At 67.1% G+C, this 51,924-nt stretch carries 46 protein-coding genes, 1 pseudogene and 1 riboswitch; of the genes and pseudogenes, 21 read left to right on the forward strand and 26 right to left on the reverse strand.

Features of this window, described 5'->3' with window-relative positions; genetic code table 11:
* Positions 1–103: 103 nt before the first annotated feature.
* The 5 genes from ACF8ME_RS05185 to ACF8ME_RS05205 form a co-directional block, all read right to left on the reverse strand.
* On the reverse strand, positions 104–817 hold the full coding sequence (locus tag ACF8ME_RS05185) for an ABC transporter ATP-binding protein (RefSeq protein ID WP_392415543.1): 714 nt from the start codon (positions 815–817) through the stop codon (positions 104–106).
* A complete protein-coding gene (locus ACF8ME_RS05190; protein WP_016450645.1) occupies positions 817–1,611 on the reverse strand; it encodes an ABC transporter ATP-binding protein in 795 nt (264 codons plus the stop codon). The genes ACF8ME_RS05185 and ACF8ME_RS05190 overlap by 1 nt, the downstream gene beginning before the upstream one ends.
* Positions 1,608–2,570 carry a branched-chain amino acid ABC transporter permease gene (locus tag ACF8ME_RS05195; protein ID WP_392415545.1) on the reverse strand — a complete coding sequence of 321 codons (963 nt, stop codon included), beginning with the start codon at positions 2,568–2,570 and terminating at the stop codon, positions 1,608–1,610. The genes ACF8ME_RS05190 and ACF8ME_RS05195 overlap by 4 nt, the downstream gene beginning before the upstream one ends.
* A 2-nt stretch (positions 2,571–2,572) precedes the next feature.
* Positions 2,573–3,493: a branched-chain amino acid ABC transporter permease gene (locus tag ACF8ME_RS05200; protein WP_016450647.1), complete on the reverse strand. Its 921-nt coding sequence runs from the start codon at positions 3,491–3,493 to the stop codon at positions 2,573–2,575.
* 110 nt (positions 3,494–3,603) lie between these two features.
* The gene (locus ACF8ME_RS05205) at positions 3,604–4,779 is read right to left on the reverse strand and encodes an ABC transporter substrate-binding protein (RefSeq protein WP_016450648.1); all 1,176 of its coding nucleotides are present in this window, start codon (positions 4,777–4,779) and stop codon (positions 3,604–3,606) included.
* Positions 4,780–4,976: 197 nt separating this feature from the next.
* Here ACF8ME_RS05205 and ACF8ME_RS05210 point away from each other — a divergent pair, with 197 nt between their 5' ends.
* Both ACF8ME_RS05210 and ACF8ME_RS05215 read left to right on the forward strand, forming a co-directional pair.
* Entirely contained in the window at positions 4,977–5,882 is a 906-nt protein-coding gene (locus tag ACF8ME_RS05210) for an alpha/beta hydrolase (RefSeq protein ID WP_392415547.1), read from the forward strand.
* Positions 5,879–6,367: a MarR family winged helix-turn-helix transcriptional regulator gene (locus ACF8ME_RS05215; RefSeq protein ID WP_012206289.1), complete on the forward strand. Its 489-nt coding sequence runs from the start codon at positions 5,879–5,881 to the stop codon at positions 6,365–6,367. The genes ACF8ME_RS05210 and ACF8ME_RS05215 overlap by 4 nt, the downstream gene beginning before the upstream one ends.
* Before the next feature lie 22 nt (positions 6,368–6,389).
* Here ACF8ME_RS05215 and ACF8ME_RS05220 read toward each other — a convergent pair whose 3' ends face one another.
* The 3 genes from ACF8ME_RS05220 to ACF8ME_RS05230 all read right to left on the reverse strand — a co-directional run bounded on the left by ACF8ME_RS05220 (position 6,390) and on the right by ACF8ME_RS05230 (position 10,399).
* Positions 6,390–8,012: a diguanylate cyclase gene (locus ACF8ME_RS05220; RefSeq protein WP_392415548.1), complete on the reverse strand. Its 1,623-nt coding sequence runs from the start codon at positions 8,010–8,012 to the stop codon at positions 6,390–6,392.
* Positions 8,013–8,261: 249 nt separating this feature from the next.
* Positions 8,262–9,158, reverse strand: coding sequence for an oxidoreductase (locus ACF8ME_RS05225; RefSeq protein WP_046986576.1), 897 nt, complete (start codon positions 9,156–9,158; stop codon positions 8,262–8,264).
* Positions 9,159–9,319: 161 nt separating this feature from the next.
* Complete coding sequence (locus ACF8ME_RS05230) at positions 9,320–10,399, reverse strand: SDR family oxidoreductase (protein ID WP_392415550.1); 1,080 nt, start codon at positions 10,397–10,399, stop codon at positions 9,320–9,322.
* Positions 10,400–10,471: 72 nt separating this feature from the next.
* On the opposite strand from ACF8ME_RS05230, the gene ACF8ME_RS05235 reads away from it, so the two are divergent.
* The 3 genes from ACF8ME_RS05235 to ACF8ME_RS05245 all read left to right on the forward strand — a co-directional run bounded on the left by ACF8ME_RS05235 (position 10,472) and on the right by ACF8ME_RS05245 (position 13,438).
* Positions 10,472–10,861 carry a MerR family transcriptional regulator gene (locus ACF8ME_RS05235; protein WP_043790259.1) on the forward strand — a complete coding sequence of 130 codons (390 nt, stop codon included), beginning with the start codon at positions 10,472–10,474 and terminating at the stop codon, positions 10,859–10,861.
* A gap of 202 nt (positions 10,862–11,063) precedes the next feature.
* Complete coding sequence (locus tag ACF8ME_RS05240) at positions 11,064–11,747, forward strand: energy-coupling factor ABC transporter permease (protein WP_016453227.1); 684 nt, start codon at positions 11,064–11,066, stop codon at positions 11,745–11,747.
* 524 nt (positions 11,748–12,271) lie between these two features.
* Positions 12,272–13,438 (forward strand): GGDEF domain-containing protein, encoded by a 1,167-nt coding sequence (locus tag ACF8ME_RS05245; protein WP_047474028.1) that lies wholly within the window; start codon positions 12,272–12,274, stop codon positions 13,436–13,438.
* A gap of 96 nt (positions 13,439–13,534) precedes the next feature.
* Here ACF8ME_RS05245 and ACF8ME_RS05250 read toward each other — a convergent pair whose 3' ends face one another.
* Entirely contained in the window at positions 13,535–14,251 is a 717-nt protein-coding gene (locus tag ACF8ME_RS05250) for an aspartate/glutamate racemase family protein (protein ID WP_034367640.1), read from the reverse strand.
* A 73-nt stretch (positions 14,252–14,324) separates the two neighbouring features.
* Between ACF8ME_RS05250 and ACF8ME_RS05255 the strand changes: the two genes are divergently transcribed.
* From ACF8ME_RS05255 to ACF8ME_RS05275, 5 genes are all read left to right on the forward strand, one after another.
* Positions 14,325–15,140: a helix-turn-helix domain-containing protein gene (locus tag ACF8ME_RS05255; RefSeq protein WP_392415553.1), complete on the forward strand. Its 816-nt coding sequence runs from the start codon at positions 14,325–14,327 to the stop codon at positions 15,138–15,140.
* 369 nt (positions 15,141–15,509) lie between these two features.
* A complete protein-coding gene (locus tag ACF8ME_RS05260; RefSeq protein ID WP_034347807.1) occupies positions 15,510–16,742 on the forward strand; it encodes an EAL domain-containing protein in 1,233 nt (410 codons plus the stop codon).
* A gap of 327 nt (positions 16,743–17,069) precedes the next feature.
* Entirely contained in the window at positions 17,070–18,179 is a 1,110-nt protein-coding gene (locus tag ACF8ME_RS05265; protein WP_026062547.1) for an acyl-CoA dehydrogenase family protein, read from the forward strand.
* 64 nt (positions 18,180–18,243) lie between these two features.
* Positions 18,244–19,110, forward strand: a complete 867-nt coding sequence (locus tag ACF8ME_RS05270) for a phosphate/phosphite/phosphonate ABC transporter substrate-binding protein (protein WP_392415555.1) — start codon at positions 18,244–18,246, stop codon at positions 19,108–19,110.
* An 8-nt stretch (positions 19,111–19,118) separates the two neighbouring features.
* Positions 19,119–20,402 (forward strand): ferritin-like domain-containing protein, encoded by a 1,284-nt coding sequence (locus ACF8ME_RS05275; protein WP_392415557.1) that lies wholly within the window; start codon positions 19,119–19,121, stop codon positions 20,400–20,402.
* Between the two features lie 54 nt (positions 20,403–20,456).
* Here the strand turns inward: ACF8ME_RS05275 and ACF8ME_RS05280 are convergent, their stop codons facing one another.
* Entirely contained in the window at positions 20,457–23,315 is a 2,859-nt protein-coding gene (locus ACF8ME_RS05280) for a midcut-by-XrtH protein (RefSeq protein ID WP_392415559.1), read from the reverse strand.
* A gap of 300 nt (positions 23,316–23,615) precedes the next feature.
* Here ACF8ME_RS05280 and ACF8ME_RS05285 point away from each other — a divergent pair, with 300 nt between their 5' ends.
* The 3 genes from ACF8ME_RS05285 (at position 23,616) to ACF8ME_RS05295 (ending at position 27,252) form a co-directional block, all read left to right on the forward strand.
* Complete coding sequence (locus ACF8ME_RS05285; RefSeq protein ID WP_126312084.1) at positions 23,616–23,966, forward strand: hypothetical protein; 351 nt, start codon at positions 23,616–23,618, stop codon at positions 23,964–23,966.
* Positions 23,967–24,147: 181 nt separating this feature from the next.
* Complete coding sequence (locus ACF8ME_RS05290) at positions 24,148–25,341, forward strand: helix-turn-helix domain-containing protein (RefSeq protein ID WP_047326901.1); 1,194 nt, start codon at positions 24,148–24,150, stop codon at positions 25,339–25,341.
* 93 nt (positions 25,342–25,434) lie between these two features.
* On the forward strand, positions 25,435–27,252 hold the full coding sequence (locus ACF8ME_RS05295) for a methyl-accepting chemotaxis protein (protein ID WP_047326900.1): 1,818 nt from the start codon (positions 25,435–25,437) through the stop codon (positions 27,250–27,252).
* A 7-nt stretch (positions 27,253–27,259) separates the two neighbouring features.
* Here ACF8ME_RS05295 and ACF8ME_RS05300 read toward each other — a convergent pair whose 3' ends face one another.
* From ACF8ME_RS05300 to ACF8ME_RS05345, 10 genes are all read right to left on the reverse strand, one after another.
* On the reverse strand, positions 27,260–28,057 hold the full coding sequence (locus ACF8ME_RS05300; RefSeq protein ID WP_392415562.1) for an SDR family oxidoreductase: 798 nt from the start codon (positions 28,055–28,057) through the stop codon (positions 27,260–27,262).
* A gap of 1 nt (position 28,058) precedes the next feature.
* Positions 28,059–29,069, reverse strand: a complete 1,011-nt coding sequence (locus ACF8ME_RS05305; RefSeq protein ID WP_046239925.1) for an ABC transporter substrate-binding protein — start codon at positions 29,067–29,069, stop codon at positions 28,059–28,061.
* 38 nt (positions 29,070–29,107) lie between these two features.
* Positions 29,108–29,869, reverse strand: a complete 762-nt coding sequence (locus ACF8ME_RS05310) for an ABC transporter permease (protein WP_012206326.1) — start codon at positions 29,867–29,869, stop codon at positions 29,108–29,110.
* Positions 29,866–30,642, reverse strand: coding sequence for an ABC transporter ATP-binding protein (locus ACF8ME_RS05315; RefSeq protein ID WP_123695279.1), 777 nt, complete (start codon positions 30,640–30,642; stop codon positions 29,866–29,868). Before ACF8ME_RS05315 ends, ACF8ME_RS05310 begins: the two co-directional genes overlap by 4 nt.
* 35 nt (positions 30,643–30,677) lie before the next feature.
* Positions 30,678–32,165, reverse strand: coding sequence for an acyl-CoA reductase (locus ACF8ME_RS05320; RefSeq protein WP_392415563.1), 1,488 nt, complete (start codon positions 32,163–32,165; stop codon positions 30,678–30,680).
* Positions 32,162–33,280 (reverse strand): long-chain fatty acid--CoA ligase, encoded by a 1,119-nt coding sequence (locus ACF8ME_RS05325; RefSeq protein ID WP_392415564.1) that lies wholly within the window; start codon positions 33,278–33,280, stop codon positions 32,162–32,164. The genes ACF8ME_RS05320 and ACF8ME_RS05325 overlap by 4 nt, the downstream gene beginning before the upstream one ends.
* A 66-nt stretch (positions 33,281–33,346) precedes the next feature.
* Positions 33,347–33,438: riboswitch (TPP riboswitch) on the reverse strand.
* Positions 33,439–33,466: 28 nt separating this feature from the next.
* The gene (locus ACF8ME_RS05330) at positions 33,467–35,215 is read right to left on the reverse strand and encodes a YncE family protein (RefSeq protein ID WP_392415566.1); all 1,749 of its coding nucleotides are present in this window, start codon (positions 35,213–35,215) and stop codon (positions 33,467–33,469) included.
* A gap of 100 nt (positions 35,216–35,315) precedes the next feature.
* Positions 35,316–36,365 (reverse strand): DUF418 domain-containing protein, encoded by a 1,050-nt coding sequence (locus ACF8ME_RS05335; RefSeq protein ID WP_392415568.1) that lies wholly within the window; start codon positions 36,363–36,365, stop codon positions 35,316–35,318.
* Positions 36,362–36,988: a TetR/AcrR family transcriptional regulator gene (locus ACF8ME_RS05340; RefSeq protein WP_074924048.1), complete on the reverse strand. Its 627-nt coding sequence runs from the start codon at positions 36,986–36,988 to the stop codon at positions 36,362–36,364. The genes ACF8ME_RS05335 and ACF8ME_RS05340 overlap by 4 nt, the downstream gene beginning before the upstream one ends.
* 51 nt (positions 36,989–37,039) lie before the next feature.
* Positions 37,040–38,869 carry a CocE/NonD family hydrolase gene (locus tag ACF8ME_RS05345; RefSeq protein ID WP_392415570.1) on the reverse strand — a complete coding sequence of 610 codons (1,830 nt, stop codon included), beginning with the start codon at positions 38,867–38,869 and terminating at the stop codon, positions 37,040–37,042.
* A 216-nt stretch (positions 38,870–39,085) separates the two neighbouring features.
* On the opposite strand from ACF8ME_RS05345, the gene ACF8ME_RS05350 reads away from it, so the two are divergent.
* Positions 39,086–39,586 carry a MarR family winged helix-turn-helix transcriptional regulator gene (locus ACF8ME_RS05350; RefSeq protein WP_016453244.1) on the forward strand — a complete coding sequence of 167 codons (501 nt, stop codon included), beginning with the start codon at positions 39,086–39,088 and terminating at the stop codon, positions 39,584–39,586.
* A 6-nt stretch (positions 39,587–39,592) separates the two neighbouring features.
* Here ACF8ME_RS05350 and ACF8ME_RS05355 read toward each other — a convergent pair whose 3' ends face one another.
* Positions 39,593–40,480 (reverse strand): 4-hydroxyphenyl-beta-ketoacyl-CoA hydrolase, encoded by an 888-nt coding sequence (locus tag ACF8ME_RS05355; protein ID WP_016450570.1) that lies wholly within the window; start codon positions 40,478–40,480, stop codon positions 39,593–39,595.
* 195 nt (positions 40,481–40,675) lie between these two features.
* Between ACF8ME_RS05355 and ACF8ME_RS05360 the strand changes: the two genes are divergently transcribed.
* From ACF8ME_RS05360 to ACF8ME_RS05380, 5 genes are all read left to right on the forward strand, one after another.
* Positions 40,676–42,385: a tannase/feruloyl esterase family alpha/beta hydrolase gene (locus ACF8ME_RS05360; protein ID WP_392415572.1), complete on the forward strand. Its 1,710-nt coding sequence runs from the start codon at positions 40,676–40,678 to the stop codon at positions 42,383–42,385.
* Between the two features lie 182 nt (positions 42,386–42,567).
* Positions 42,568–43,716: a porin gene (locus tag ACF8ME_RS05365; protein ID WP_016450572.1), complete on the forward strand. Its 1,149-nt coding sequence runs from the start codon at positions 42,568–42,570 to the stop codon at positions 43,714–43,716.
* Positions 43,717–43,763: 47 nt separating this feature from the next.
* Positions 43,764–44,756, forward strand: coding sequence for a tripartite tricarboxylate transporter substrate-binding protein (locus ACF8ME_RS05370; protein ID WP_074924056.1), 993 nt, complete (start codon positions 43,764–43,766; stop codon positions 44,754–44,756).
* 71 nt (positions 44,757–44,827) lie between these two features.
* The gene (locus tag ACF8ME_RS05375) at positions 44,828–45,313 is read left to right on the forward strand and encodes an Rrf2 family transcriptional regulator (protein WP_016453247.1); all 486 of its coding nucleotides are present in this window, start codon (positions 44,828–44,830) and stop codon (positions 45,311–45,313) included.
* Positions 45,300–46,199: an NAD(P)/FAD-dependent oxidoreductase gene (locus tag ACF8ME_RS05380; RefSeq protein ID WP_392415574.1), complete on the forward strand. Its 900-nt coding sequence runs from the start codon at positions 45,300–45,302 to the stop codon at positions 46,197–46,199. The genes ACF8ME_RS05375 and ACF8ME_RS05380 overlap by 14 nt, the downstream gene beginning before the upstream one ends.
* A gap of 87 nt (positions 46,200–46,286) precedes the next feature.
* On the opposite strand, the gene ACF8ME_RS05385 is transcribed toward ACF8ME_RS05380, so the two are convergent.
* The 3 genes from ACF8ME_RS05385 to ACF8ME_RS05395 form a co-directional block, all read right to left on the reverse strand.
* Positions 46,287–46,505, reverse strand: a complete 219-nt coding sequence (locus ACF8ME_RS05385; RefSeq protein WP_016450576.1) for a hypothetical protein — start codon at positions 46,503–46,505, stop codon at positions 46,287–46,289.
* 61 nt (positions 46,506–46,566) lie between these two features.
* Complete coding sequence (gene blaOXA, locus ACF8ME_RS05390; protein ID WP_288898589.1) at positions 46,567–47,379, reverse strand: class D beta-lactamase; 813 nt, start codon at positions 47,377–47,379, stop codon at positions 46,567–46,569.
* 143 nt (positions 47,380–47,522) lie between these two features.
* Positions 47,523–49,214, reverse strand: coding sequence for a long-chain fatty acid--CoA ligase (locus tag ACF8ME_RS05395; protein WP_034369151.1), 1,692 nt, complete (start codon positions 49,212–49,214; stop codon positions 47,523–47,525).
* Positions 49,215–49,441: 227 nt separating this feature from the next.
* Here ACF8ME_RS05395 and ACF8ME_RS05400 point away from each other — a divergent pair, with 227 nt between their 5' ends.
* Positions 49,442–49,981 (forward strand): pyridoxamine 5'-phosphate oxidase family protein, encoded by a 540-nt coding sequence (locus tag ACF8ME_RS05400; RefSeq protein WP_046241376.1) that lies wholly within the window; start codon positions 49,442–49,444, stop codon positions 49,979–49,981.
* 1 nt (position 49,982) lies between these two features.
* On the opposite strand, the gene ACF8ME_RS05405 is transcribed toward ACF8ME_RS05400, so the two are convergent.
* Together ACF8ME_RS05405 and ACF8ME_RS05410 are read right to left on the reverse strand one after the other, a co-directional pair.
* Positions 49,983–50,486 carry a hypothetical protein gene (locus tag ACF8ME_RS05405; protein WP_016450580.1) on the reverse strand — a complete coding sequence of 168 codons (504 nt, stop codon included), beginning with the start codon at positions 50,484–50,486 and terminating at the stop codon, positions 49,983–49,985.
* 2 nt (positions 50,487–50,488) lie between these two features.
* Entirely contained in the window at positions 50,489–51,391 is a 903-nt protein-coding gene (locus ACF8ME_RS05410) for a LysR family transcriptional regulator (protein ID WP_392415577.1), read from the reverse strand.
* Positions 51,392–51,648: 257 nt separating this feature from the next.
* On the opposite strand from ACF8ME_RS05410, the pseudogene ACF8ME_RS05415 reads away from it, so the two are divergent.
* Positions 51,649–51,924: pseudogene (locus ACF8ME_RS05415) on the forward strand (hypothetical protein); the annotation flags it as partial.

The following is a 51,924-nucleotide window of genomic DNA, read 5'->3' on the forward strand; positions in this document are numbered from 1 at the left end:
CAGGCATGTATTTGAATGGCATGCCACCCATTGATCTTCAATGCCATTCAACCCTCCATCGCGCCTTGAATTTCGCCTTGAACTGCGAATGCATTGCGCGTGCTCACACTCCCAAATACCGTTCCCACAGCGCTCTGTCCCCATCCAGCGCGGCCGAGTCTCCGCTCCACACGACCTTGCCGCGCTCCAGGATGAGGTGGCGGTCGGCCAGGCCCAGCAGGCGCTCCACGTATTTGTCGATGACCAGGATGGTCTGGCCAGCGGCGCGCAGCTGGGCCAGGCAGGACCAGATCTCTTCGCGGATGCGGGGGGCCAGGCCCTCGGTGGCTTCGTCCAGGATGAGCAGGCGCGGGTTGGTGACCAGGGCGCGGCCTATGGCCAGCATTTGCTGTTCACCGCCCGACAGTTGGTTGCCCATGTTGGAGGCGCGCTCGCCCAGGCGGGGGAACAGGGCGAACACGCGCTCGGGCGACCAGGGCTGTGCCGCGCCGGGACTGCCCGAATTGCGATGTGCCACAAAGGCCGTCAGGTGCTCGCGCACCGTGAGGTTGGGAAAGCACTGGCGACCTTCGGGCACGATGGCCACGCCGGCGCGGGCGATGCGGTCGGTGGCCCAGCCGGCGATGTCCTGCCCGGCAAACACCATGCGGCCGGCGCGCAGCGGCAGCTGGCCCAGCAGCGTGCGAAGCAGCGTGGTCTTGCCCATGCCGTTGCGGCCCAGCAGGGTGATGACCTGGCCTGCCTCGATGCGCAGGTCCACGCCGAACAGCACCTGGCTGGGTCCGTAGCCGCTTTGCACGGCCTGCATTTCGAGCATCACGCGCCCTCCTTCACTTCTTCGTCTCCCAGGTAGGCCTGGCGCACATCGGCGTTGCCACGTATCTCGTCGGGCGTGCCGGTGGCGATGATGCGGCCGTAGACCAGCACGGAGATGCGGTCGGCCAGGCGGAACACGGCCTGCATGTCGTGCTCCACCAGCAGCATGGCGGCGCGGCCGCGCAGGGATTCGATCAGCTCGGTCAGGCGCAGTGTTTCATCAGGCCCCATGCCGGCCATGGGTTCGTCCAGCAGCAGCACGCCGGGCCGCGCGGCCAGGGCCAGCGCGAACTCCAGCTTGCGCTGCTCGCCGTGCGGCAGCGTGCCTGCGGGGCGCTGCAGCAGGCTGGCGTCAATGGCGCATTCGCGCGCCAGCTCCCGGGCCTGCTCGTAGAGCGCAGCCTCGGCCGCGCGCGGGCGCCAGAAGCGGAAACTGCTGCCGGCATGCGCCTGCACGGCCAGCACCAAGTTGTCCAGCACGCTGGACTGCTTGAAGATGTTGGTGATCTGGAACGACCGCGACAGCCCCGCCGCCACGCGCTGGTGGGCGTTGAGCGCGCTCACGTCGCGCCCGGCCAGTGCCAGGGTGCCGGCGTCGGCCGCCAGCGTGCCCGACAGCAGATGGATGAGCGTGGACTTGCCCGCGCCATTGGGGCCGATCAGCGCATGGATCTCGCCAGGCGCCAGCGACAGCGAGACATGGTCGGTGGCCAGCAGCGCGCCAAAGCGGCGCACCAGGCCCTTGGCCTCCAGGGCCGGGGTGGGGATGGAGATAGGTGTGGCCGCGCCGCTCATGCCTGCCTCCCGCGTGCGGACCACAGGCCCGTCAGGCCGCGTGGCGCGCCGAACACCACGCACAGCAGCAGCAGGCCCAGCGGCAGGTGCCAGTACTCGGTCCACATGCGAAGCACTTCCTCCAGCGTCAGCATGACGACGGCGCCGGCCACGCCGCCCCAGCGCAGGCCCACGCCACCGACCAGCACCATGATCAGCAGGTTGGCCGACTGGGTCCAGTGCATGAGGCTGGGGGAGATGAACAGGTTGTGGTTGGCCAGCAGCGCGCCTGCCAGCCCGGCCACGGCGCCGCTGAGCACAAAGGCTGCCAGCTTGATGCGGTAGACCGGGTAGCCCAGCGACTCCATGCGCGACTCGTTCTCGCGCACGCCCTGCAGCGCCTTGCCGAAGCGCGAATCCACCAGCCGCCCGAACACGGCCATCAGCACCGCGAACAGCGCCAGCACCACGTAGTAGAAGGACACATCGTGGCCCAGGTCCAGCCCGGGCAGAACGGAATGGCCGGGCAGGTTCAGCCCGTCCTCGCCGCCGTACTGGCGCAGCGAGATGAAGATGTAGAACAGCATCTGCGCAAAGGCCAGCGTGATCATGATGAAGTACACGCCGCGCGTGCGCAGCGACACGGCGCCCGTGGCGGCGGCCAGCAGCCCGGCCAGCAGCGCGGCGGCCGGCCAGGCCACCAGGGCCGAGGTCACGCCGTTCATGGCCAGGATGCCCACCGCATAGGCCCCCGCACCGAAGAAGGCCGCGTGCCCCAGGGCCACCATGCCGCCATAGCCCAGGATGAGGTTCAGGCTGGTGGCGGCCAGCGCGTAGATCAGCACGCGGCGCACGAAGGAGATGTAGAAGTCCAGCCCCAGCGCCGGAGCCACCAGCGGGAACACCGCCAGCGCCAGCAGCGCGAGCGCGGTCCAGAAGAACCGGGCCTGGAACCTGCCCTGTAATGTGCTGTGTTCCATGCTCAGCCTCGCGCGGGGAAAAGGCCGGAAGGCCGGTACACCAGCACCACCGCCATCAGCACGTAGATGGAAATCGCCGCCAGCGTGGGCCCCACGCTGGATGCCACGGCCGGGGAGAACACCTGGCGCAGCAGCATGGGCAGGAAGGCCCGCCCGGCCGTGTCCACCATGCCCACCAGCAAGGCGCCAACCAGGGCGCCGCGTATGGAGCCTATGCCGCCGATGACGATGCACACCAGCACCAGGATGAGGATGTCCTCGCCCATGCCCACCTGCACCGAGGTGATGGGCCCCAGCAGCGCGCCCGCCACCGCCGCCAGCATGGCGCCCAGCGTGAACACGCCCAGGAACAGCAGCGGCACGCGCACGCCCATCAGCGTGGCCATCTGGCGGTTGGAGGCGCCTGCCCGCACCAGCACGCCGGCGCGCGTGCGCGTCACGAACCAGTACAGGCCCAACGCGGCGGCCAGGCCGAAGACGATGATCATCAGCCGGTAGGCCGGGTACATGAGATCGGGCAGCAGCTGCACGGGCCCGGACAGCGCGGCCGGCATGTTGAGCATCACCGGCGCCGGGCCCCAGACCATCTTGACCAGGTCATTGGCGATGAGGATGACCGCATAGCTGCCCAGCACCTGGGCCAGGTGGTCGCGCACGGCAAGGCGCCGTATCAGCACCAGCTCCAGCACCATGCCCGCCACGCCCGTGGCCACGGCCGCCACCAGCACCGCCGCCGTGAACGAGCCCGTGCGCTGCAGGGTCTCTGCCGCCACATAGGCGCCCGCCATGTACAGCGAGCCATGGGCCAGGTTCATGATGTCCATGATGCCGAACACCAGGGTCAGCCCGGCCGCGATCAGAAACAGCATCAGCCCGAACTGCAGGCCATTGAGCAATTGCTCCAAGAGCAGCGTCCACGTCATCCACACGCCCCCTGCCGCGGGCGCATCGGCCCGCGCGCGGTCAACAAATCATCCGGCTTTGAAAATCAAGATCAAGGCACGCCGCGCCCGACGGGGGCGCGGCGGCGGGGTCACATCTTGCAGTCGTTGACGTAGACGTCCTGATATTTATCGAACACCTTGCCCACCAGCTTGTTGGTGATGCGGCCGCTGCCATCCTTCTCGATCACGCGCTGGTAGTAGGCCTGGATGGGGTAGTGGTTCTTGCCGTACGTGAAGGGGCCGCGCACCGAGGCGTAGTCGGCCTTCTCCAGCGCCTTGACGATGGCCTGGCGGTCCGAGGCCTTGCCGCCGGCCTGCTTGACCGCCGCATCCATGGCCATGATCACGTCATAGGCCTGGGCCGCGTAGACCGAGGGGTTGCGGCCCTTGTACTCCTTGCGGAAGGCCTCGACGAAGGCCTTGTTCTGCGGCACGTCCAGGTCATGCGCCCACTGCGCGGTGTTGACCATGCCCAGCATGGGCTCGCCCACGGCCTGGATCACGTCCTCGTCGGCCGAGAAGCCCGGGCCGATCAGCTTGACGCTTTGCGACAGCCCCGTGGACACGAACTGCTTGACGAAGTTGATGCCCATGCCGCCCGGCAGGAAGATGTAGACCGCATCGGGCTTGGCCGCGCGGATCTGGGCCAGCTCGGCCGCATAGTCGATCTGGCCCAGCTTGGTGTAGACCTCTTCGCCGGGCGCGGTCTTGTAGCCGCGCTTGAAGCCGACCAGCGCATCCTTGCCGGCCGGATAGTCGGGCGCCATGATGAACATCTTCTTGAAGCCACGGTCGGCGGCCAGCTTGCCGGCTGCCTCGTGGAAGGCATCGTTCTGGTAGGACGTGCCGAACCAGAACGCATTGCACTGCGCGCCCGCGAACTGGCTGGGGCCGGGATTGTTGGACAGGTAGGGCACCTTGGCGCCGAACAGCGCCGGGCCCACGGCCAGGGCCACGTTGGAGCCGATGGGGCCGGTGAAGAAATCCACCTTGTCGCGCTGTATGTAGCGCGTGACCAGCTGGCGCGCCTGGTCGGGGTTGCCGCCCATGTCGGTCTGCAGGAACTCGGCCGGCTGGCCGCCCAGCTTGCCGCCCAGCTGCTTGATGGCGAGGTTGAAGCCGTCACGCGCCTCGGCGCCCAGCGCGGCAAACGGCCCGGAAATATCGTTGGCGATACCGACCTTGATGGTGTCCGCCTGCGCGAGCGCGGGAACAAAGGCAGGGGCCAGGGCCGCTGCGGCCAGGAAGGGGGTGAGGAAACGCATGCTGCTGTGCTCCTTGCGCGGGCCGCGCGGATGACAATCGGTGGTGAGGCAGTCTTCCGTCACGCTGGACGGGAAACTCTGTAAGGGCTGGAACGGTTGGCGCGGGTCTTAGTTTAGGTTTAAAGTATTTTGCAGAACAAGTCTGGGACTTGTACCAATACCTGCCATACAAACCATTTCGCGCCATCTCCGTTCCAATGCCCGCACTCTACCGTCACTACGACCGCGCCGGACTCGATGTCCAGTACAACGCCCGCGCGACGGTACCCGACATCACCCCCATCATCAAGGCCTATGCCGACGACAGCCGGGCCGCGCGCCAGAGCCTGCCCTGCGCGCTGAACGTGGCCTATGGCGAGCATGCCGACGAGCTGCTGGACATTTTCCCGGCAGCAACCGGGGCGGCAGGCGCCCCTGTTCTCTTCTTCATCCATGGCGGGTACTGGCGGCTGCTGTCCAAGGACGACTCCAGCAGCATGGCGCCCACCTTCACGCGCGCCGACGCCGTGGTGGTGGCCCTGAACTATTCGCTGGCGCCCGCCGTCACGCTGGACCGCATCGTGGACCAGACACGCCGCGCCCTGGCCTGGGTGCATGCGCACATCGCCCGCTACGGCGGCGACCCGGGCCGCATCCATGTCTGCGGCAGCTCGGCCGGCGGCCACCTGGCGGGCATGCTGCTGGCCGGCGGCTGGCATGCGGACTACGGCGTGCCCGAGGACGTGGTGCGCGGCGCCGCACCGCTGTCGGGCCTGTTCGACCTGCGCCCGCTGGTGCACACCCACATCAACGAATGGATGCGCCTGAGCGAGCAGGACGCCATTCGCAACAGCCCCGCCCTCCTGCCGCACGGCGCGGCCTGCCCGCTCATCGTCAGCTACGGCGAGAGCGAGACCGATGAATTCAAGCGCCAGAGCGACGACTACCTGGCCGCCTGGAACCAGCGCTGTGGCCCCGGTCCATCGTCAGGCCAGTACGTGGCCATGCCCGGCACCAACCATTTCGACATCGTGCTCACCCTGAACGACCCGGCCAGCCCGCTGACGCGCGCCATCCTCGCGCAGATGGGCTTGAGCGCCCCCACACCGCAGAACCAGCCATGACCCACGCTCCCGACCTGGAGTCGCGCGCCGCGCCCGACGACCACCATGCGCTGCGCCTGTGGCTGCGCATGCTCACCTGCTGCAACCTCATCGAAGGCGAGATCCGCAACCGCCTGCGCAGCGAATTCGACACCACCCTGCCCCGCTTCGACCTCATGGCCCAGCTGCAGCGCGCGCCCGAGGGTATGAAGATGGGCGAGCTGTCGCGCCACATGATGGTGACCAACGGCAACATCACCGGCATCACCGACCAGTTGGAGAAGGAGGGCCTGGTGGTGCGCACCAAGGTGGAGTCCGACCGGCGCAGCTCCGTGCTGCACCTCACCCCGCTGGGCCGCAAGACCTTTGCGCGCATGGCCAAGGCGCATGAGTCCTGGGTCATGGGCATGTTCGGCGACATGCCGCAGGCCAGCCGCAACGACCTGTACCAGGCGCTGGGCGACCTCAAGCAGCAGGTGGTGGCCCACCGCTCGCCCACGGACTGAGCGCGCGCAGACCCACCCCCATTCAGCCCTGCACGCAGTTGCGCCCTGCGGCCTTGGCGCGGTACAGCGCACGGTCGGCCGCTTCCACCAGCGCCACGGCGGCACCTTTGGAGCCGTGGGTAGTGCCTTGTGTAGCGCTTTGTGTAGCGCCTTGTGTCGCGCCAGCCTCACCGCACTGCGCTGTCGCCACGCCGATGCTGGCCGTCACATGGCCGAAGCGGCTGCTGCGGTGCTCCAGGCCCAGGCCCTCGATGCGCGCACGCAGCCGCTCGGCCACCTGCAGCCCGCCGGCATGGTCCGTATTGGGAAGCACCACGGCCAGCTCCTCCCCGCCGTAGCGCGCCGCCATGTCGCCGGGCCGCTGCACGGCCTGGGCCAGGGCGCGACACACTGTCTGCAGGCAGGCATCGCCCGCCACATGGCCGTAGGCGTCGTTGTAGCCCTTGAAATGGTCCAGATCGATCAGCAGCAGCGACAGCGGCGTGCCCTCGCGCACGGCGCGCCGTGCCTCGCGCTCCAGCACCTCGTCGAAGCGGCGCCGGTTGGCCAGGCCCGTGAGCTGGTCCTGGGCGGCCAGCACCTCCAGCCGGCGGTTGGCCTGCAGCAATTCCTCGCGCGCGCTGACCAGGGAGCATTCGGCACGCGAGCGCAGCCGCATCGCCGCCGTCAGCCGCCAGCCGATCAGCGCAATCGCCAGAAACAGCCCCAGCACCACGGCCAGCGTCAGCTGCGCCTGGCGCTGCCAGGAACTGAGCGCCTCGTCGCGGCCCAGGGCCACCGTGGTCACCAGCGGATAGCGCTCGCTGCGCAGGAAGGCATAGATTCTTTCCGTGCCATCCAGGCCCGAGCGGAACGACGCCGTGCCCGACATCGCCCCCGCATAGTGGCGCAGGAAATTGGGCGACTGCGAGAAGTCCCGGCCCAGGTCCTGCTCACGGAAGGGGTGGCGCACCAGCAGTTGCCCGCCCGGCGTGCTCAGTGAAATGGCGCCCTGCTCGCCGATGTCGATCTTGCCGAACAGCCGCAGGAAATTTTCCACACCCAGCGTCACCACGACCACGCCGGCAAACTGGCCCTCGCTGTCGGTATAGCGCCGGCTGATGGTGATCACCCATTCGCTTGTGGAGCGGCTGCGGATCGGCGGCCCGATGTAGATGCCTGACGACGGGTCGTCGCGGTGGTGCGTGAAGAAGTCGCGGTCCGCGCTTTGCGTTCCTGGGGGAAACGTCCCCTTGGACGACATCAGCCAGCGCCCCTGCGCGTCCACGACCAGCAGCTCGTTGAGCTGGTTCAGCAGCTGCTCCTGGCGGTTGACCAGATGCAGCACGCGCTCCAGGTGCGCGGCACCGGCGCCATCCAGCTCCAGCCTTTCGGCAATGCCCAGCAGCAGCATGGAGCTTTGGGTGATCACGCCTTCGGAATAGGTATTCAGCGTCTGCGCCAGATTGCGGTTGACGGTATCCACCTCGGCCAGCGTGCGCTGGCGTGCAGCCACCAACTGCCACACCGTGGCCGCCGACACCGACACGAACACCACGGCCAGCAGCCAGCCCACCAGGCGGGTATCGCGTTTGACGGGCCGACCGCTGCGGCTGCGGCAGGCCCTTGTCCACCAATCCCTCTTCGTCACATGCACCTGCGCCATCTCGGCGGTCTCGCCGCCGTCCGATCTTGGGGTTTTCTGCGTCCGGGTTCAACGCCAGTGCAGCTTCCTTCCGCAAGCGATTCCCGTCCTCGACCCAGGTCGAGCCGGAAAAACCCGCGAACCCGGTATTGTCCCCGGCTTCGGAAAAATCGGCCGGCAGGGTTGGGATTGGGGGTGCTGCCGGCAGTTTCAGGCTGAATGCGGATAGCAGGCCTGTGATCACAGGCCTTATCGTCAAGGCTTGGGTGATCAGCCGGGGCCGTCGCTCGCTGCAGCAAGAAGCGGCACCAAGACATCACCGATCGGGGTCGGAACCCCGCGCGCCCGGCCGCGGCGCGCGATAACGCCGTTGCGGATATCCCATTCGAGCGGACGGCCTGCTTCGCGATCCGCCAGTATGGACGTGCCCAGGTCGGCAGGGGATGCCTGGAACTTGTCGAGGATCGCCTGCGGGACCTCATCGCCCAGTTCAGCACCTTCGGCGCGTGCCACGGCCAGGCACTCCTGCAGGTAGTCCAGTGTGAGCTTGGAGATGTCGTGCCGGCCGTACATGCCCGAGCGGCGATGCGTGAGCGCCATGAGCCCGGCCGCCGCGTTCTGCAGCAGCTTTTGCCAGGCCAGAGATCTGAAATTCGAAACCAGGTCTACCAGGCACCGGGAGCCTTGCAGTGCCTGCGCAACCACGAGGGAGGCCGCTTCGTCAGGCAGGCTGATCCGAGCATCGCTGCGCAGGAGCACCGACCCATCGGATTGCGCCTGCGCAGGGAACCACACGACTGCAGGAACGACTCGCCCCTGAGGGCACAGCGCAGTGACACTCTCCAACTGCTCGACCCCGTTTTGCAGGACACACACGACGGTTTGCGGGCCGCTCAACGCCGCAAGCCATTGCGCAGTGGCAGCGGTCTGAGTCGCTTTGACCGCGAGAAAAACGAGGTCCACCGGGCGTGCAATCTGTGCTGGATCCGTTCTCACCGGCCCGGGAACAACGATGCGAACACCGCTACCTTGCAGCACCAGGCTGTCGCGCGGCGTACGGCCGCAAAGCATGGGCGTGCGGCCGACTTCGTGCAACGCAGCAGCGACGGTTGTCCCGATCGCACCGGGCCCCAGGACAGCGATTCTTGTATGGACTTGTTGATTCACTGAAGCGGATTCCTCGAAACGGATGCTCGGCGCCTGCCTCGACACCTGAAAAGGACAATTATGGAGTGCCACGGGCGCAGTGGAGGGCTGCTCTTGGCTGTGCGTGCATAGGTGCAATGCATCTTGATAGTTTCTCAGTATTCATCCCGGCACAATACACGTCAGTGGACTCTTTCATTGGGCATGCAATATGAGTTGACGAACATTGCAGTATTCCGTAACGATTGACGAATATCCGGCTTTGATATTCCGTGCCTTTTGGCGAATTGCTCGACCGCCGCTGTGTCAAAACGCGTAGTCTGGATGAAGTCCAGGGCTTCGGCATCCGTATTCAAAAACCGTGCGACCGGAGGAATGCTCAAAAGCCATTTCAGCAATCGGAGCGAAATATGATGCTTTGGGGACTTTATTCCAAGAGGTTGTGCCACCTCTGCCAGGAGTTCTCGCAAGTTGGGACTTTGGTCGTCAAGCGCCAGAAGCTCCTGACCGGCCATGGAAGGATCAAAAGCGCAAGCCGAAACCAGCTCGACCAGATAATCCACAGTGACCAATGGCAACCAGTGCTCTGCGCTACCGGGCACTGCAGCCAGTTTTCCCTCCGCCAGATTGCGTATCAGATCCACCAGTGGCTGGCTGCAAGGTATATGTCCCGTGCGGCTATGACCACAGACCGTTGCGGGGTGCACGACGGTCATTTTCCCTCCCTTGGCAGCCATGAACTCCAGGGTCGCGAAATGCGCCTCCAGTTTGCTCCCCTCGTAAGCGCCGACACGCCGATAGACGGCAGGCCAATGAGTCCTTTCCGGATGGCCGGGATCAATTCCGATGCGCTGCAGATGTTCATTGTTCTTCAGCATATAGCCGCCGATCATCACCAGCCGGCTATCTTGCTGCGCTGCCAACAACGCCACGCGCTTTGAACCTTCCACATTCACTGCACGCGAATGCTCCATTGAAAGGCCCCACGCGAAGTGGGCGCCCAGGTGGAACACAACTTCGGCCTGCCGCAAAGCCTCTCGATCGGAAAGACTCAAGCCGAGGCTCTCCTGCTCCAGATCGCCAGCCACGGCAAAGACACGGTTTGCGACACCTCCCAGATTGTCGACCTGCTCCCGCAGTTGCGCCAGGCGCTCCGGGCGACGCATCAGCACCCGAATCGTGTGACCTTTTGCGCTCAGGCATGACACCAGATGCTGGCCGATGAAGCCGGTCCCTCCCGTAACAAAGCACTCCACGCTCATTTTTCTGCTCCTTGGCACGATGAAAAATCGAGTGTAGACTGTCGACCCAACTCTATAGTCAAGCGTTTTTTCATGAATATCGGCGAACTCGAGGTCCGCAGCGGCGCCAGCCGCCATACCCTGCGCTACTACGAGAAGATCGGCCTTATCGCACCATTGCGGCGAAACAACAATTACCGTGTTTACACACCACAAACCCTGCAGGATCTTGGATTTATCCAGCGCGCACAAAGCATGGGATTTTCTCTTGCGGAAATAGGCGAAATTCTGGACGCTCAGAGAAACAAGTCAATCGATTGTGCCGAGGGTGCCAAGTTGATTGAAAAGAAAATGCTGGAAATCAGAAAGAAAATCACTGAGCTCAAAAGCATTTATCGGTATTTGGACGAGGAGCGTGCAAATCTCGAGGCCAGTGCTGCCCAGCAACTTGAGCTTCAGCGACTCAACAACGCCTTGAAGTGAGCTGTCGGCATCCAGACAACAGCGGCAATCGCTGCATGGCTGCTCCCGGCATCACCCGAGTACATCCGCGCAGCCTGGACAGAAAACGCATCTGCCGCGCCAAGGCATGGCGCAGCCATTCATCCACGGCTATGCTCAATACCTTTGCCGTTGCGCAGCCGGCGCCCGCCCTGCAACGGACCTTGACTGTTCAGGACCTCCCATGCACATCGAACCCGGCGTCGTCAGCCCCGAAAAAATCGCCCTCAGTTATGTCACCGCCGCAGCGGCCTTCGGCCTGACCGCCGCCCTGGCACGGCAAAGCCTGCGCGACAACGGCGGCTGGCTCGCGCTGCTGGCCCGCAGTGTCATCACCACCGCGCTGGTGTTCAGCTTCTTCGAGGTGTTTCCGCACGAGCCGGTCGGCGTGTCCGAGGTCCATCTGATCCTGGGCTCGACCTTGCTGCTGATGTTCGGCGCGGGAGCTGCGGCCATCGGCCTGGCGTTCGGCCTGCTGGTGCAGGGCCTGTTCTTTGCCCCCTTCGACCTGCCGCAGTACGGCATGAACGTCACCACCTTGCTGGTGCCGCTGTATGCGGTGAACCAACTGGCGCGCCGGCTGATTCCCGCCGGCACGGCCTATGTGGACATCAGCTACAGGCAGGCCCTGGCCCTGTCCACCACCTACCAGGGCGGCATTGTCCTGTGGGTCGCGTTCTGGGCCATCTACGGCCACGGTGCCAGCCTGGCAACCTTGACCGAGGTGGCAAGCTTCGGTGCTGCCTACATGTGCGTCGTGCTGGTGGAACCCCTGGTGGACCTGGCGGTGCTGTGGCTGGCCAAGCGCCTGGCGACCTTCACCCAAGGGCCGCTTTTCAATACCCGCCTGCACGCCGTTGCCGTCTGACAGGGCCGGCTCCCCCGGTCACGGTTGACGCCCCATAGGGCATCTTGCCCCGGTGCTCCCGCCTTGCCGCCCCCGGGCCACCATGGCAAAGCGGGGAGCGGCAGGTGCATGGACGGCCCCGCGCGCAGCCGTGGCCGCTTCCTCTTGGTCCAGCATGACCAGGTCCCTCTTCATCAGCCTGCCGGCAAGCGAGCTCGGCAAATCCACCGCCTTCCACAAGGCCCCGGGCTTCCAACAGAGCCCGCAGCCCAGCAGTGAGGACGGCTTCGCCATGGTCTGGAGCGGCGGGATGCCTGCGCAGTGCAAGGACCCGGCGTTCGCCTCCGCGACGTGGCCTTGGCAACGCGGCCGACGCCGGAATCGCTGCAGCCGGGTGATCGGGCAAGCCTGAAAACCCGCTTCCTGCGACAATCCGCCCCGCTCGCTTTGCTCCACTGCATCGCGACGGCACGGACCGTCGCCGCATTGCTCCTTGTCTGGCGGCTCTCACAAGGAGCGCGCCTGCGCCGATACCTCCATCGCCCATGGCTCTCGACCCCTTCACCCTGCTCGTTCTCACCACGGCCATGGCGGCCGCTTCGGCGCTGTATCTGGCTGCGGAATGGAGCAGCGTGCGCGAACGCTCGCTGCTGCTGTGGAGCGCGGGGTTCGCCATCATCGTCGTGGGCTGCGTGCTGGCCCTGCTGCGTTCCAGCGGCCATGTGCTGCTGGGCATCTGGTTTCCCAACGGCCTGCTGATCGCCGCCCACTGGCTGTTCCTGGCCGGGGTCGCCGGATTCATGCGCGTGCGGCTGTCGCACTTCTGGTGGCTGCTGGCCGTCGTCTGGCTGGCCATGCTGTTTCTGCCAGACGGGCCCTGGTGGTCCAAGGCGATGCTGGGCATCCAGTCGCTGCTGATCGCCATCACCACCTTGCGCGCCGGCCTGCTGCTGCGCCCGCATGGCGGCGCGCTGGGCATGGGCGCGGCGCAGTTGAGTTTCGTGCTGCTGGCCCACGGCCTGTTCTACCTCGCCAAGGCAGGATCGACCGTGGCGCTGGACGCCTTCGTCAACCTGGGCAGTTTCCGCGGCACGGTGATCCTGATCTCGCTGGTGGAGGGCGTGATGGCGATCATGCTGCTGGCCATGTCCATGACCGGGACGGAGCGCCATCGCCGCGAGGAGCGCATCGCGCAGATTGCCGCCCGCGATCCGCTGACCTCCCTGGACAACCGCCGCGCGCTCTATCTGCGCGCACCGGCGCTGCTGGCACAAGCCTCGCCGGCCCGCCCCGGCGCCCTGCTGCTGATCGACATCGACCACTTCAAGCAGGTCAACGACCTGCACGGCCACGATGCCGGCGACCGCCTGCTGATGACGCTGAGCGACCTCATCCGCAGCGTGCTGCCTCGCGGCGCACTGGCCGCGCGGCTGGGCGGGGATGAGTTCGTGATCCTGCTGCACAACGTCTGCGGCACGGCCGCGCAGGCGCTGGGCCAGGACTTGCGCGAAGCGTTCGTGCAGCAGGCGCGCGCGATGTTCGCGACGCCGCAGCCCGTGTCCCTGAGCATCGGTGCGGCCTTGTTCGACCAGCCCGGAACAGAGCTGTCCCACTGGCTCAAGCAGGCCGACGAGGCCCTCTATGCATCGAAGCGCAAGGGACGGGACCGGATGGAACTCGCCCCGCTTGCGCCAGGGCGGCCCCACGGATGATCTGCTTGCCGCAGGTGGGCCGCTTGCGTGCGCTTGCAGGTCACATCTGCCACTGATAGGGGTCCGGGCCGGTTCAGTCCGGGTCGTTTTGGCGCCTCAAGGCGTCAATGCAAAGTCCACCGCAGCCTCGGCATGCAAGGCCGTGGTGTCCAGCACGGGCACGGGGCAATGCGCCTGCTGCACCAGCAGGCTGATTTCCGTGCAGCCCAGCACCATGGCCTGGGCGCCCTGCCCGGCCAGCTGCGCCATGATGCGCTGATAGGTGCGCCGCGACTCTTCCCGTATCCGGCCTGCGCACAGTTCCTCGTAGATGATGCGGTGCACTTCGGCGCGGTCCGCCTCCTGCGGCACCATCACCTCCAGCCCCTGCTGCTGCAGGCGCTCGCGCATGAAGGGCTGCTCCATGGTGAAGCGGGTGCCCAGCAGCCCCAGCCTGCGGTAGCCTGCCGCCCGGGCCGCATCGGCCACCGGGTCGGCAATGTGCAGAAAAGGGATGCGCACCGCTGCCGCAATGCGGTCTGCCAGCTTGTGCATGGTGTTGGTGCACAGCAGCACCCCATCCGCCCCGCCATCCTGCAGCCGCCGCGCGGCATCTTCCAGCAAGGCAGCTGCGTCATCCCAGCGGCCTTCATGCTGGGCCAGCTCGATGGGGCCAAAATCCACGCTGTACATGAGCAGTTTTGCAGAGCGCAGCGGACCCAGCCGGTCGCGCACGCCCTGGTTGATGAGCCGGTAGTACTCGGCGCTGGACTCCCAGCTCATGCCCCCGATGAGACCGATGATGCGGTGAATTTCCGTGTGGTTTGCGTTCATGCCTTCAGTGTGGGCAGCGCCCGGTTTCCCGTCTATCAAGAAATTTCAGTTCAAGACACAAGGCGCCAGGGTGATGAAAGTTCAGGAACTACCGGGATTCGAAGTGCAGCTGCTGGGCCGCGCGGCCTACAGCAGCCATGACCCGACCCGCCTTCATTCGCTGGGCATTGCGCTGGAGCGCCAGCAAGGCGTGCATGCCATTGGCAGCGACCGCCGCGTGGACTTCGACACATGGCCCGGCACGGTGGCACGCACGCCACCGGGGGTGGATGTGTTTTCCGAATCGGCCACGGGCGGCGAGTACCTGGTGGTTCGCTGTACCCCTGCGCAATGGGAGCAATGGCTGGACGACGCAGTGCCTCACACCGAAGCCCGGCGCGTTGTGCACCCTGGCCAGCGCGCCGCCTTGCAAATTGCGCACCAGCTGCGGCAACTGCTGCTTTGCCCCGAGACGGACACCCTGGCAATAGAGCAGGCAGCCCTGCACTTCATGGCCCGGCAATGCGTCGATGCGAGGGATGTGCCCCATGCGCCCATCCCGCGCATCGATGCATTGCGCCCGGTGTATCGGCCGGTTCTGGAGCGCATGGCGGCCGAGTTTGCACAGCCGTTGAGCATTGCCCAGCTGGCCCGGATGACCCGTCGCACCCCGCTGCGTTTTCTGCGTGAGTTTTCCCAGCTGCTTGGCATGACTCCGCATGCCTATCTTGTGGAGACCCGCATACAGGCGGCCCGCTCCATGATGCGGGCGGATGCCGATTCGCTGGCCTGTATCGCCCACGATTGCGGCTTCAGCCATCAATCGCACATGGGAGCCGCGTTTCGCAAACATCTGGGGCTGACGCCCAGCCAGTACCTGGCCCGCATTCGCCATACGGCCAGGCAGTGACCGATGGAGCACCTGGACCCGTCACGCCCGGGGCATGCGGCATGACCGGTGTTCCAGGCGGTGCAATGAACTTGCAAGTTCCCGCGTTGGCTTTTCATTCCCATTGTCAATCCGAACAGACGGACTCGACCTGCGCACTTCAACCGCGCATACTTAGGGCCATTGCTCTCCCCCTGTTCTGATTTGCGATGGCGCGGCACCCCCAACCTTGCCGTGTTCCTGCCAATGGAGCGGACTACCGATAATTCATTCCCGTTATCAACGGCATATCGTGCCGCTCGGCCATGCCGGGCAGAACTGAGGACCGCCAATCCGCCAGCAGCGCGTCAATTCAATTTGCGTACACATCTGATAGAGCAGATCAATGAAATGACCCCTCGAAAATCCACATTCGCACCTTTGAGCAGAATTTTTGCTTTCGCCATTGAACTGGATGGAGTGGACCGTGTGCTGTCCGTGGTCCGGCGGCATCTTGGCATGGATGTGGCCTTTGTGGCCCGATTCCGCGAAGCGGATCGGGTGCTGGAGCATGTGGACGAGAGCACTGGCGGTGTGATTTTCCGGCAGCAGAAGATTCCATTGAACGAGGGCTATTGCCAGAAGGTGGTCAATGGCGAATTGCCGCAGTTGATTCCAGACACGTCCCGTTTACCCGCTGCACAGGAAATACCGGAGACGCACACCATTCCCATCGGCTCGCACCTGAGCGTACCGATCCGCCTGGATGACAACCGTCTGTACGGCACCTTGTGCTGCTTCAGCCACCAGCCCAATCCCGCGCTGGGTGAGCACGATATGTCGCTGTTGCGGGCATTCTCCGATTTATTGGGACTGCATTTCAGTGCAACTTCTGCGGTCCAGCATGCAAGGGACAAAGCGGCCAACGAAATCCGCCTTGCCATGCAGGGCAATGCGCTGCGCCCTGTATTTCAGCCCGTATACACCATCGCGACAGGCAAGCTGCACGGTTTTGAGTGCTTGTCGCGCTTTGACCTGGAGCCATTTCGCCCGCCAGACCAATGGTTCAAGGCAGCGCACGAAGTCGGCCTGGGGCTGGAGCTGGAGCGCCATGCAATCGACACGGCGCTTGGCGCGCTCGGTCGCCTGCCAACCGATTGGCTGCTCGCAGTCAACTGCTCGCCGCAGCTGATCCAGTCAGGGCAGCTGCCCCGGCTTCTGGGTTCGGACCAGGATCTCTCGCGCGTGACGCTGGAAATCACGGAGCATGCCGCCGTGGATGACTACAGGGCTTTGGCCGATGCACTGGCTCCGCTGCGGCGCCGGGGCGCGACCTTGGCAGTCGACGATGCCGGTGCCGGCTACTCCAGCATGCGGCACATCCTGCATCTTCAACCGGACATGATCAAGCTGGACATGAGCATCACGCACGACGTCGATACCGACCGCAGCCGCCGTGCGCTCGCCAAGGGGCTCACGAGTTTCGCGCACGAAATAGGAAGCGTGGTGGTCGCCGAAGGTGTGGAGACTGCCGAGGAATTCAATGCGCTGGCAAGCCTTGGCGTGGATCTGGCCCAGGGCTACTTCTTTGCCAAGCCGATGGGGTCAGCACAGGCGCTGGCCATGGGGCTTGCCAGGGCCTAGGGCCCAGGCGTTCAAGCTTTCGAGCCTGCGTGAATGCGTGCCTGCCTGCATGCGTGCGTGAATGTGCTGTGGCGACGCAGCGTTCTCCAGCCACCTTGACCGGGATCAAGCGCACACCAGCCATGGTGCCCGAGCAAGGCGCCCGTTGCGCGAAGCCGTAGTGCACCCGGCGCATAATCGCCTGCATTCTTTCCCCAGCCCATCCGCCATTGCAGGTCTGCATGCGGCAGGCGCGTCCAGCGGCCATCGCGGCGCCCCAGCATTTCCCCAGACTTCCAGCAACAGCCTCCCGGCAGGCGGTCATGGGCATGCCTACGGTGAACCCAGATGGAAGTTTTGAAGCAACTCGAACCCCTCATGCGCGACATCATCGCGCCCCAGGCCGCGCAGATCGACGAGCAGGCACGCTACCCGCGTGCCGCGCTGGATGCACTGGCGGCAGCCGGCCTGCTGGGCCTGATCAGCGCCAGCGAGGTGGGCGGCCTGGGCAAGGGCCTGGCCGAAGCGGTGCAGGTCGTCGAGCGCATTGCCCAGGACTGCCCCTGCACGGCCATGGTGCTGACCATGCACTACTGCGGCGTGGCGCTGATCGAACCCTTTGCCGACGACCCTGTGCGCCGCGAGATCGCGGCCGGCCGCCACCTCACCACGCTGGCCGTGTCCGAAGCCGGCTCGCGCAGCCATATCTGGGCGCCGACGGGCACGGCGACCGCCGCTGAAGATGTCATCCACCTGAACGCGCTCAAGAGCATGATCACGTCGGCCGGTGAGGCCGATTCCTATGTCTGGATCTCGCGCGCCACGCAGGGCGAGGGCAATACGCTGTGGCTGGTGGACAGCCGGCTGCCGGGCCTGTCCATTCCCGGACGCTTCAACGGCATGGGGCTGCGCGGCAATGCGTCCTCGCCCATCGAGGCACGCAATGTGGGCGTTCCACGCGCCCGCATGCTGGGCGCCGACGGCGAGGGCGAGGCCGTGAAGGGCCGCTATCTGATGCCCTTCTTTCCCACGCTGATCGCCACCACGTCCATCGGCCTGATGCAGGGCGCGCTGCGCCGCGCCGTGGCCCATGTGGCGGGCACGCGCTTTGCGGAAAGCGGCAGCTCGCTGGCCGACCTGCCCACCATCCGCGCCTACCTGGCCCGTGCCCAGCTGCGCCTGGAGCAGGCCCGCCTGCTGCGCGACGATACCGTGGCCGCCGTGCAGGCGGCCCGGGCCGATGCGCGCACCCGCCTGCTGCAGAGCAAGGCCGCAGCCGCCGAGGCCGCACTGGAAGTGACCGACATTGCCATGCGCGTGTGCGGCGGCGCCGCCTTCCGCAAGGAGCTGGGCATAGAGCGCCTGTTCCGCGATGCGCGCGCCGCCTCGGTCATGGCGCCCACCACCGATGTGATCTACGACATGCTGGGCAAAGGCATGTGCGACGCCGCCGCCTGAGCCTGAACGGCAGAACCCGTCGATCGCTTCACCCCTCCTCCCCCATCCAGCAAAGGACTTCCGCATGACGACAACCGCCCCCGTGATCAAGCTCGGCGCCGTGGCCTACGCCCCCAAGGTGATCACCATCTGGGAAGGCTTCAAGGCGTATTTCATCGAGCGCGGCTACTACTTCGACTACGTTCTCTATTCCAACTACGAGTCGCTGACCGAGGCGTTGATGGCAGGCGATGTGCACCTGGCCTGGAACTCGCCGCTGGCCTTTGTGCGCGCCGACCGCATGGCCCGCGCGCGCGGCCTGCGCGTGGAGTCCATCGCCATGCGCGATACCGACCTGGACCTGCATTCGCTGCTGGTCGTGCCCGCAGACAGCCCCATCCAGAGCGTGCAGGGCCTGCGCGGCAAGACCGTGGGCTTCGGTGCCGTGGATTCGCCCCAGGCCACGCTGATCCCGCTGGACCATCTGCGCCAGCAAGGGCTGGTGGCCGGGCGCGACTACACGGCACGCCGCTTTGACGTGCTGGGCGGCAAGCACGGCGACCACATCGGCGGCGAGCGCCTGGCCGCCGCCGCCATGGTGGCCGGCGAGATACAGGCTTCATGGATGGTGGGCAAGAACTACCAGGCCTTTGCGCGCGAAGGCACGCTGCCGGCCGGCGGCACGCGCGTGCTGGCCACCTCGGGCGCCTTCGACCACTGCAACATGACGGCCGGCCCGCACATCGATGCCGAACGCGCCGCCGCCTTCCGCGACATCCTGCTGGCCATGTCCTGGGACGACGCGGCCGTGCGCCCGCTGCTGGAGCTGGAAGGCCTGAAGGTCTGGCACCCGGGCCGCGGCACGGGCTACGGCCTGCTGGAGCGCGCGGTGACGGACGAGGCCTTCTACGACGCCGAAGGCCGCATCACCGTGCAGGACTACCGTTACTGACACACGCCATGGCCATGCCTGATTACTCCAGCCCCGCCCAGCCGGTCACCGATATGCAGGCTGCCGATATGCCGGCCGCCGATCTGCCTGTCATCGACCTGCAGGGCCTGGGCTTCGATGCCGGCGCCCATCTGCTGGTCAAGCACGCGCTGGCCGCCCTGCCCGTGGGCGGGCAACTGCGCGTGACCGGCAGCGCGCCGGGCTGGCAGGCCCAGCTGTCGGGCTGGTGCAGCGACCAGGGCCATGGCCTGCGCTGGGAGGATGGCGTGGATGCAGCACAGGCCATGGCCATCGTGGCGCGCGGCGGCGCCCAGGCCGGGCGCTGGCGCGGCGCGGCGCAGACGGGCCGCAGCGATGCGCGCTCGGGCGACGGTGCCGTGGCCGCGCAGGCCCAGCCTTTCTGGGGCCTGGCCGCGCGTGGCGCGCAGGTGGAAGCCGGGGCGCCGGCCTTCCATTTCCGGCTCAGCGACAAGCTGCAGGTCTGGACCGACAGCGCCTCCGACCTCTACGCCCAGGCCGTGGCCGCGCAGTGGAATGCCGACACCGATATCGACTGGAACGACGCACCCGAGCTGCCCGCGCCGGTGGAGGACGCCATCGTCCAGCTCATGACCTACATGGTGGAGAACGAGAACGCGGCCCTGCTGGTGCCTGCGCGCTTCCTCGGCCAGTTGCACCCGCACTACCGCGAACTGCAGGCTGCGCTGGCCATCCAGGTGGCCGACGAGGCGCGGCACATCGATGTCTTCACGCGCCGCATCCGCCGCCACGGCCGCGAGCCCGCGCTGTCCACGGCGGGTGGCCAGGCCTCGCTCAAGAGCCTGCTGGACGAGACGGATTTTTCCGTGGCGGGTTTCCTGCTGTCGGTGCTGGGCGAAGGCACTTTCGTGCACCTGCTGCAGTTCCTGCAGACCGAGGCGCCCGACCCCCTCACACGCCAGATCTGCCGCCTGGCCGCGCGCGACGAGGCGCGCCATGTGGCCCTGGGCATGTCCCACCTGCTGTACCGCCTGCAGCACGAGCCCGGCTTCCAGCACCAGCTGGCCCAGGCCGTGGAGCAGCGCTTCGACAACCTGGCCGGCACCTCGGGGCTGAACGAGGAAGTCTTCGACGCCCTGATCCTCATCGCGGCCGGCACCCTCACTCCCGAGGCCCTGGCCCGTGGCGCCGCCCGCGTGCAGCAGCTCATGCGCGACATGGCAGACGGGCGTCTCTCCAAGCTGCTGCGGCTGGGCTTCGAGCGCGGGCATGCCGAGCGGCTGGCCTCGCTGCATACGCGCAATTTCATGTAGGCACGAGAAACGGACTCGGTGCGCGGTGCCCGGTGGCCATAGGACCGGCGCCGGTCAATCCACGATCAATTTGCTGTTATTCAGCAGCTGCGTGATGATCTGCTGATCCGTGGCGGCACCGGAATACAGCGTCTGCAGATTCACGCCTTCCAGGATGATCTGCTGGGTCTCGGCCGATGCCGAATAGCTTGCACCCACCGCATGGGAGTCCGCACCGAAGCCGCCCGTGTGGCTGACATGGACCCAGGTATCACCTCCCGTGATCTCAAAGTGCAGGTAGTCGGCCAGGTTGCCTGCGGCATTGCTGGGGCCTGCGGATTCACCCTGCAGCAGGTCGCGCAGGTCCAGTACATCACCGCCTGCGCCATTGGTTCCCGCGGCCGCCGTGGCGAAGTTCTGGATTCGGTCCAAGGCCGGCGTTCCCGCCGCCCCCTGGTCTCCCAGCGACCAGGCAAAGACATCCACGAAGTTCTCGCCCGCATCACCGCCGCTCATCAGATCGTTGCCGGGGCCACCGGCCAGCAGGTCCGTGCCCGACCCCGCATTGAGGGTGTCGTCGCCGCTGCCGCCCATCAGCACATCGGAGCCTGCGCCCGCCGACAGGTTGTCGTCGCCAGCGCCTCCGAAAACGATGTTGTTTCCGTTGGTGGCGCTGATGGTGTTGGCGCCGTTGCCACCAACGATGTATTCGCTGGCCGAGCTGCCCGTATAGCTGCCGCTATGGGTCGTGGTGACATCCACGGTCGTATATGAGGCCTTGAGCGTGACCACGGTGGATGTCGATGCCGTGAAGCCGCCGCTCACCTCCGTCGCCGTGACCTGGACCGTGAGATTGGTGGCGTTCGTGGTGTAGCTGCCAGGCAGATTCAGGATGAGATTGGGCAGGTCGGCTTCGGTGAACTGCCAGACACCACCACCCAGGTTCGTGCCCGCATTGAAGGACAGATTGGTGGGCAGTCCACTGATCCTGATCGACAGGGTTTCCGAGCCATCCGTATCCACCAGCTTCGTGGTTATCGGAAACCTGACGCTGGTCCCGCCTGTGCCGTGTGCGATGGCCAGCAAGGACTTCAGGACAACGACCGAAGAAGCGCTGGCCGCTCCAACCGACAGATTGACCGTGCCGATACTGGTACCGCCGCGCCCATCGCTGACGTCGTAGAGAAAGCTGGCCGGTCCTTCGTAGCCTGCCGCGGGCGTGAACAGCACCCCGCCCGCCTGCGCTGCAACGCTGCCATTGATCGGCGAATGAGCCAGGGTGATGCTCAGGCTGTCGCCGTCGGCGTCCGTGTCATTGGCCAGCAGCGTGGCAAAGCTGATGCTCCGCGGGATGTCCGTGGCAACCATCCATTGATCTGCCACGGCAACCGGTGCATCGTTCACGGGAGTGACCGTGATGGAAACGGTGACGATGTTTCCCATGGCCAGCCCATCGCTGGCACGGTAGGCAAAGCTGTCGGAAACCGTCTCGCTGCCGTTGTGGATATAGGTGAAGGTGCCATTGCCGCTCAGCGTCAGGGACCCGTTCGCCGGACCCGTCACCAGCACCGCGACGAGCGGATTGCCGTCAGGGTCCGTGTCGTTGGCCAGCACGCTGGTTGCACCGCTGGCAAGGACCGTGGCCACAGCGCCCTCGGCCACCACTATCGCATCGGAGACAGACACTGGCGGTTGATTGCCGGCGGGCGAAGCAGCAACCGTCACCGACACGCTGGCCGTGGCAAAGCCGCCCCTGCCGTCGCCAATGGTGTAGGTGAAGCTGTCGCTGCCGGTGAAGTTGGCGTTCGGCGTATAGACCGGATTGCCCGTGACGGCATCCACGACCACGGAACCGTGGGTGCCCTGGGTGATGCCGGAAACGGTCAGGCTGTCCCCATCCGCATCGCTGTCGTTCCCGCGCACGGCGATGGCGACGGATGTATCGGCATCGGTGGTGGCCGTATCGTTGCCGGCCACGGGCACCCGGTTCACGAAAACACTCAGCGTGCTGGACGCGCCGGTCTGCACGGTGTAACCGATGCCCAGCGGATGGCCGCCGCTGTAGTTCGCATCCGCCTGGAAAGTGAAGCTGCCGTCTGCCTGCAGCGCGAAAGTCCCGCGCCCCGCCACGTTCCGGGAGCTGCCGGCCGCCACGGTCTGGCCTTCATAGGTGAAGCTGGCGACCACGAGCGCCCCATCGGCATCGGAATCGTTGGACAGCACATTGCCCGTGCGCTGCCCGGCCGTGTCCACCTGCACGCTGTCGGGCGCAAGCACGCTGGGATGGCTGCCGCGCACGGTGTCCGCCGCCTCGGCGCACAGTTGCGCCACGTCCACCCAGCAGGAATCGCCCGCCTCCAGCGCGGCGCCGACTGCGCAGGCGCTGCCGGGACGTGGGGCCGTCGAGGGAATCGCGCCGGGCACGCCCAGCGGAAAGCAGGTGTTCCACACAGGGTCCGTGATGCCGGTGATTTTCAGCCGCACCGACGTCTGGTTGCGATAGACCACGGGCAGGAATCCCTGCGGTGCGCCATCGGCACCCACCGCTGTCGTCTGCACGGGAACGGTGAGCGTCTCGCCTGCGGCCTGGTTGAAGGCTTCCTGCAATTCCTGAATCTGGGCCTGCACCCGCTCGCCCCAGACCGCCGTGGCGGCGGTCATGACAACAGCACCGCCCATGGCCCAGGCACGCAGGCCGACCAGGGAGATCCGCCCTTTTTGCACACCCCGCACAAGGCAGGCCCCCAAGGCCAACGCCAGCAGCGCAAGAGCGCCAGGGTGGTCCACAGGAATCGCCGCCGGCGCCACGGCCGCCAGCGGTGCCGCAGTGATGCTCTGGGCCTGGGCTGCCGGCACGGCACAGGCCACGGCCAAGGCGCCCAACGCCTGTGCGAGCCCCGTGCCACGGGCAAGGAATTGGAAAAGTTGCAGCATGGGTCTGGCCTGGAAGAAAAGATCCGAAGATCCGAACAGGCGGGGAGCGGTCCCCGCCACTGCCTTCAGGCAGGCCACAAATGACTGCGCTGCTGACAATTTCTTACTTTAGACGACGACCTGCGCAGCGCATATCCCTGAAAGCAGGTAATTGGCCAGCGGGCACCGGCTCTGGCAAGGGCCGCTCGAAGGCCGCACGACCCCTCCAATGCGCCCAGCTCGTCCGACCGCCCGCCCTTGCCTGGCAGGTACCGGCCCAGACCCACCCCGCCCACATGCGGGCCGCATATCACTCGACTTGTGACAACCCTAGAAAACCCAGGGATTTTCTCGCGGGCCTTTGTGATTTTTCCCATCAGAAAAACCGAGCCGCATCAGCGAATTAAGTCAATGGAGCCGGAGAAAGTTTCGCAAAAAGACAAACGCCTGCGCAATCTGACAAGAGAAAGCTTTTCCAAATGTAAACAATTGTTTATTCAGCCTGTAAGATTCCTCCAGTCAATCAGTGTTTCCCATGGGACAGGCCTGCGCCACCCCACAGATGCATTCATCATGAAAATGCATCAATCGAGCAGGATCATTGATTTTTTCATGCAAGAATTCTTACTCAATCCATCTTTTGACGCACAACATCCACGGCCACCCAGATGAGAGCGCATCCAGATTGTGGAGAATAATATCCGACCATCACCAGCGTACTGATCAGGGAAACAATAAAATCAGCCGGGCCGAGCAATTGCTGCAGGCCTGCAAATGGCCGGAGCCGCCGATATATCCATCATTGGTACTCAGGCATATTCAGGAAGCGCAGGCGATTTTCGAATTGCACCGCATGCCTGACCGCGCGGTGTCGTCGCGCATCGCAGCGGCCTTCATCCATTGCCAGCTGGGTGAGGAGCGCAATGCCATTTCACTGGCCACGGCGGCCATGGCCAATCCCGCGCTGCTGCCGCCCGAGGCCCTGGTGCGCGCCACCTATGTGCTGGCGCTGGCGCATGGCCGGCTGGGCGAGCTCGATACCGCCCTGCAATTGATCGAAGGCAAGGACCATGATTTTGCGCAAATGGCGCCCGGAGACAGCCCCTGGCTCCCCGCCCTGATCACCTGGGCCCGGGCGCAAATCCTCTGGAAGGTCTTTCTTTATAAAAACCACCAGGACCTGTGGTGCGGGCCGCCGCCCGATTCAGGCCTGGTCCAGCTGGGTGCCGCTGCGCCCGACAGCGCTGCCTTGCAGGACCTGCTGGGGAATGTGGGCCGGCAGCTGCCAGCGGGCCTGGCCTGGCCGTACAGCGAGCTGCTGCGGCTGTCGCTCAAGGGGCTGGAGTCGGGCCGGCGCGAGGCTGCCGCCGTGGTCCGCGCCATTGAGCGCATCGGCATCCACTACCAGGCCAAGAACCCGCCCATTGCAGGCTGGGCCTGGCTCAGCAGTGCGCTGGTGCATTGCAGCAAGCGCCAGTACGGACAGGCGCTGCAGGCCGCCGTACTGGCCAAGTCCACGGCGCAGACCTACCAGTTGGAGGGCCTGCACCGCAATGCGCTGGTCTATGAGTACCACATACAGGAAACGCAGGGCGATTTCGCGGGCGCACTGTCCACGCTGAAGGCGCTGAACATCATGCGACTCAAGAGCATGGCCATCAGTCCTTATCTGGAGAAATCACGATTCACGGCCATGGACGAGGCGCGGTTGCATGACCTGGAACCTGCCTATGTGAAACGCGCCCTTCAATACATAGAAGACAACCTGGACAAGAAACTGCTGGTGCAGTCCATTGCCGACCATTGCCGCGTCAGCCGCCGCACGCTGGAAGTTTCATTTCGCCATAGCCGATCATGCAGCATTGGTGAATATATAAGACAAAGCCGTATCCACCTGGCTGCGGAATCCTTGCTGACCACAGATCAAAGCATAGGACAGATTTCCTCCCGGCTTGGATATTCCTCCCTCTCCACATTTTCCAGGGATTTTTCCGGCCATTATGGGATACCGCCATCGGCCTGGGTTCGGCACCACCGGCTGACGTGATTTGAAAAATCCTGGAATGCATATGACGGGCGTGTATTCAGGCCCTACCGATCACCCGAAGCAACACGCAAAGTAGGACGCAAAGGAAGACGCATGAAATATCTGAAGAATATGAAAACGGGCTCCATGCTGGGTCTGGGTTTCTCGGTTCTCATCCTCATCGCGCTGTCGATTGCGCTGCTGGGCCGAGCGCGGCTGATCCAGGCCTCGGACGATGTCTCCTACCTGGCCGACACGCGCATCACCAGCCTGCTCAGGCTGGTGGAGGTCAAGAGCTCGGTGGAGTTCATCTTCCGCGGCGTGCGCAGTCTGGCGCTGATCGAAGACCCTGCGGAAAAGGCCCTGGCCAAGGCCACGCTGGACACGCAGCGCCAGAAGATAGGCCAGCTCATGGAGCAGTTCCGCGAGGGACTGACCACGCCGCAGGGCATCGCCCTGTACGACCGCATGAGGAATGCGCGCACCGCCTACCTGCCGCTGCTGGACCAGTTCATGGCCGCGGCCATGCGGCATGACCTGCCCACCGTCTCGGCCATGCTGGGCAGCAGCGGAGAGTTCCGCAGGCAGCAGGACGCGTTCTTTTCCGCCATCAACGACATGCTGGCCCACCAGCAGGTGCGTGCCACGGAAACGGCCCAGGCCACCGAAGGCAAATCGCTGGCCGCCGGCCGGCAGATGCTGTCGCTGGCCCTGGCCTCGCTGTTGCTGGGTGCGCTGGTGGCCTGGGCCATCACCCGCCGCATCAAGGGCCTGCTCGGTGGCGAGCCGGCCTACGCGGCCCAGGTCACGCAGGAAGTGGCCAAGGGCAACCTGGCGGTGAACGTGCAGCTGCGCCGGGGCGATACCACCAGCCTGCTGGCCAGCCTGGAGGCCATGCGCGCCAGCCTGGCCGGCATCGTCAGCCAGGTGCGCCACAGCAGCGAATCGATTGCCACGGGCGCCAGCCAGATCGCCTCGGGCAACGCCGACCTGAGCGCTCGCACGGAGGAGCAGGCCGCCAACCTGGAGGAGACGGCCGCCTCCATGGAGCAGATGACCGCCACCATTCAGCAGAACGTGGACACGGTGCGCAGCGCCTCGGGCCTGGCCCAGTCGGCCAGCGCCACGGCCGTGCACGGCGGCGAGGTGGTGCATGGCGTGGTCAGCACCATGGAGGACATCACGCACAGCTCGCGCAAGATCGGGGAAATCATCGGCGTGATCGACGCCATTGCGTTCCAGACCAACATCCTCGCGCTCAACGCCGCCGTGGAGGCCGCGCGTGCCGGGGAACAGGGCAAGGGCTTTGCGGTGGTCGCCTCGGAGGTGCGCTCCCTGGCCCAGCGCTGCGCCAATGCGGCCAAGGAGATCAAGGGCCTGATCAGCGAGAGCGTGGGCAAGGTCGCCGCCGGCTCCCGCCAGGTGGCCGAGGCCGGCAGCACCATGAACGACATCGTCACCCAGACGCACCGCGTGGCCGAACTGATCTCCGACATCGGTGCCGCCACGCAGGAGCAGTCCCAGGGCGTGACCCAGGTCAGCGACGCCGTGCAGCAGCTCGACCAGGTGACGCAGCACAACGCTTCCCTGGTGGAAGAGTCTGCCGCTGCTGCCGACAGCCTGAACAAGCAGGCCGCGCAACTGGTGCAACTGGTCAGCGTGTTCCGGCTGGATGAGAACGCGACCCGCCCCCAGGCCGCCCTGTCCAAGTCCACGACAGTGGCAGCGGCCGTGCCGGCGCGTGCACAGACCGCCAGGCCGTCTCCCGCGCTGGCCCCTGCCGTGCCCCGCCCCGCCAAGCCCTTGCGCGCGGCAGCGGCTGCGGCCTCCAGCGCGCCTGTGGCGCTGCCCGCCAAGGCGGCAACACCCCGCCGCGCCACGGCGGCCGGAATGGCCGAGATGGCCGAGGCCGATGAGTGGGAGCAGTTCTAGAACAGGCTCAGCGCATCACCAGGCCGCCATCGACGAACAGTACCTGTCCCGTCATGAAGCCGCTCAGTTCCGAGGCCAGGAACAGCACCGGCCCCGCCACGTCTTCGGGGCTTGCCAGACGGCGCAGCGGCGTGGCGGCCATCAGCGATTCGCGGAAGGACTCGCGCGTGTCCTGCGTGCCCTGCGTGGGATAGACCAGGCCCGGCGCCACGCAGTTGACGCGTATGCCCACGGGCCCCAGCTCGCTGGCCAGGTTGCGGCTGAAGGCCACCAGCGAGGCCTTGGCCGTGGTGTAGTCGTGGTAGGGCACGACGGGGTGCTCCACCAGGTTGCTGGCGATGTTGACGATGCTGCCCCGCGCACGCTGGCGCATCTGCGGCAGCACGGCGCGGCAGACATTGAAGGCCGCGCCCACGGCACCGTCGTACTGGGCTTGGTAGTCGCTCCAGTCCAGGTCGTCGAAGCGGCGGCGGCGCTCGGGGTCGAAGGCGTAGGGTTTGAAGGCGTTGTTGACCACGATGTCGATGGCGCCGGCCTCGCGCGCGATGGCCTCGGCCATGGCCTGGACGGCAGGCTGCGAGCCTACATCGGCCTTGATGGCCCAGGCATCGCCTCCGGCCTGCTTGCCCGCAGCCTGGCAGGCCGCCACGGTCTGCGCGGCGGCAGCGTCGTTGGACAGGTGGTTGACCGCCACGAGGGCGCCCTCGCGCGCGAAGGCGGTGGCAATGGCTGCGCCTATGCCGCGGCCGGCGCCGGTGACCAGCACCACCTTGCCTTGCAGTCCCAGGGAAGACGGCTGTGCCATCTCAGGCCCCGGGCAGCAGGCTGGTGTCCACCACGTCGGACACCTTGATCTGCCTTTGCACCATGCCCAGCGCGCGGTAGGCGTCGGCGCCCTTTTGCAGGGCGGCCAGGTCGAAACTGCCCAGCGGCTTGCCGGCCTGCAGCGGCTGCGAAGACGCATTGCGCAGGCGGATCACGTCCAGGTTGATATCGCGCTGGGTGCCGTCGATGGCGTGCTTGCCGGCCAGCGTGGCGGCTTCCTCGGGGTTGGCCATCATCCAGGCGGCGCTGTCGCGGTAGCCCTTGAGGAAGGCGCGCAGCAGGTCCTTCTTGTCGCGCAGCGTGTCCTCGCGCACCACGAACATGTCGCTGGAGATGTTCAGGTGGTCGCGCACCTGCATCACATCGACCTCGCCAATGCCTTTGCGCAGGCCCACGGCCAGGCCGGTGTCGGTGGCGGCCGTGGCATCGACCTGGCCCTGCATCAGCGGCGCGAAGTTGAGCAGGCCGGTGACGACGATGGTCACGTCCGACTCCTTGAGGCCGGCCTGGTGCAGCATCACCAGCAGGTTCTGGCGCGTGCCGCTGGACAGGCTGTAGACGCCGATCTTCTTGCCCTTGAGGTCCGCCGGCTTGCGGATGCCCGCCGACTTGAGCGAGACCACGTTGAACACGTTCTGCGGGTAGATGTCGTAGATGGCGACCAGCTTCTCGCCCTTGTCCAGCGCCATGAAGAAGGAGCCGGGATCGGTGAAGGCCACATCGGCCTGGCCGCTGAGCATGTTGCGGATGGCGTCGCCGCCGCCCGCGCCGGGCAGGTAGGCCAGCTCCACGCCCTGGGCCTTGAAGAAGCCCTTGTCGGGCTCGGCCAGGATGTTGGTGATCTCGCTGATGGGCTTGCTCCAGCCCGCCAGGCGGATCTTGCCTTGCACAGGAGCGGCCAGGCAATTGCCGGCCAGCGCCAGGCCGGCAAAACCGGCAGAGGCGCCCAGCAGGCTGCGGCGGGTGAGGAAGGGGGATTGCGGTGTGTGCATGGCGCTTGGGGAAAAGGTTGCGGAAGTGTTCAGGATGGTCAGGCGGCGCGCGAGCGCAGCAGCCGGCGCTCCAGCACCAGGCAGGCCTGGTACAGCAGCAGGCCCATGGCGGCGATCAGCACCAGGGCGGCGAACATGAGGGTGGTGTCCATCATTCCCTGGGCGGCAATGACCACGGCGCCCAGGCCGCGGCTGGCGCCCATGAACTCGGCCACCACGGCGCCGACCAGGGCCAGCACCACGGCCACGCGCAGGCCCGCAAGAATGGCGGGCAGGCCCGTGGGCAGCTTCAGGCGCAGCAGCGTCTGCAGCCGCGTGGCGCCCAGCATGCGAAACAGCTGCAGGCGCTGGGCATCAACCTGGCGCAGGCCGGTCAGGGTGTTTTCCATCAGCGGGAAAAAGCAGATCAGCGCCGTGATCAGCACCGTGGGCAGCATGCCGAAGCCGAACCACAGCACGAACAGCGGCGCCAGCGCCAGCTTGGGCACGACCTGGCTGACCACCACGTAGGGCTTGAGCACACGCTCCAGCAGCTCGGATTCAGCCAGGGCCATGCCCGCCAGCAGACCGATCGCGCTGCCGGCAGCCAGCCCCAGCAGCAGGGCCTGGAGCGTCGCCCGGATGTGCGGCCAGAAATAGCCCGTGGCCAGCCCCGTCCACAGCGATGCCGCAATGGCCGAGGGCGCCGGCAGCACCAGGGCGGACAGGCCCCATTGCCGCACCAGCAGCTCCCACAGGCCCAGCAGGACCAGCGCCAGCGCGGCGGCCAGCAGGCGGGCATGGAACAAGGACACCGTCATGCCGCCGTCCTGTCCATGGCTGCGCGCACGCGGGCGCAGTGCTCGTTGAACGCCGGCCCGTGGCGCATGGCCTGGGTGCGCGGCGCGGGCAGATCGACCGCCATATCGGCCACGATGCGCCCGCCGTGCATGAGGGCGATGCGGTCGCCCAGGTAGACGGCCTCGTTGATGTCGTGGGTGACGAAGAGCACCGTGGTGCCGCGCTCGCGGCAGGTGCGCAGCAGGTCGTCTTGCAGCTCGGCGCGCGTGATGGCGTCCAGCGCGGCAAAGGGCTCGTCCAGCAGCAGCAGCGGCGGGTCCAGCACCAGCGCCCGTGCCAGCGCCACGCGGCTTTGCTGCCCGCCCGAGAGATGGCGCGGATGGCGCTGCGCATGGCTGGCCAGGCCCAGCTGCTCCAGCAGCGCCAGCGCGCGCTGCTCGTCCTGCGGCGCGGGGCGCCTTTGCAGCGACACGGGCAGCAGCACATTGCCCAGCGCCGTATGCCACTCCAGCAGCGTGGGCGCCTGGAACATGAAGCCCAGCTGCGGGCCGGGCTCGGCCAGCTCGGCGCCACGCAGCAGGATGCGGCCCGACTGCGGCCTGAGCAGCCCCGCCGCCAGCTTGAGCAAGGTGGTCTTGCCGCAGCCGCTGCGGCCCAGCAGGCAGTGGATCTCACCGGCCTGCACGCGCCAGTCCACGCCGTCCACCACCGGCGGGCGGCCCGGGTAGGTGAACACCACCTGTTCGATATCGAGAAACGCCATGCCGTCAGCCCCGTCTGTGATGCCCGTCATGCCCGTCGTGCCCGTCGTGCCGGTGTGCATGGATGTCAATCCGCATACGGGGCGAACGGCTGCGCCGCCGCCTCGGCAGATTGCTCTATCTCGGTCATGCGCACCAGGTCCAGCAGGTTGAAGCGGCCGTCATGGTGCCAGCCGGCCTCGGGCATGCTCATGGAGCCGATGGCACTGATGCGCGTGACGCCGGCCGCGCCCAGCAGGCCCGCCAGCCGGTACAGCTGCTCGGGCGAGGCGGCAATGCCGGCCGTCTGCAGGTAGTCGCGCTGCGCGGCCACCACGGGCACGGCGTCATCCAGGCGGTCCACGCCCACCACGGCAATCGTGCGGTACAGGGCCGTGGGCGCCAGCGGCTGCAGGCTGTCGCTGTACGCCACGCTCCAGGGCGCGTCCACCGGACCCAGCAGTTGCTGTTCGTCACCTGACCATTCCACGGCCTGCTGCCAGCGGGCCACGGCGGCGCCCTCCTCCAGCTCCAACGGCCGGCGCGCAAAGCGCCGCTGCAGGTTGGCCAGTTCGGCCGCCAGGTAGTCGGCAAAGGCACGCGCAGAGACTGGGGCGCCGCGCTCCACGTAGAAGACATGGGGCGAGTAGCAGCCCTGCTGGTCATAGCGCATCACGTCCCAGGCCGCCAGCCGCGCCACGGCGGGCGCCTTGAGCGTGTCCAGCGCATGGGCGCCCACCATGCCGAAGCCCAGCTTGTGGCCGTGCGGCAGAAAGCGCGTGGTCACGGGCAGGCGCTGGCGCAGCGCCTGCAGCGTCTGGTTGCCGCCGTAGGCGAGCACGGTGTCGGCCTCGGCGTGGAGCGCGGCGGCGGCATCTCCATTCGCGCCCTCCGCCCCATCCACGCCCCCCGCACCGCTCCACCACACCACGGCCAGGCAATCGGCCAGCGGCGGATGCACCTCGGCCAGCAGCCGTGCGAACCAGCCCGCGAACAGCGGCTCGGCGCTGGCCAGCTTGCCAATGGCGGGCGCCTTGACCAGCAGGCCGCAGACCAGGCTCCACAGGGACAGCGCAGGCACATTGCCGGCCCAGCTGTGCATCAGCAGGTCGGGCCCGAAGGCGCGCACCGCGCCGCCCTTGGGCGCGGGCTGGAAGCCGTCCAGCACGGCCGGGTTGGCAAAGTCCTCGGCCACGAAGCGCCGCAGCTGCGCGGCGCGAAAGGTCTTGAAGAAGCCCGTCAGTCCCAGGCGCACCATGTCGGCGTCATAGCCGCTGACCACGGGCAGCCAGGTCTCGGCCTGGCGCCGATAGGGATCGCTGCGGTCCAGCAGGCGGGCGATGGCGCGGTCGATGGCGTCGATGATCTCGGCCACGGGCATGGCCCTGAGGTGGCGGTCGGCGGCACGGCGCATGTGGGCTGCCAGCGCATGCATCTGCGGGCCGGTCAGCAGGGGCACGGAGACTTCCAGCCGCACGCCGCCGCGTTCGAAGGGCAGCACATGCCACTGCACCTCGTCCTCGCGCAAACCAGGCAGTTCGGGCAGGTAGCCGGCCGTGATCCGCTCGATGTTCATGCAGCAGCGGCCTTCACGAATTCATCGACCGCCAGCGAGCAGCCCTTGGCCGCTGCGCCCTCGGCACGCCCCAGCAACAGGAAACCGCTGTTCTCGCCATGGCCGGCCCACAGGCCCACGTCCTCGGTGAGGATGGTGGTGACCGCGTTGTAGTTGGCCAGGTCGCAGTGCACGAGAATGCCGCGCTCGCCGGGCGCCACGCTGCGGCCGGTGACGGGCTCGACCAGGCGCGAGCGTATCCAGTGCGGCCCCGACTTGACCGAGGGCAGCGTGGCATTGCCGTCGTCATAGAACTGCGTGCTCAACTCGGTCATGCCGTACATGTTGATGCAGTGGCTGCGCGGCACGCCCAGCAGCCGGGACAGGTCGGCGTAGAAGTCCTCCAGCGGCAACTCGCGCGACTGGCCCTTGTAGCCGCCCGTGTCCAGGATGCGGCTGCCCGGCGGCAGACGGAAGCTGCGGCCTTGCTCGCGCAGCGCGTCCATCACATGCACCAGGCTGAAGCTGGCGCCCAGCAGCGCATAGGGGCGGCCGCTGCGCTCGGATTCCTCCAGCACGGCGCACAGGCCGGGCATGTCCAGGCCGTCGGGGGTGAGGAAGTAGCGGCTGTCGGTAGTGCCGAATTCCGTCTTGGCCAGCGCCAGGTAGTGGGCCAGCGAAGAGTTGGGCATGGCCTGCTCGTCGGGAAAGAGAATGCCCATGGGCAGGCGCTCGTGCCCGGCCATGAAGCGCTGCGCGAAGTTGCGCGTCATCGACGCATCGTAGACATCGAGCGCGGGATGGAAGTGGCGCCCGCGCGAAGACAGCCCCTTGGCCTGGCCCGTGGTGCCGCTGGTCATGAACACGCGCTCCGCGGGCGAGGCCGGCTCGCTGCGCAGTTCCATGGCCTTGAACGCATCGATGGGCACGGCGGGAATGTCGCTCCAGGTCTTCACATTGCGCAGCGTGGCGCCGCGCCGCTGGCAGAAGCTGCGAAACGGCGCATTCGATTCGTATTGGTAGGCGAACAGCCGCAGGGCCAGTGCATCGAACTGCTCGTCGGTGCAGCCGTCCATGGCAATGAATGCAATCAGGTCTGCGACCAGAGAAGCCGCCTGGGGCCGGGCCTTGTCCATGGAATTCCTTCGAGAGCTGGGACGTGATGCTCCGAAGGCGCCCCGCCCGTGGCGCATGGGCGGCCACGCAGGGGTGCAAGCTCTTCTTCCGCCGGAATGACCCGGTTCAAGTTCTCGGGTGTGGATCTCAGCACTGGCGTGCACCCCGGAGCGGAGAGCTATCTTACAGCAGGGTCGCCAACCCCGTCAGGCCAGCAGGCGAACCACAAAACCCAGCAAGGTCGCGACATACAGCAGCACCAAGGCCTTGCCCAGCACACCGCTGTTGGACCAGAAGTGGCGTGCCACGGCGAAGTCCCAGGCGCCATCGCGCACCTGCAGCTGCGGCAACCGCGCCAGGATCTCGCGCCTGAACGCGGCCTCGTCGAACAGGGGACTGCCATTGAGTCGCAGGGGAATGGCGCGAAGGCCCATCCACAGATGCTGGCGCGTGCAGGTGACGCGACTGGCATCGAATTTGCGGGTCCTGCGTGCCATGCGTACCGCGATCCGATGCCCGTCCGTGGCTATGCGCATGGTCTCCAGCTGCTTGAGCTTGCGCCAGAGCCATGCATACAGACACAGCGGCAACACGGCCAAAAGCACCAGCAGGACACCGAGCATGCCCGTTGGATCGCACGATTTGTCCGGACCGCAGTCGCGCTGGTGCAAAAGCGGCAAGAACCAATAGACCATACCGCCAGCGACCAGGCAATGCAGAACGCCAACCATGGCAAGCGCACGCCTGCGCTTCACGGTGCTGCCCGCAAGCGCCGTGACCGAAGTGACCAGCGGTTTTCCTTCCGAGGCTTGAGAAGCCTGCGCGGCGTGCTGGGACGGTGAGGGAGCCACTGCCGCGCTGGAGGCTTCGGTGTCGCCCACTTCCTGCCAGCGTTTGCCGCCCAATTGGCGCAATTCCCCCGCCTTCCAGGCAAGCCATAGTCCCAGAGCCATCAATACCCCGATGCTGCCCAGCAGGAACGAAGGCAACCGCCTGCCCCATTCATAGGACGAGCGGGCAGACGCCAACTCGCCGCGGAATGGAGCATCCCCGAAAGGCTCCAGCACGCGGCCGTCCAGATCCACGCGATGGACGATGAATTGGGTCATGTCCGGCAGCAAGAACTCCTGACCCACCATGGCGATGGCGTTCGGGTCCTGGTCGGGCGAAAGCGGCAGCACCCGTTCAGGCCTCAACTGGGAATCCATCAACAGCAGATCTGCTCCCCGCATGCCCGAGTCTGCGACCAGCACCCATAGACGCTGCTGGCCATCCAGCTGCATGGCGAACGGGAAGCGGCGCCCGGAACGCAGGCCCGCATATTCCACGGGAAATGCGGCAGGCGCGGCCTGGGTACTCTGTGCCGTATCGATTTGCGCAATCTGATGGCGGTTGGTATTGGCCACCCACATGCGCTCGCCTACCTGCAGCGTCTGATTCGGAAAGCGCAGGCCTTCGCTGTAGGTCTTGAGCAGCACATAGGCTTGCGCTGCACTGGAAGCGGCCTCGCGCTGGTAAACGAGAACGCGGTGATTGGATGCGTCGGAGACCACAATCTGCGCTTCATCGGCCGTTACCCGCATCCAGCGATAGCCACCGCGTGTGGACAAATCGGGCAGACCCAGCGCCACGCAGCGCTGCATTGCCAGATCGCAGCGATGCACACGTCCCTGGTCATGCGCCCAAAGCGTCTTCTCTCCAATGAACTGAAGGCTGCTGACCGATGGGGTCAAACCCAATTGCGCCAACTCCAGACGCTGCAGGCGTGTGCCCTGCCGATCAAACTGATGCAAAGCGCCATGGCTTTGAATCCACACTGTATTGCCTTGGATTGAGGGAAGCCTGGGGCCCAATGGGTCGGGCAACAGCCACCCCCGAAAGACAAAGGCCAGGATCAGCAGGCATTGCAGCCCGATCACAGCCCTGAGCCATTTCTTGTAAACCGCCTCAGCCATTGAATCTCCCCCATTTTTGAATGGAGGCAAGTGTAGACAAACAAGGCATTGCGGCCATCAAAACGATGACTTCATTCGAGCGCAATTTCCAAACTGTGGATCAACCCAGTGCCGTCAGCCGCCGCATCACCCATTCCACGGGCCCCTGCGCCACCTTCTTGCTCCAGGCCCAGGCGGCCAGGCTGGCGATGATCACGTACAGCGCGGCGGCCACGGCCACTTCGCGCAGGCTGCGTGAGCCGTCCAGCGCGCCCATGGCCTCCAGCAGCCCCATGCCGATGAGGATGTGGGCCAGGTACAGGGTCAGCGTCATGCGCCCGGCCGGCAGCAGGCCGCGCCACGGTCCACCGGGCCAGCGGTCGGCCAGCCGCAGGCAGGCGCCGATGGCAATGCTGGCGCAGCCCAGGCCCATCAGCAGGTAGGCCGGGCCGGGCGGCATGGGGCCGGTGGCCAGCCAGGGAGCCCAAGCGCTGCGGGCCGCAAGCGCCGAGACGGCGCAGGCCAATCCCACCATCACGCCACCCGCAGCCACCAGACCCCATTGCACGCGCGGCTCGGCCAGCGGCAGGCGCGCCAGCAGCATGCCGCACAGGAAGAACGCAAACCACGGCAGCACCGGATGGAAGCCGTTGAACAGCAGGTTGCGCGCAAAGCCGGCCGGCTCCCACAGGCCCTGGTAGGACAGGCTGGCCCAGTCCCAGCCCTGGCTGTAGTCCAGCTGCAGCAAGGCCCAGGCGGACAGCATGGCCACGGCCGCCATGCCGGCCAGCAGCGCCCTTGCGCCGGCCTGCAGCCAGGCGATGGCCAGCACGAAGTAGACCGCGTAGTAGTGAATGATGTCGGCCGGAAAGATCACCAGGTTCATGCCACCGGCCACCAGCAGGAACAGCGCGCGGCGCAGCGTCCAGAGGCGCGCCGTGGCCGGCTCCAGCGAGCGCGTGGCCAGCACCAGGCCCAAGCCTGCCAGCACCACGAAGGTGGCCGAGGCCTTGCCCTCCAGGAAATGGAAGAACGACAGCAGCCAGCCAGGCTCCTGCAGCGCGGGATGCATGGCCTGCTTGAAGTTGACGAACACCATGCCTGCCAGCGCCAGGTAGCGCGCCAGGTCCAGCCCCGCCAGGCGGGCGCCCCTGCCGGTGGCATGCCTCATGTCGCGTCTCCCTGTGCCTCGCCTCCAAGAAGGCAGGACAGCAAGGCGGGATGCAGCACATCGACCCCTTCATCCGCCCCCGCGTCTTCTTGCGGCGTCACCGCCAGCGCAAAGCGCAGCGCATCGCTTTCCACGGCATCCAGCAGCAATTGCGCGGCCAGGCGCACGGGCACGGCGGGCCGCAAGAGGCCCTGCTGCGCCCCGCGCTCCATGAAGCCTGCCAGGCCGTCGAGCATGCGCCTGCGGTTGGCCTCGAAGGCCGGCGCCAGCCCGGGCGAACGCGCGATCTCGGACAGGCACTCGGCGCTGAGCACGGCCCATTCCCGCTGGCGGCACAGCGCCTGGTAGGCGACCAGGAATTGCGCCACCACCGGCAGCGAAGGGGCTGCGGCCCGCTCCAGCGCCTGAAGCAAGGGCAGCAGCTCGGTCTGCTCCTGCGTGGCGACCTCGGCAATCAAGGCCTCCTTGCCGTCGAAGTGGTTGTACAGGTTGCCCAGGCTCACCGAGGCGGCCTGCGCAATGTCGCGCATGCTGGTGCAGTGAAAGCCGCGCTCCACGAAGCACTGCAGGGCCGCCTGCACGATGAGGGCCCTGCGCTCGCTGATGTCTTCCTTCTTTTTCATGCCCCGAATGATGAACGAACGTTCATTCATGGTCAACACCGGGGCACGAAGTCACAGCGGCGGCATGGGGCCCACGCCCGAAGGAACGGCCTCCTCGTTGGGCCTGCAGGGCTGGCGCAGCATGCGCCGGCAGTCCGGCAGTTGCCGCTCATGGGCATAGGCGATATGGCCCAGCACGATCTTCGACGGCCGGCTGCGGTCCAGCCAGACGGTGTTGGTCGAAGGCGTGGACAGATGGTCGAAGGCCCAGTACCCGGTCTGCGAAGGCGTGTCCAGGGTCACGCGCAGGCTGGAGCCCGCGCGGAACACATGGGCGAATTTCTGGATTTCCACGCGCATCAGCGTGGGCTCGCCGGGGCGCAGCGGGCGCACGGCGGCCTCGGTGAAATCGCCCCAGGGCCGCAAGGCGGTGGAGCGCTGGCCGTCCAGCGCGCGCATGGAGGCACGCAGCCAGCCGCGCTGCACGAACATCTCCTGGCCGTCGGGACGCACCTCCGAGACGGTGACCTGCACATCGGTATCGCCGGCCGTGGCGCTGAGCCACAGGTCCAGCGAGGCCTCGCCATAAAAGCTCAGCGCGCGCGGCAGCGGGGCCGTGGTAAAGCGCAGCAGGCCCTGCCCGGAGGGGCTGGCCATCCATTGGCCCGCGCCGGACTCGGTGTCCGCGTCGGGATGGTTGGCATCGGCGCCCGGCAGCGGGTAGCGGTAGCTGGCCGATTGGCGCTCGGCCTGCGGCGGCGCATCGCCCAGCCCGCCGCCCGGCTGCAGCCACAGCGTCATGGGCGTGACGCGCACGGGCAGCCGGTCAAAGCTGGCCACGGCCGAGGGGCGCAGCTGCCCATAGTCGCCCCCACCGTTCATCCACTGCATTTCCTGCGCCAGCAGCACGCGCGGCGTGTGCTCGAAGCCGTTGCTCTCGCCCTTGAGAAAGCGCGCGTAAAAACGCTTCATGGTCTCGCGAATAAAGGGGGCGTTGTCGGTGTGGTGGTCGCCGTTGGAGCTGATCAGCCACATCTTGTCCGGGGCGATGCTGTCCTCGTAGTAGCCCATGCGGGTGCCCACCTGCTCGTCCTGCCAGGACTGGGTGCCCAGCGTGGGGATGTCGATGCGGTGCGTGGAGTTCATGGCGCTCTTGCGCGCGTAGCGGGCGCCGAAGAAGCGGTCCTCGTCCAGCCAACGCGCCATGTCCAGGTCAGGGCGCTGGATCTTGCGGATGTTGTCCTCCACGACCTGGGCGCATCCGGTATCGCCGTCCAGCGCCTTGGCGTCCTCGGCGGCCTTGCGCCATATCGCGGGGAACTGCCCCCACCAATTGGCGGGAAAGCCGATGTTCTGGATGCCGCCCGGATAGGCCACGTCGCGGTAGGGATCGGCCACGTTCTTGCCAGGTGCAATCGCCTTGAGGCTGGGCGGACGCTGGGCCGCCACCCACAGCTGGTCGTAGCCCGAGTATGAATAGCCCACCATGCCCACCTTGCCCGTGGACCACGCCTGGCGCGCAGCCCACTCCACCGCGTGCGCCCCGGCCGCGCCCACGGAGGCGTCGGCCCACTGGTTCTCGCCCGTGGAGCAGCCCGTGCCGGGCACGTTCAGGCCCATCACGGCATAGCCTTCCTTGGTCCATTCCTGGGTGGTCTGGTCGGTGACCGAGCCCGATCCGTAGCCGTCGTACTCCATCAGCACGGGAAACGGCCCCGGCCCCTTGGGAAAGACCACCGAATAGCGCATCTTGTTGCCGTCAGGCAGCTGGATGTAGCCCCAGATGCGCGGCCCGGGGTTGGTGCTGCCCGACGAGCCCCCGCCGCAGGCCGCAAGGCCCAGGGCAAGGGTGGCGATGCCGGCCGCGCCGAGCCACGCGCGGGAATGGCGAAAAGTCATCATGGATGGTCCTCCTGGTTGCTGATGCAGTCATGCCCGCAAGGGGGCAGGCCGCAATGTAGGACCGTCCGGGCGCATGGCGCACGCGCAGGCTGAAGGGGGGCTGAAGCACGCCTGAAGACAGGCTGAAGGCGAACGCGGCCAATCGCCACGGCCTTAGGCCCCGGACCACGGCAGCCGCGCGCCACACTATGATTCGATTTTCAGTTCCTTGACCCCATGCCCCGCGCCCGCACATCCAAGCCCGCTCCGTCCGAAGAGAACACGGCCCCGTCCGGCACCACAGCGCCGGGGCCGTCCATCGACGCCTCTTTCCTGCACACCCTGGTCGGCTACAACGCCCGGCGTGCCTCGATGTCCATCATCGAGGTGTTCGTGGAGCGCATGGCCACCCACGATCTCAAGATGGTGGAGTTCTCCGTGCTGTCCCTGGTGTCCCACAACCCCGGCATCACCTCGCGCCAGCTGTGCACGGCGCTGGACGTGATGCCGCCCAACCTGGTGGGCCTGATCGCCGCGCTGGAGCGGCGCAAGCTCATCGAGCGCCGCCCCCATCCCACAGACCGCCGCGCCGTGGGCGTGCACCTGACGCCGGCCGGCGCCGAACTCACGGCCCAGGCAGAAAGAACGGCGGCCCAGCTGGAGATGGATGCCACCTACCGCCTGACCGATGCCGAGCGCAAAACGCTGATCCAGCTGCTGCAGAAGATCTACAACTGAGCGCGCTCAGTCCGCCTTCTGCGCGGCGGGCCGGTCCAAGCCCAGCAGCCGCACCGCATTGCCCTTGAGGATGCCGGGCATCACCTCGGGCTTGAAGCCGGCTTCCTGGAAATCCTTCATCCAGCGCTCGGGCGTGATCAGGGGATAGTCGCTGCCGAAGAGCACGCGGTCCCTGAGCAGGGTGTTGGCGTACTGCACCAGCTGCCGGGGAAAGTACTTGGGGCTCCAGCCCGACAGATCGATCCAGACATTGGGCTTGTGCAGGGCCACGGACAGGGCCTCGTCCTGCCAGGGAAAGCTGGGGTGGGCCATCACGATCTGCATGTCGGGAAAGTCGATGGCCACGTCGTCCAGGTGCATGGGATTGCTGTAGGCCAGGCGCAGGCCGCCGCCGCAGCGCATGCCGCTGCCAATGCCGCTGTGGCCCGTGTGGAAGATGGCCGGCAGTTGGTGCTCGGCCACCACCTCGTAGATCGGCCAGGCCATGCGGTCGTAGGGATGGAAGCCCTGCACCGTGGGGTGGAACTTGAAGCCCCTGACGCCCTCTTCCTCGATCAGCCGCCGCGCCTCGCGCGCGCCCATGCGGCCCTTGTGCGGATCGATGCTGGCGAAGGCCACCATCATGTCGCTGTTGGCCCGCGCAGCCTCGGCGATCTCCTCGTTGGGAATGCGGCGCCGGCCCAGCTGCGATTCGCTGTCCACCGTGAACATCACCAGGCCCAGGTTGCGCTCGCGGTAATAGGCCACGGTCTCGGCGATGGTCGGGCGCCGGCCGTTGCCGAAGTACTTGTCGGCGGCGCGGTCGTACTCCTCGCCGTAGTTGTCGAACGGGTTCCAGCAGCTCACCTCGGCGTGCGTGTGGATGTCGATGGCAATGAGTTTTTCGTGGTCCATGTCTGTCTCCTGTGCGGCCTGCTGCCTGCCCCGCAATCAAGGGGAAGTCCCAATAAGAAATTCGCAAAGGCCGCTTGAATTGGTTATTAAATATAACCAAAATCGCGGCCATCAGAAAGCGATGCAGATGCAGGCAACGGCTGCCACGCAACGGATTCGCGCTGAGGCTTCACACCACCTTCCGAGGAGACAGACATGGACAGAAAGATCCACAAGACCCGTTCCCCCGCCTTGCCGGCCGCGCTGGCCGCCGCCCTGCCCGCCCTGCTGCTGTCGGCCTGCGGCGGCTCGAGCGACGGCATCGCGCAGCTGGCCGAGGCCCGCCCCGCCACGCTGCTGTCGTGCACGGACCTGGCCGCGAAAATATCCTTCCCCAACACCCGCATCACGGCCGCCGAGACCGTGGCCGCCGGCACGCTGGCGGTGGCGGGCAAGCCCATTGCCGAGCACTGCCGCGTGACCGGCCGCATGCACGAGCGCGTCAGCACCGTGGATGGCCAGAACTACGCCGTGGGCTTCGAGATGCGCCTGCCGCGCGACTGGAACGGGCGCTTCTTCTACCAGGCCAACGGCGGGCTGGACGGCGTCGTGAGCACGGCCGTGGGCGCGCTGGGCGGCGGGCCGCTGGGCAATGCGCTGCAGATGGGCTTTGCCGTGCTCAGCTCCGATGCGGGGCATGCAGGCAGCCTGGGTCCCTTCTTCGGCCTGGACCCGCAGGCGCGGCTGGACTATGGCTACCAGGCCGTGGGCAAGCTCACGCCCATGGCGCGCAGCGCGCTGCAGACGGCCTATGGCAAGGGGCCTGACCGCTCCTACCTGGGCGGCTGCTCCAACGGCGGGCGCCACGCCATGGTGGCGGCCTCGCGCTATGCCGACCAGTACGACGGCATCATCGCCGGCAACCCCGGCACGCGCCTGCCGCTGGCGGCCATTGCCAACATTGCCGGCGCCCAGGGCTATGCGAAGCTGGCGACCACGCCCTCGGACCTGGGCACGGGCTTCACCCAGGCCGAGCGCCGCCTGGTCAGCCAGGCCGTGCTGGCCCGGTGCGATGCGCTGGACGGGGCCACCGACGGCATGGTGCAGGCCGGCGCAGCCTGCCAGGCGAGCTTCGACCTGTCGCGCGATGTGCCCACCTGCGGCGGTGCGCGCGACGGCAGCTGCCTCAGCGCCGAGCAAAAGAGCACCATTGCCGGCCTGTTCAAGGGCGCCACCACCAGCGGCGGCAGCCGCATCTACAGCAGCTTCCCATATGACGCGGGCCTGGATACGGCCGGCTGGGCCGGCTGGAAATTCTCCAACCCCATCAGCCGCGACTCCGGTGCCGTGGCCTTCATCTGGCAGACGCCGCCGGAAAGCGCCGCCAGCTTCAACGACGCGCAGTTCGCCCTCAACGGCAGCGTGGACAGCATGCTGGCCAAGGTGCAGGCGACCAACGGCACCTTCACGGAAAGCGGCCTGTCGCTGATGATGCCGCCCGACTACGGCAAGCTGCCCGTGCTGCGCAACCGGGGCGCCAAGCTCATGGTCTACCACGGCACGGCCGACCCCATCTTCTCCAGCGATGACACCGTGCAGTGGTACGACACGCTGCGCCGCAACCATGGCGACGCCGCCGACTTCGCCCGCCTGTACCTGGTGCCCGGCATGAACCACTGCAGCGGCGGCCCGGCCACCGATCAGTTCGACATGCTCAGCTCCCTCGTGGCCTGGGTGGAGAAAGGCCAGGCGCCGGACCGCGTGATCGCCAGTGCGCGCGGCGCGGGCAACGCGGGCGGCGCCAACGCCGACCTGCCCGCCAACTGGTCGCCCACGCGCACCCGGCCGCTGTGCCCCCATCCGCTGGCCGCCCGCTACAACGGCAGCGGCGACATGGAAAGCGCTGCCAGCTTCAGTTGCCGCTGACCATGCACTGAAGGCGGGCGGCGCCTGAACGGTCACCTGAACGGCCCGCCCCCTCCGCCCCCATCCACCCCTTGTCCGCAGTCCCGCCCCCGGCGGGGCCGGGCCCCGCTGCGCCCGAGAAAAGGCGCGCGGACACCCACGCCAAGACGGCAACGATTTTTCAAACCAGAGGAGACATCACCATGAAAACCACCCCATCCCCGCGGACCCTGGCGGCCACCGCCGTGCTGGCCCTGGCCGGCTCCGGCGCCAGCTTCGGCGCCTTCGCGCAAGGCACCTCCAGCGTCACGCTCTACGGCATCGTCGATGTGGGCGTGGAGCACCTGAACAATGTGGCGGCGGGCGGCGGTCTCAGCCGCATGCCATCGACCACCAGCATGGTGCCCTCGCGCTGGGGCCTGCGCGGCAGCGAGGACCTGGGCGGCGGCCTCAAGGCCATCTACACGCTGGAGTCGGGCTTTGCGCCCGACCAGGGCACCTTCAACCAGGGCGGGCGCGGCTTTGGCCGCCAAAGCTGGGTGGGCCTGGGCGGCAACTGGGGCAGCCTGACCATGGGCCGCCAGAACTCCATGCTGTTCTGGTCGCTGCTGGACTCGGACATCATCGGCCCGGCCGTCTTCGCCATGGGCTCGCTGGACGCCTACATTCCCAACTCGCGCGCCGACAACATGCTGGCCTGGCGTGGCAACTTCGGCGGGCTGGCACTGGGCGCGGGCTACAGCTTCGGGCGTGACACCGTCAATGCCGGCCCCAGCCCGGCAGGCACCAACTGCCCGGGCGAGAGCGGATCGGACACGCAGGCCTGCCGCCAATGGTCACTGTACGCCAAGTACGACACACCGGCCTGGGGCGTGGCGCTGGGCTACGAGCAGCAAAACGGCCGCACGCCGGCCTCGTCCACCGACCCGGTGTTCGGCGGCATGAACTCCAGCGCCAAGCATGACGAGCGCCTGCACCTGGGCGGCTACTTCAAGCTGGCCGGCGTGAAGATCGGCGGCGGCCTGCTGCGCCGCGACAACGACGGCGACGCCGTCAAGCCACGCAGCAACCTGTGGTACGTGGGCGCCTCCTACCCGGTCACCGAGGCCCTGGTGCTCGAAACCCAGTGGCTCACGCTGCGCTACCGCGGCGTGTCGGGCTACGACTCCGACCTGCTGGTGGCACGCGCCATCTACAACCTGTCCAAGCGCACGGCGGTCTACACCCAGCTCGGCCACATCCGCAACGACCGCCTGGCGACCGTCTCGGTCAGCGGCGGCGCGCCGGGCAGCAACACCGCGCCGGGACGCTCGCAGACCGGCATCAACGTGGGCATCCGCCACATGTTCTGAGCCGCTTCCATCCGCCTGCCTTTCCCATATTCACCAGGAGACATCCCATGCAGATGCATCGCCGTCATTTCGTCCAGGCCCTGGGCAGCGCCGCCGCCCTGGGCTCGCTGTCACCGCTGCAAGCCCTGGCCCAGGCACTGGACCAGGTCAAGATCATGTACGGCTTTCCGGCCGGCAGCTCGGGCGACAGCGTGGCCCGCCGCGTGGCCGAGCGGCTGGGCAGCACGCCCTACAGCAAGGGCCCGGGCTTTGTGGAGAACAAGCCCGGCGCCGGAGGCCGCATCGCGGTGGAAGCCTTGAAGAACTCCCCGCCCAACGGTTCCGTGCTGGCACTGGCCCCCGTATCGGCCTTCTCGGTCTATCCCCACATCTACCCCAAGCTGACCTACAGGCCCGAAGACGCAACGCCCGTATCGATTGGCGCCGTGATCTACCACGGCCTGGCCGTGGGCCCCGCCGTGCCGGCCGAGGTCAAGACGCTCAAGGACTTCCTGGCCTGGGCCAAGGCCAACCCCGACCGCGCCAGCTTCGGCTCGCCGGGCGCGGGCTCCATGCCGCACCTGCTGGGCGCGCTGCTGGGCCTGCGCTCGGGCGTGGAGCTCAAGCACGCGCCCTATCGCGGCACCGTGCCCAGCATCACCGACCTGGTGGGCGGCCAGATCGCGGCCACCATGAACCCCAGCGGCGACTACCTGCAGTACCTGAAGGCCGGCCGCCTGCGCGTGCTGGCCACCTCGGGCAGGCAGCGCTCGCCCTTCCTGCCCGAGGTGCCCACCTTCACCGAGCTGGGCTTTCCCGATGTCACGGTGGAGGAATGGTTCGGGTTCTACGCGCCCGCCAAGACACCGGCCGCCACCATTGCCAACGCCAACGCGGCCATCACCGCCGCGCTCAAGGACAAGGCCGTGATCGACGGGCTGGCGGCCCTGGGCCTGCTGGCGCGCGGCAGCACGCAGCAGGAGATGGCCGCCGACCAGCAGGCCGAGTTCGAGCGCTGGAGTTCGCTGGTCAAGCAGATCGGGTTCACGGGCGAGTCCTGATGGCGCACCCGGACGGCAGGTCCATATCCCTTCGCGAAACAAGGCCACACTCATGCAACAAATAATGTTGCATGAAACAGAACAGCCAATTCTCGGACGTCCTGCATGTGCTGCTGCACATGGCCGAGGGCGATGGACCTGCCACCTCCGACATGCTCGCCGCCGCGCTGCAGACCAACCCGGTCGTGCTGCGCCGGCTGATGTCGGGCCTGCGCGATGCAGGCCTTGTCACCTCCGCCAAAGGCCATGGCGGGGGCTGGGTGCTGTCTTGCGAGCTGGACCGCACCACGCTGCGCGACGTGCATGAAGCCTTGGGCGCCCCTGATCTGGTGTCGCTGGGCTTCAGGGAAGACCGGCCCGAATGCCTGGTCGCCCAGGCCGTGAACGAAGCGCTGAGCAACGCGGTGCAGCAGGCCGAGGCCGCCCTGCTCGCGCGGCTGGGCTCGGTGACGCTGGCTGCCCTGTCCCAGGACTTCCATGCCCGCCTGGCGCGCCACCGCGCAGCGGGCGGCCAGGGCTGGTACCAACTGCAGGAGCACCAGCATGAAACACATTGATTTCGCCATCATCGGCGGCAGCTATGCCGGCCTGTCCGCCGCCCTGCAACTGGCGCGCGCGCGCCGCCAGGTGCTGGTGGTCGATGCCGGGCTGCGGCGCAACCGCTTCGTGGACCAGGCCGGCGAGACATCGCACGGCTTTCTCACCCAGGATGGCGTCGCCCCCGCCCAGATCGCCGCCCAGGCCCGGCAGCAGCTGATGGCCTACCCCACCGTGCAGTGGCTGGACGGCACGGCCGAAGTCGCCCGCGTGGCGCCCGATGGCCGGCTGGAGTTCCGTGCAGCGGGCACCGCCATCAGCGCCGCCCGCCTCGTCCTGGCGCCGGGCGTGCATGACAGCCTGCCGCCCGTGCCGGGACTGGCCGAGCGCTGGGGCCGCAGCGTCTTCCATTGCCCGTACTGCCACGGCTACGAGATGAATGCGGGGCGCATCGGCATCATTGCCAGCTCGGCCCTGGCCCATCACCACGCCGTCATGCTTCCCGACTGGGGCCAGACCACCCTGCTGCTCAACGGCGCCTACGCGCCAAGTGCCGATGAGCTGGCCGCCTTCGCACGCCGCGGCACACAGGTGGAGGCCACCCCCATCGCCCGCCTGGAAGGCCGGGCCGACGTGCTGCTGCAGGACGGCCGCCGCCTGGTCATGGATGGCCTGTTCACCCAGCCGCGCACCCGCATCGCCAGCCCCGTGGCCGAACAGCTGGGCTGCGCCCTGGAAGAAGGCCCCATGGGTCCCTTCATCAAGGTCGCGGAAGGCCAGGCCACCAGCGTCCCCAACGTGTTCGCCTGTGGCGACGCGGCCCGCGCGGCCGGCAACGTGGCCATGGCGGTGAGCGATGGCGCCATGGCCGGCATTGGCGCGCACCGGTCGATGATGGGATGGTGAACTGCGGCGCCCGCCCTAGAGCGTGCTATGCACTTTGATGTGCCCGTGAAAGCCGGGAAAGGGGTCCGGAACGAGGCGTAGCACGCTTTATCCGAAGACCGCGCCGCCCGCATCCAGCGCGGGCGGCCGCAGAAGATCGGCATTGACGCCCATGGCCTCGCTGGCCCGCTCCACGGCCTGCCAAAGAGGGGCGGGCATCTGCAGTATTTCCTCGGGGGAGTTCGCGCGGGCAATCCAGTCGCTGATCTCAACGTGCTGCTCGGGGGTGAGCAGGTCCAGGTTCAGCATTTCGTCAATGGTCTTCATCGGGTGTCGGTCTGTCGCTCGTGTGCGGAAGGTGTACGGAAAAGGAACGGCCCGTGCATTGTCAGCGGTCCACGGCAGGCAGTCGCTGCAGCAGGGCATCGCGGGCGCGCAGGCCGGCATTGGGCTTTTGCGCCTGCTCGTCCTGGATCAGCGTGGCGAACACCAGCCTGCGCTGGTCCTTGGTGGCCCAGCCCACGTACCAGCCATAGGCCCGGCTGGCGTCGTAGCGGTTGTCGCTGCCCGGCGAGCCCGTGCCCGTCTTGCCATGCACGGTCCAGCCGCCCACGGCCACTGGATGCCGGGTGATGCGCGCGGTCATGTCGATGGCTTGACTGTTCACGGGCAGTTCCCGGCGCACGATCCTGCGCATGAAGGCCACCTGCTCGGCCGCCGAGATGCGCAGCGAAGACACCACCCACACGCCGTTGTGGCCCGGGTCGGCCACTGGCACGGCAGAGACATCCTCGTTGCCATAGCGGAAGGCCTTCACGTAGGCGTCAAAGCGCTGCTGGCCCAGACGCATCACCACCTGCTGCGAGTACCAGAACACCGAGTCTTTCATCCACGCCTGGGGCGTGATATCGCGCCGCCAGGCATCGCCGCCCCAGTCCGGATACTCCGGTTGGTATGGCCACGCGGGCCGGGACTCGTCCTGCAGGATGCCGGCGTCATAGCCCATCAGGCTGATGGCGATCTTGAAGGTGGACGCCGGCGTGACCCGCTCGGCGCAGGCCGGGCCGCTGTGCACCAGGGACTGGCCCGTGTCGGCGTCGGCGACGAGGGTGCACAGTTCGTGCGCGACAACGGGGACGGGAACGGAAACCCCAAAAAAAGCTGCCACGGCCGTGGCAGCGGTCCCAGGAAATCTATGCATGTGCTGTGCGCTGCGGTGTTCGTATCTGGCGCGCGATCATAGATGCGCGCGCAGCCTTTGCAGAGCCCCTGCAGCAAACAGCCCCACGACGCCCTGGGCAAGCGCGTGTGGGACTTGCCCATGGATGGGAACTGCCCGCGGGGCTACGCCTGCGCCTCCTGCAACTGCCGCCACATCACCTTGCCGCTGCCGCTCTTGGGCAGGGCCTTGACGAACTCCACCACCTTGGGCGCCTTGTAGACGGCCATGTTCTCGCGGCACCACTGGATGATGTCCTCGGCCGTGGTGTCTTCCTTGCCGGCACGCAGCACGACGACGGCCTTGACCGACTCGCCCCGGTAGGCGTCGCGCGTGGAGATCACGCAGGCTTCCTGGATGGCGGGGTGGCGGAACATCAGCGACTCGACCTCGGCCGGCCAGACCTTGAAGCCGCTGGCGTTGATCATGCGCTTGAGGCGGTCGGTGATGAAGTAGTAGCCGTCCTCATCCACGTGGCCCAGGTCGCCGGTGCGAAAGAACCGCTTGCCGTCGATCTCCATGAAGACCTGGGCCGTGGCGTCGGGGCGCTTCCAGTAGCCGTCGAAGACCTCGGGCCCGTGGACCACGATCTCGCCCTGCTCGCCCTGGGGCACTTCGGCACCGGTGTCAGGATCGATGACGCGCGCCTCCGTGCTCATGAAGGGAATGCCCAGGCACTGCTGCTTGGGGTGCTCGGACGGGTTGCTGTGCGTGGGCGCAGCGGTCTCGGTCAGGCCGTAGCCCTCGCAAAAGCGCAGGCCGTATTGCTCCAGCAGGCGCTGGGCCACGGCCTGGGGCATGGCCGCGCCGCCGCCGCCGATGTACTTGAGGCTGGTGAGGTCGAACTGCGCGAAGTTGGGGCTGCCCAGCAGGTCGATGACCATGGTGGGGATGTTGGTCCAGCTGGTGACCTGGTAGCGCGAGATCAGCCGCCCGGCCAGCTCGCGGTCCCAGCGCGGCATGACCACCACGGTGGCACCCATGAAGATGGCCGTGTGCAGCACCGACACCATGCCCGTGATGTGGAACATGGGCACCACCGCCAGCACGACCGCCTCGCTGGTGCCGCTGCCCCAGTAGCTTCCCGCCACCGCGTTGTGGTTGATGGAGCGGTGCGGGTGCATGCAGCCCTTGGGGTGGCCCGTGGTGCCGCTGGTGTAGGGCAGCACGGCCATGTCGTCGCGGCCCACCACATGGGGCGGCGCAGCGTCGGTGCAGGCCAGGGCCTGCTGCCAGGTGTGGACGCTGCCGCCATCCAGCACAGCCGGCTCGCGCCGGGTGAGCAGCCAGTCGTGCCACTGCGCAGGCGGCGCATCGTCGCCCTGCACACCGGCATCGAAGGCATCGGTGAACTGGGTGACGATCAGGTGATCGAGCCGCTGGCCCGGCGCCAGCGCGTTGCTGGCCTTGGCCAGCTCGGGGGCCAGGTCGGCCGTGGTGATGGCGACCTTGGCGTCGGCGTCGGTGATGTAGTGCTTGAGCTCCTCGGCCATGTTCATGGGATTGACCGGCACCACCACGGCATTGGCGCGGAAGATGGCGTAGTGCGCCAGGATGAGCTGAGGCGTGTTCTGCATCAGCAGGATCACGCGGTCGCCGCGCTGCACGCCCAGGCTGTGCAGGTAGGCCGCCATGCGCTCCGTGCCCTCGCACAGCTCGCGGTAGCTGATGGAGCTGCCGAAGTAGCGGATGGCCGGCTTGTCGGGATAGCGGCGCGCGTTGACGGCCAGGTTCTCCCATACGCTGGTGGCGGGCACGGTGATGGAATGGGGCAGACGGCTGGGCCAGAAGGCGTGGTGCGCGGGCAGGGTCGACATGGACGGATGGGCGTTGAATGGTCGGTGAGTGGATCGGACGGCGGCAATCCGCCTTGCCAGCGAGGCTAGGCGCACACCCGGTTCCCGGCATTGGGGAAGGCCCCAGGGAATCGTCGCCAAAGTGACGCTTGAGCGCCCATGGCATACCGATGCCACCGCAACTCGCCTTGTGCTTTCGCAAGCCGGCCACGGGCACGCCACAAGTACGCCACGGGTACGATGGCGCCATGCCCTCCACGCCCGACATGCCCCACCTGTCCCGCCTGCAGCTGTCGCTGCGCGATCTGCTGGCCCGCCGCCGCAGCGCGGCCCTGGCCACCCAGCCCGCCGACTCCCCTGCCCCCGGGGCTGGCGATGCACTGCCCGCTCCCCGTCTGTCCATGGTGCCCTGGGCCTGGAATGCGCAGTTTGGCTGCTTTGTGCTGCACGTCAGCGCACTGGCAGCGCACACGCGGGCCATGGAACTGCACCCGGCCGTCAGCCTGCTGGTGTGCGCGGCCGAAGTGGACGGCGAGGGCGTGCATGCACTGGAGCGCGTGGCCATTGAAGGCGTGGCCAGCACACCTCCGCCCGGCAGCGTGCTGGCCGATGGCGCGCGCGACAGCTATGTGCTGCGCTTCCCCGAAGCCGCGTTCATGACCGATCTGGGCGACTTCCGCTTTGTCTGCATCACGCCATCCATCGCCCGGCACGTGGCGGGCTTTGGCGCGGCGCGCGATGTGTCGGCCCATGACCTGATCGAAGCACTGAGCATCCAGCCCAGCTGACTCACGTGCCCCGCACGTGGGCCGCGATCAGGGCGCCCGCCGCATCGCCCTGCCCCGCCACGCAGGCGCGTACATGGTCTTCCCACATCTGGCCCTGCTGCTCCACCTGGGCATGGACAAAGCGCTGCAGCATGCGCCGGGGATCGTCGCAGCGCTCGTAGGCATAGGGATCACCGCGCGTGCACAGCGCCTTGAACTGCAGCCAGGCCGCCTGCCGCGTGACGGGCATGCCCTGCAGGCGCTGCCACTGGTGCAGCAGCTCATGGGCAAAGATGCCTGCGATCTGCGGATGCGACAGGCGCAGCGGCTGGCGCGGATCGGACTGCATGAAAAAGGCACGCGGCATGAAGATGCGCCCGCCATTCATGGACAGCGCCCTGCGCGTGTCGCCCAGGCGGCGCAGATAAAGGCGCATGCGCGGCAGCAGCGCATCCAGCGAGGCACCGAAGTGCGTGCGCACAAAGGCCTGTTCCTGCGCATCGAGCGGCCGGCTCCAGAACACCATGCTCAGTCCCCCGGCCCCTGCCGATAGCGCCGTGCCATGAAATCCACGAAGGCACGCACGGCCGGGCGCAGATGCCGCGTGCGCGGATACAGCGCGTGGTAGCTGTACTGCCCCAGATGAAAACAGGGCAGCACCCGCACCAGCTGGCCGCGCTCGATGGCCGAGCGCACGGTATGCCAGGTCAGCGCCGCAATGCCCCGGCCTGCGCGTGCGGCCTCGAAGATGGTGGCCACCGAATCGGTGCGCAGCGCCGTGTGCGGCTGCACCTCGGTGACGGCGCCCTGCCCGGACACCACGCTCCAGCGCAGCTGGGCCGGACCCGCAGCAAAGGCCAGGGCGCGGTGCGCGGCCAGTTGCTCTGGCGCCTGCACCACCCCGTGGCGCATCAGATAGGCGGGCGAAGCCACCAGCACCAGAGGCGAATGCGTGAGCAGCCGCGCCTGCAGTCCACTGTCCGGCAATTGCCGGCTGATGCGCACGGCTGCATCCACGCCCTCGGCCACCAGATCCACCAGCCGGTCGGTGCACAGCAGTTGCAGCTCCAGATCCGGGAATTGCTGCTCGAACTCGGGCAGCCAGTCGCCCAGCTCGATGGCGCCCACGGCCAGCGGCAGCGTGATGCGCAGCACGCCCGCCACGCGTGCGCGGCGCACGGCCAGCGCGGCCTCGGCCGCATCGAGCTGCTCCAGCAACTGCACGCAGCTGAGGTAGTAGCTGCGCCCCGCCTCGGTCAGGCTCAGCCCGCGCGAATTGCGCTGCAGCAGCTGCGTGCCCAGTTCCGACTCCAGCCATTTGACATGGCGCGAGGCGGTCGAATGCGTCATGCCCAGCCTGTCCTGCGCCGCCGTGAAGCCCTGCGCATCCACTACGCCGCAAAACACCCGCATGGCCTGCCATCTGTCCATTGCCCGTGCACTCCTTTGGCGGGGATTGTGGGGCATGCGGGCGGCCGCATTCCGTTGCGCCACAGCCCCACGCCGGCCCCTTTTCCGCCCCATTCCTCCCTTTGGGCCGCAGAAACAGACTATTCCTAGAGACAAGCACGCCGCAGCTGCCTAGATTGACCGGCAACCCGGACACAGGCTTGCCTCCACCAGCTCCCCGCCAGACGCATGGCCGCCTCCTGCCCGAGATTCCTAAAAATCCCGAGGGAGAAACTCACATGCACCCACGGCACACGCTGCTGCGCAGCGCCTTGCTATGCATTGCCGCACTGCTGGCCCAGGCCACGCCCACCCTGGCGGCTGCCGCCCCCAACCTGGGCGGCGGCTCCAGCAAATGCGACCCCACCGTGCAAAGCTGCGCCCCCGGCACGGGCGGCGGCATCGACCTCGGCGGCGGCGGTGGCAGCTCGGGCGGCGGCACCTGCACCCCCACGCCCGGCGGCAGCCCCTGCGGCGGCGCCGGCCCCGCCACCCAGGGCAACTCCAGCAGCACC

The organism is Delftia sp. WSY_7 (genome assembly GCF_043104845.1).
In the GTDB taxonomy this organism is placed as follows: Bacteria; Pseudomonadota; Gammaproteobacteria; order Burkholderiales; family Burkholderiaceae_C; genus Comamonas; species Comamonas tsuruhatensis.

Coding starts and splice junctions, on each gene's coding strand:
- ACF8ME_RS05295 (WP_047326900.1), top strand. CDS start 25,435: ATGAAATATCTGAAGAATATGAAAACGGGCTCCATGCTGGGTCTGGGT.
- ACF8ME_RS05290 (WP_047326901.1), top strand. CDS start 24,148: ATGCCTGACCGCGCGGTGTCGTCGCGCATCGCAGCGGCCTTCATCCAT.
- ACF8ME_RS05315 (WP_123695279.1), bottom strand. CDS start 30,642: ATGACGGGCATCACAGACGGGGCTGACGGCATGGCGTTTCTCGATATC.
- ACF8ME_RS05405 (WP_016450580.1), bottom strand. CDS start 50,486: ATGGTGTTCTGGAGCCGGCCGCTCGATGCGCAGGAACAGGCCTTTGTG.
- ACF8ME_RS05335 (WP_392415568.1), bottom strand. CDS start 36,365: ATGAGGCATGCCACCGGCAGGGGCGCCCGCCTGGCGGGGCTGGACCTG.
- ACF8ME_RS05320 (WP_392415563.1), bottom strand. CDS start 32,165: ATGAACATCGAGCGGATCACGGCCGGCTACCTGCCCGAACTGCCTGGT.
- ACF8ME_RS05395 (WP_034369151.1), bottom strand. CDS start 49,214: ATGTCGACCCTGCCCGCGCACCACGCCTTCTGGCCCAGCCGTCTGCCC.
- ACF8ME_RS05350 (WP_016453244.1), top strand. CDS start 39,086: ATGCCCCGCGCCCGCACATCCAAGCCCGCTCCGTCCGAAGAGAACACG.
- ACF8ME_RS05300 (WP_392415562.1), bottom strand. CDS start 28,057: ATGGCACAGCCGTCTTCCCTGGGACTGCAAGGCAAGGTGGTGCTGGTC.
- ACF8ME_RS05330 (WP_392415566.1), bottom strand. CDS start 35,215: ATGGCTGAGGCGGTTTACAAGAAATGGCTCAGGGCTGTGATCGGGCTG.
- ACF8ME_RS05380 (WP_392415574.1), top strand. CDS start 45,300: ATGAAACACATTGATTTCGCCATCATCGGCGGCAGCTATGCCGGCCTG.
- ACF8ME_RS05230 (WP_392415550.1), bottom strand. CDS start 10,399: ATGAGCGTGGAGTGCTTTGTTACGGGAGGGACCGGCTTCATCGGCCAG.
- ACF8ME_RS05410 (WP_392415577.1), bottom strand. CDS start 51,391: ATGGACAGATGGCAGGCCATGCGGGTGTTTTGCGGCGTAGTGGATGCG.
- ACF8ME_RS05215 (WP_012206289.1), top strand. CDS start 5,879: ATGACCCACGCTCCCGACCTGGAGTCGCGCGCCGCGCCCGACGACCAC.
- ACF8ME_RS05305 (WP_046239925.1), bottom strand. CDS start 29,069: ATGCACACACCGCAATCCCCCTTCCTCACCCGCCGCAGCCTGCTGGGC.
- ACF8ME_RS05200 (WP_016450647.1), bottom strand. CDS start 3,493: ATGACGTGGACGCTGCTCTTGGAGCAATTGCTCAATGGCCTGCAGTTC.
- ACF8ME_RS05205 (WP_016450648.1), bottom strand. CDS start 4,779: ATGCGTTTCCTCACCCCCTTCCTGGCCGCAGCGGCCCTGGCCCCTGCC.
- ACF8ME_RS05245 (WP_047474028.1), top strand. CDS start 12,272: ATGGCTCTCGACCCCTTCACCCTGCTCGTTCTCACCACGGCCATGGCG.
- ACF8ME_RS05280 (WP_392415559.1), bottom strand. CDS start 23,315: ATGCTGCAACTTTTCCAATTCCTTGCCCGTGGCACGGGGCTCGCACAG.
- ACF8ME_RS05250 (WP_034367640.1), bottom strand. CDS start 14,251: ATGAACGCAAACCACACGGAAATTCACCGCATCATCGGTCTCATCGGG.
- ACF8ME_RS05190 (WP_016450645.1), bottom strand. CDS start 1,611: ATGAGCGGCGCGGCCACACCTATCTCCATCCCCACCCCGGCCCTGGAG.
- blaOXA (WP_288898589.1), bottom strand. CDS start 47,379: ATGCATAGATTTCCTGGGACCGCTGCCACGGCCGTGGCAGCTTTTTTT.
- ACF8ME_RS05375 (WP_016453247.1), top strand. CDS start 44,828: ATGAAACAGAACAGCCAATTCTCGGACGTCCTGCATGTGCTGCTGCAC.
- ACF8ME_RS05255 (WP_392415553.1), top strand. CDS start 14,325: ATGAAAGTTCAGGAACTACCGGGATTCGAAGTGCAGCTGCTGGGCCGC.
- ACF8ME_RS05265 (WP_026062547.1), top strand. CDS start 17,070: ATGGAAGTTTTGAAGCAACTCGAACCCCTCATGCGCGACATCATCGCG.
- ACF8ME_RS05310 (WP_012206326.1), bottom strand. CDS start 29,869: ATGACGGTGTCCTTGTTCCATGCCCGCCTGCTGGCCGCCGCGCTGGCG.
- ACF8ME_RS05220 (WP_392415548.1), bottom strand. CDS start 8,012: ATGGCGCAGGTGCATGTGACGAAGAGGGATTGGTGGACAAGGGCCTGC.
- ACF8ME_RS05385 (WP_016450576.1), bottom strand. CDS start 46,505: ATGAAGACCATTGACGAAATGCTGAACCTGGACCTGCTCACCCCCGAG.
- ACF8ME_RS05365 (WP_016450572.1), top strand. CDS start 42,568: ATGAAAACCACCCCATCCCCGCGGACCCTGGCGGCCACCGCCGTGCTG.
- ACF8ME_RS05400 (WP_046241376.1), top strand. CDS start 49,442: ATGCCCTCCACGCCCGACATGCCCCACCTGTCCCGCCTGCAGCTGTCG.
- ACF8ME_RS05185 (WP_392415543.1), bottom strand. CDS start 817: ATGCTCGAAATGCAGGCCGTGCAAAGCGGCTACGGACCCAGCCAGGTG.
- ACF8ME_RS05240 (WP_016453227.1), top strand. CDS start 11,064: ATGCACATCGAACCCGGCGTCGTCAGCCCCGAAAAAATCGCCCTCAGT.
- ACF8ME_RS05370 (WP_074924056.1), top strand. CDS start 43,764: ATGCAGATGCATCGCCGTCATTTCGTCCAGGCCCTGGGCAGCGCCGCC.
- ACF8ME_RS05355 (WP_016450570.1), bottom strand. CDS start 40,480: ATGGACCACGAAAAACTCATTGCCATCGACATCCACACGCACGCCGAG.
- ACF8ME_RS05195 (WP_392415545.1), bottom strand. CDS start 2,570: ATGGAACACAGCACATTACAGGGCAGGTTCCAGGCCCGGTTCTTCTGG.
- ACF8ME_RS05270 (WP_392415555.1), top strand. CDS start 18,244: ATGACGACAACCGCCCCCGTGATCAAGCTCGGCGCCGTGGCCTACGCC.
- ACF8ME_RS05210 (WP_392415547.1), top strand. CDS start 4,977: ATGCCCGCACTCTACCGTCACTACGACCGCGCCGGACTCGATGTCCAG.
- ACF8ME_RS05345 (WP_392415570.1), bottom strand. CDS start 38,869: ATGATGACTTTTCGCCATTCCCGCGCGTGGCTCGGCGCGGCCGGCATC.
- ACF8ME_RS05360 (WP_392415572.1), top strand. CDS start 40,676: ATGGACAGAAAGATCCACAAGACCCGTTCCCCCGCCTTGCCGGCCGCG.
- ACF8ME_RS05260 (WP_034347807.1), top strand. CDS start 15,510: ATGACCCCTCGAAAATCCACATTCGCACCTTTGAGCAGAATTTTTGCT.
- ACF8ME_RS05275 (WP_392415557.1), top strand. CDS start 19,119: ATGGCCATGCCTGATTACTCCAGCCCCGCCCAGCCGGTCACCGATATG.
- ACF8ME_RS05235 (WP_043790259.1), top strand. CDS start 10,472: ATGAATATCGGCGAACTCGAGGTCCGCAGCGGCGCCAGCCGCCATACC.
- ACF8ME_RS05325 (WP_392415564.1), bottom strand. CDS start 33,280: ATGGACAAGGCCCGGCCCCAGGCGGCTTCTCTGGTCGCAGACCTGATT.
- ACF8ME_RS05340 (WP_074924048.1), bottom strand. CDS start 36,988: ATGAAAAAGAAGGAAGACATCAGCGAGCGCAGGGCCCTCATCGTGCAG.